The organism is Priestia sp. KCTC 13724, from assembly GCF_056820425.1.
This window is the reverse complement of sequence record NZ_JBXDLD010000018.1, coordinates 57672-115342: the sequence shown is the minus strand read 5'-3', so window position 1 is coordinate 115342 and position 57671 is coordinate 57672. Positions and strand designations below refer to the sequence as shown.

The window sequence follows — 57671 nt, the reverse complement described above, 5'->3', positions numbered from 1 at the left end:
TCATATCGACCATCTCACTTAAGCTCATGGAAGGAGAGAAAGTGTATGTTCCAGCCTGAAATCCTGATACGCTAGACATTTTAATATAGTATCGAAAAGCACTTTCACTTTTAATTAGCTTTTCTTCTTTTAACAACGTTCCAATCGACCGGACTGAAGAACCTTGCGGAATCGTTATATTTACTTTTTTACTACTGTTTTTATCAACGGGTTGTACAAATGATTGCGCATAAAAAACGCCTCCACCAATAAGTACAGCTAAAAGAATTATTGTCACAATGATAATTTTTTTTCGTTTATTTTTTTTAGGTGTAAAAAAAGATTGGTGCGACAAGTTGCATCCTCCTCTCATACGCACGCACTATTATACTACAATTTATCTCATTTTTCGTCATTATCATACAAGACCGCCTATAAAAGCAAGTGAAAAGACATGTCCTCATTAGGATAAACAGTAAAGATGTAAATTATTTGAAAAATAAACCATAAAAAAAGTTGGTAGCTCTCGCCACCAACTTTTTTATTCGCCTTCTTCTTCGTCAAGGAATGTGTTAACCATTTCCTCAACCATATCCCATTCTTCTTCTGTCTCGATTGGTTGAAGTTCACCATCTTCACCATTTTCGCTTGGTGTGAAAGCAGACGCATGAATTTCAATTTCTTCATCGTCATTTTCATCTGCACCAATTGGATAATAAATTACATAAGATTTACCATATTCTTCAGAATCAAATGTGAATAAAATCTCACATAATTGCTCGTTACCACTTTCGTCTACGATTGTAATTTTTCCTTCTTCTGTCATGTTCGACACCTCATTTTCCAGCTATTTACTAGCGATTTTATGGCAAGTTGAAAGCCCTAGCTTCTTATCAAATTAGACTCTTTTTATCGAGGATAACCGTGCAGAAGCTAAGCTACAATCAACCTTATTGTTTGCTGTCTAAGTATCCTTGAAGAATCATAACAGCCGCCATCTTATCAATGACTTTTTTACGCTTTTTACGACTAACATCAGCTGAAAGTAAAACACGCTCTGCAGCCATTGTCGATAAGCGTTCATCCCACATCATCGTTTCGATGTTTAGATCCTTCTTTAGTTCCTCCGCAAATTGAAGACAAGCTTCACCGCGAGGACCAATTGTGCCATTCATATTTTTTGGTAGGCCAACAATGACTTTTTCAACTGAATACTCATCAATTAATTGCTGTAATCGAGGATAAGACTCCTTCATTTGCTCATCGGCAATTTTAATCGTCTCAATCCCTTGGGCTGTCCAGCCCATTTCGTCGCTTACAGCTACGCCAATTGTCTTCGTGCCAACATCTAATCCTAATACGCGCATTTATGAATCCTTTCGATGCTGTTGTAAATAAGATTTCACAAGTTCTTCAATGAGCTCGTCTCTCTCTAATTGGCGAATTGTGTTTCGCGCATCATTATGACGAGGAATGTAAGCAGGATCTCCTGATAGCAAATATCCAACGATTTGGTTAATCGGGTTATATCCTTTTTCTTTCAATGCCTCATAAACCGTAAATAAAACCTCATGGACGCTTGTTTCAGCTGGCTCATCTTGAAAATTGAATTGCATTGTTTTATCAAATGAACTCATTTTCCCACCTCACTCGTTTAATTTGTGAGCACATTATGAATCATGTTAAGTCTTACTTCTATTGTACACCAAGAAAGAGGAGAATTAAACGGATTTAACCCATTCTTCTACAATCTTCAATGCATTTTCAATTTGGTTCGGATCTTTTCCACCTGCTTGAGCCATATCTGGACGACCACCGCCGCCACCGCCACAAATTGTTGCCACTTCTTTTACAATCTTACCTGCATGATGACCGTTTGCAATTAAATCTTTTGTTACTCCTGCAACGATATTTACTTTTTCACCTTGAGGTGCAGCTAGTACAATAACTGCTGAGTCAAGCTTTTGCTTTAAGTCATCTACCATTGAACGAAGGTTGTTCATATCCGTTGCGTTTACTTTTTCTGCTAAGACGCTCACACCGTTTACGTCTTTCACGCGGTCGATTAGATTGCCTGCCTCAATATTCCCTAGCTTCGTTGCTAATGACTCATTTTCACGATGAAGTTGGCGAATTTCTTCTAGTAAGCCTTCCACACGACTAACAAGATCTCGAGGGTTCGCTTTTGCTTTTGCTGCTGCTTCTTTTAACAGTGTTACTTGGTCATTCATCAACTGATAAGCTGCTTTTCCAGTTACGGCTTCAATACGGCGTGTTCCAGCTCCAATTCCTGATTCTGATACAATCTTAAATAAGCCGATTTCAGACGTATTAGCAACGTGGCAACCACCACAAAGCTCTAAGCTATAGCTTCCAACCTGAACAACGCGAACGATATCGCCATACTTCTCACCAAACAGTGCCATTGCCCCCATTGCTTTTGCTTCATCAATTGCTTTATTTTCAATATTTACGGAAATGTTTTCCCAAATTTTTTCGTTTACAATCGTTTCAATCTTTTCAATTTCTTCCGCTGTTATTTGTCCAAAATGAGAGAAATCAAAACGTAAGCGATCTGGAGTTACTAATGAACCAGCTTGGTTAACATGCATTCCTAACGTATCTTTTAATGCTTGGTGAAGCAGGTGAGTTGCCGTATGGTTTTTCACGATTGCATCCCGCTTTTTCCCGTTAATTGTCGCTGTGTAAGTTTCGCCCTTTACAAGCTCTCCGCTTCTTACTTCTACAGTGTGCACGTGCTGGCCATTCGGTGCCTTTTGCACATCTTTAACTGCTGCAACAGATGTGGCATTTGAGATTTCACCTTGGTCAGCAATTTGTCCACCGCTCTCAGCATAGAATGGCGTTTGCTTTAAAATAACCTGTGCTTCTTGACCTTCCGTTACTTTATCAACAAGTTCTCCATGTAAGATAATAGCTTCAATGAACGTTTCCACTTCGTCTTTATCGTAGCCGACAAACTCACTTTCAACTGTTAACTCGCCTAATACCCCACCTTGAACTTGCATAGAGCTAGAATCTTGGCGAGCTGCTCTTGCACGCTCACGTTGACCTTCCATCTCGCTTTCAAATCCGTCATGATCTATTTTCATCTTTTCATCTTCTGCATACTCTTCCGTTAACTCAACTGGGAAGCCATATGTATCATATAATCGGAATACATCTTCACCAGAAATTGTATCACTGCCTTGGTCTTTTGCTTTTTTAATCATTGTTGCTAAAATAGCAAGACCCTCGTTTAACGTTTCGTGAAAACGCTCTTCCTCGTTTTTCACAACGCGCTGAATGAAGTCTGTTTTGTCTTTCACTTCTGGGTAGAAATCAACCATAATCTCACCCACAACAGGTACTAGCTCGTACATAAACGGACGATTGATGCCTAGTTTTTTTGCATAGCGTACAGCACGACGTAATAAACGGCGCAGTACATATCCACGACCTTCATTGGATGGAAGAGCTCCGTCTCCAACAGCAAATGTCACCGTACGAATATGGTCAGCAATTACTTTAAATGCAACGTCTTTTTCATCTTCTGTGCGGTATTTAGCACCTGAGATGTTTTCAGTTGCTTCAATAATTGGCATGAATAAGTCTGTATCAAAGTTTGTCGGTACATCTTGAATAACCGACACCATACGCTCTAGTCCCATTCCTGTATCAATGTTCTTCTTTGGTAGTGGTGTATAGGTATGATCAGGGTTATGGTTAAATTGAGAAAATACTAAATTCCAGATTTCTAAATAGCGCTCGTTTTCTCCACCAGGGTATAGCTCAGGGTCAGTTAAGTCGTTTCCATAAGCTTCACCACGGTCATAAAAAATCTCTGTATTCGGTCCACTTGGCCCTTCACCAATATCCCAGAAGTTACCTTCTAAACGAATAATGCGCTCTTTTGGAACTCCAATTTTTTCGTTCCAAAGCTTGAATGCTTCTTCATCTTCTGGGTGAATAGTGACAGATAATTTTTCAGGATCAAAGCCAATCCATTTATCGCTCGTTAAGAACTCCCAAGCCCAGTCGATTGCTTCTTCTTTAAAATATTCACCGATTGAAAAGTTACCTAACATTTCAAAGAACGTATGGTGACGCGCTGTTTTACCAACGTTTTCAATATCATTTGTACGAATTGATTTTTGAGCATTACAAATACGTGGGTTTTGTGGAATAACGCGTCCGTCAAAGTATTTCTTTAGCGTCGCAACACCACTGTTAATCCATAAAAGAGATGGATCTTCATGAGGTACAAGAGAAGCGCTCGGCTCTACATCATGACCTTTTTCTTTAAAGAAATCTAAGTACATTTGACGCACTTGTGCAGATGTTAACTTTTTCATGATTGGTTCCTCCTTTAGAACTCTTCATTATTTATAGACAAAAACATAATGACCTAAAAGCAGCTTGCTTCATTACGCACAATACAATAGGGAGTTTTAGAAATTTGCACACAAAAAAAACTCTCATCCCAAAAAGCAGGGACGAGAGTTTAGCTCGCGGTACCACCCTGATTATGAACATGTTAGAATGTTCATCACCTTCATCGCATTAACGCTGCTAAAACGGCAGGGTTTTCCTGCACTCAGGACTAGCATTCAGCTATTCTTTGTATCGCACCTCTTTCAGCCTTGGAAGTGCTTCTCTTATATACCAGTGTACAGCTTACTTGGTTCCTTCATTGTATTGTTTACTATGTAACGTTTTCTATGGCGATATTATGACAAATTCGGGTTGCTTTGTCAATGTTTCAAGGTATGCCCTCGCACATGTAAAATCGAAATTTTTACAATAGCTAAAATAGGAACAGCAATAATTAGCCCAAACACCCCTCCAAATTCTCCCCCAAGCAAAAGCGCTAAGATAATAAAAAGAGGGTGGATATGCAAGCTTTTCCCTACGATTAGAGGAGATAGAATATTCCCTTCTAGAAATTGAAGTACAAAGATAATGACGACAACAATTAATACGAGCTTCACAGAAACTGTCATGGAGAGAATTGCCGCTGGTACTGCTCCAATAATGGGACCGAAATACGGAATAATATTCGTAATGCCTATGATTATCCCAAGCAAAAGCGCATACGGTACGTTAAAAAACCAAAATGCAGTCGTAGCAATAGCGCCTATGATGAGACAAACAAAAAACTGTCCTCTAAGGTAGCTTCCCAATGACAAGTTTACATCATGTAAAAAATGCTTCCCTTCTTCATGCCATTTCTTTGGCACAATATATGCGACAGCTTTTCGAACAAGGCCGAAGTCTTTTAGCAAGTAAAACACAATAAACGGAATAATAATGAGAATTAAAAATGAATTGACAATGGACTTAACCCCCTCCATCACTCGCAATAACCATGTGTTAACAGTTTGCTCTAAATCAACGATACTCTGCTCAATTTTTTCATGAACTCCGTTTGGTAGCGTTGAGGTACGATCATGAATTTCATGCACCCATCCCTTATACATCTCCGTAAGCTCAGGCAGCTGTTCATTTAATTCTTTTAGCTGAATAACGAAAAGAGGAAACCCTTTATAAATACCATAACCTATTCCACCAAAGAAAATGAGATAAATTAGTAAAATGGCAAGAGGTCGTGGAACACCTTTTTCATGCGTTTTCTCTACAATTGGATGAAGTAAATATGTAATAAAGGCAGCAATAAAAAAAGGCAGCATTGCTTTAAAAAACATCTCAAGAAATGGTAGCCAAACAAACTTTATTTTAAATAAAAGTAAAATACAAAGCAGTGCTAGCAAAAAAATCCCCAAACGATAAAACCATTTAATCGGTACCTCTTTCACAATAAACTCCTCCTCATCTTTATTTTTCAACAAAGAAAAGAGTTTATTCATGATGTTTTTTTAGATAACTTCCCATGAGAAAAAGCCCTTGCTAAGCAAGAGCTTTTTTGTAAAGAGACCAACAATGATTTTAGTGCATTGCTTTCATAACACGCTTGCGCATTTTTTTCATATTGCGCTTTGTGAACATCTCTCGGTCACCTGCCATTTTGAACGCATATGCCCCTAGACCAAAAGCAACTACTGACGGAATAATTCGATTCATCGCAAAGCCCCCCTAAATGAGTTAAAAATTCATTGTACGCTCATCCTCTGAAAACAAATCATCCAATGAGCTTAACGTGCCATCCTCTTCTACTTGGTGGGTATTAATTTGTCCTTTTGAAATCGTCATCTCAATAAAACAATTCCAGCAATAATATTGATTAACCCCAATTTTACCAACATCAATACTTTTACAGTTTGGACACTTTAACAAAGTGAACACCTCTTTTATACGTTCGTTTATAAAACGTATTATGTCCACTTTTTACCATGTCCATACCTAAACACCAGGCTAGGAGGAGGGAATTAAGCAATGCTTAATTCTTTTGTAGGTTGCGATATCTTACATAAAATCATACGGTGTAAGGTTTTCCATGCCAATATTTGCATCTTTCATAAATGGCACCTCAGGATCTTCTAACTCATCAACTAATTGCTCTTTGAGAAGGGCTTGTAGATTGGTCTGTCGAATGCTGTCTTCGTTACGATTTACGCCAATTTGAAACGCTTCTTCTTCACCACATAAGATCAAGAACTGCTTGCTCCGCGTAACGGCAGTATAAAGCAGGTTCCGTCGGAGCATGCGATAATAACTTTTCACAATAGGCAACACCACAATCGGAAACTCGCTTCCTTGTGATTTATGAATAGAGCAGCAGTACGCATGTGTAATCTGATTAAAGTCTTGTTTCGTATAGGTTACTTCATTTCCTTCGAATGAAATAACAAGCATATCCTGCTTTTCCGTGTTTTCCTTTGCGAAAAAAACAGACACAATCTCACCCATATCTCCATTAAAAACATTACTATCAGGTTGATTTACAAGCTGAAGTACCTTATCGCCTACACGATATGTTACATCTCCGTGCTTTAACTCTCTCCGCTGTTGAGAGGCTGGATTAAATAATTCTTGCAGTACTTCATTCATTTTATCAATCCCCGCTGGACCTTTATACATTGGAGCCAGCACTTGAATATCTTTAGCCGTATAGCCTTTTTTTACAGCATTGCCGCACACTTGTTTGACAACATCTGTAATTTGCGCTCCGTAACAACGAATAAAGGAACGATCGCCTTGCTGATTAGTCAAATCGGATGGAAGACGTCCTTTTTTAATTTCATGAGCCAAATCAATGATAGATGAGCCTTCTTCTTGGCGATATACATCTGTTAATCGTACGGTAGGAACAGCTTCAGAATGTAATAAATCTTTCAACACCTGACCAGGACCAACTGAAGGTAATTGATCTTCATCACCTACAAGCACTACTTGGATGCTAGCTGGAAGTGATTTAAAGAGCTGGTGAGCAAGCCATAAATCTACCATAGAGACCTCGTCCACAATCAGTAACTTACCATTGATTGGATTTTCTTCATTGTGGTCAAACCCTTCTTGTCCATTCCACTTTAAAAGTCTGTGGATTGTCACCGCTGGCAGTCCAGTAGCCTCGCTCATCCGTTTAGCAGCTCGACCTGTAGGAGCGACAAGCAGCACTGGAAATCCTTCGTCTTTTTTATAATCCCCTGGATTTAACGAACAGCCATGAAGCTCTGCATAAAGTTCAACAATTCCCTTTATAACTGTTGTTTTACCGGTACCTGGTCCTCCTGTAAGCAAAAGCATTGGGGATAAAAGCGCTTTTTGAATTCCTTCTCTTTGCGAAGGTGCATACTGCACGCCTAGACGCTCTTCTAACTCCCCTAGAGCTAGAAGAAATTCTGATTCAGGAAATTGCTCTTCATACTCTGTTTGAGCCATTAGCTTACCAATCGCTTTAACGACTCCTTTTTCAGCATAAAAAAGCGGTGGGAAGTACATTTTATCGTCATCAATAATAATTTTTTTCTCTTCTTTTAGTGCATCAATCTCTCGTATAATATTCATTTCTGATAACGGTTCTTGACGACTTTTTTGTAACAGCTCTCCCGTTTTCTGATACAATTGCTCTGCTTTCACGTAGACGTGTCCCATTTGATTGCATTCATGCTCGATAACGTATAAAATTCCAGCTCGAAGCCGGTTAGGATGGTTGGTTGCTAACCCTAGCTTCCTTCCTAATTCATCCGCTCGGTTAAAGCCGATTCCTTGAACATCTTCAACAAGCTGATAGGGGTTTGTTTGAATCACTTCTAGCGCCTCTTGTTTATAAGCTTGGAAAATTTTCATGGAAAGCTGCGGACCAAATCCCAAATCTGTCAGCTTAACCATTACTTCTTCTAACCCCTGGTGCTCTCGCAGCTGAACGATTAGCTTTTCTGCTTTATCAGCAGATAGCCTAGACACCTTTTTCAATACCGCAGGGTCTTGTAGCATTCGATAAATTGCACGTTCACCAAGTGCTTCTACAATATTTTCTGCGGTTTTTTTACCAATACCGTTAAAGAGATTACTTGATAAGTACTGAATGACCCCTTGTTTTGACTGGGGAAGCTCTTTTTTAAATTGCTCTACTTGAAACTGAAGGCCAAATTTCGGATGCTCTTTAAAGTTTCCAATAAAAGTGTAAAGTTCATCTTCGTTCAAACGGGGGAAATATCCCGTAACAATCGCTTCTTTATCGTCCATGGATACATTTGTTTCTTTTATTCTAATTCTTGTTACGTTATACAAATTTTCTTCATTATGAAAGACCGTGACAATTGCCGTGCCTTTTATGTACGTTTTTTCTTCATCGGGTTGTAAAGGGTTTAGAACTTCCTCACTCATACTATTCCCCCATTTTTACATTCACTTCTTAGTGTTCCATCATTGAAAGAACGTTTTTACCATTTGCTGCCATATGATGATCTGGCTGGATTTGTAGCGCTTGATCAAACATTGAGATAGCCTTATCCTTATCATCTTTCATCGCATAAGCTACTCCTAAATTGTAGTAAGCATCAGCATGCTCCTCGTCTTCTTGGACAACGCGCAGTAACTCCTCTACCGCTTCATCTACCATTTCCAGCTGAGCTAAACAAAGTCCAAGCTGAAATCTTGCTTCTGTATCGTGTTCATTAAGCTCTACTGCTCGTTTTAAATATGGTAGAGCATACGTTATTTGTTCTAAATGAAATAGTGTTAAACCGAGCATAAAATGCACATCTGACGAATTTAAGCCCTTTTTAATAGCTAGATCAAAATAATGCTTCGCTTGTTCTAACTGTTCAAGGTTAAAATATACGTTGCCAGCACCGTAGTAAGCCGTTGCTGTTTCCTCATCAATTTCAATGGCACGTTCATAAAATTTTAGCGCACGATCTGTTTCGCTAACCGCGGCTAAAAGGTTACCAAAGTTCACGTATACAACCGGGTCTTTGGGATTTTCTCCGATTGCTTCTGAAAATGTTTTTGCTGCTTCTTCAAATTTTCCATCTTGCATATATTGAATACCTAATTGATTTTTATCTGTCATTTTTCACTCCACCGTTGTTTTTTATTAGTTTATCCGATTACTAGTAGTATATCATAACAAAACCCCCGCTCTACAGAGCCGAGGTTTTGTTAAAAAGCCCTTGGATTCGTATTATACGTACCAAAGCTGCTCTTCATCTTTATATACATTATCAATTGTAGCTCCACCTAGACACTCTTCACCGTTATAGAATACGACAGCTTGTCCTGGCGTTACGGCACGAACTGGGTTCTTAAAAAGAACTTTAACCGTATTTTCATCTAGCTTCTCAACTGTTACTTCATTATCTTCTTGGCGGTAACGGAATTTAGCTGTGCAAGAAAGCGGTTCGTTCCATTCACGATCGCTTACCCAGCTAACGTTAGTTGCCGTAATAGAAGTTGAGTATAACAGCTCATTATGAAATCCTTGGTCGACATAAAGAACGTTTTTCTCTAGATCTTTACCAACAGCAAACCAAGGTTCTCCGCTTCCACCAATTCCAAGTCCGTGACGTTGGCCGATTGTATAATACATCAGGCCGTCATGGTTTCCTTTTACTTCACCATCTAACGTTTGCATAAGACCAGGCTGAGCTGGAAGGTACTGACTTAAAAACTGTTTAAAATTACGTTCTCCAATAAAACAAATGCCTGTGCTATCTTTCTTAATAGCTGTCGCAAGTCCCGCTTCTTTCGCAATCTCACGCACTTTGGATTTTTCAATTCCTCCAAGTGGGAACATAACTTTTGATAGCTGTTCTTGACCAAGCTGGTTTAAGAAATACGTTTGGTCTTTATTATTGTCTACTCCTCGAAGCATTTTGTACTCGCCATCACGATACGCCACTTGCGCGTAGTGCCCTGTTGCTAAATAGTCTGCACCAAGCGTCATCGCATGTTCTAAAAATGCTTTAAATTTAATTTCTTTATTACACATAACATCAGGATTTGGCGTACGCCCTGCTTTGTACTCATCAAGGAAATACGTAAATACTTTATCCCAATATTGTTTTTCAAAGTTGACTGCATAGTAAGGTATACCGATTTGATTACATACGCGAATGACGTCATTGTAATCTTCTGTTGCTGTACATACGCCATTTTCATCCGTATCATCCCAGTTTTTCATGAAGATTCCAACTACATCATAACCTTGTTGTTTTAATAACAGAGCAGCGACTGAAGAGTCTACTCCTCCACTCATTCCAACAACAACACGCGTATCTTTTGGTGCTTTCGTCAACTTAGTCACCTCCAATAAACGTGTTCTTTTATCTTGCCAATCGCTTTACGATTGTTGCTGTTTTACGAGCTAATTCTTCTATTTGCTCCATTGTATTACCCAACCCAAAACTGAAGCGAATTGATGAAGTAATACGGTTAGAGTCCTTGCCAAACATGGCAACAAGTACGTGAGACGGATCTACAGCTCCTGCTGTACAAGCTGATCCGCTTGATGCAGCAATACCTGCTAAATCCAAATTCACAAGCATAGATTCAACGTTTACACCTTTGAAAGAAAGATTTAGTATATGTGGTAAAGAATACTCGACATTTCCGTTTATATCAAACGATACTTGCTCTTCTTCCAATACCTGTATCATTCGTTCTTTAAACTGCTTATATTGAGCTGCACGTTCTTTTAATGATTCTTGCGCAATGCGAACAGCTTGTTCAAATCCGACAATGCTTGCCATGTTCTCTGTACCTGCTCTGCGCTTTCTCTCTTGCTCTCCTCCAAATAAAAGTGGCGAAAGCGTAACGTGTGGAGCAGCATATAAAAAGCCAATCCCTTTTGGTCCGTTAACTTTATGAGAAGAAACGGAGAGAAGATCGACACCTAATTGTTGCACATTTAATGAAATTAATCCATAAACTTGCACTGCATCCGTATGGAAATAAGCACCATATTCTTTTAACAAGGCACCAATTTCTGAAATTGGCTGGATTGTGCCAACCTCATTGTTGCCGTACATAACTGAAACTAAAATCGTTCTATCCGTTAAGGACCTCTTAATATCTTCAACCGACACACGTCCAGTTTCATCAACCGGTAGATACGTCACTTCAAAACCTTGTTCTTCTAGAAACTGACAAGTATGCAACACAGCATGATGCTCAATAGATGTCGTAATAATATGATTGCCACGATGTTTATTCGCAAGCGCAACACCAATCAGCGCCATGTTGTCTGCTTCCGTTCCACCGCTCGTGAAGATAATGTCATTTTCACGTGCTCCAATACTGCTGGCAATTGTTTGACGCGCTTCATCCAAATATCTGCGACTTTCTCGTCCGTAGTGATGAATGCTTGACGGATTCCCAAAATGCTCATGCATAAACGTCGTCATTTTTTCAACAACTGCTGGGTGTACAGGAGACGTTGCTGCATGGTCTACATAAATACGCTCCAACTAAAAACTCCTCCTAACTCAACCAATTAAATATAAAACATATATGATTCTTCTTCATCACCTGAATGATTCGCTAAATCTTCAAGCGTTGTGCTATCTAACACTTCTTTAACTGCATCACGAATGCGAATCCACAGCTCTCTTTTAGCTGGCTCTTCGTCTTCCAATCCTTCTACTGGACTAATTGGTCCTTCCAGTACCGAAATAATGTCTCCTGCTGTAATATTGGTAGGTTCATGTGCTAAAATATAGCCACCGTACGCACCTCTGACGCTTTTTACAAGACCTGCATTACGAAGAGGCGAAATTAATTGCTCAAGATAATGTTCCGATAAGTCATGGTTTTGAGCGATTGTTTTTAATGAAATGGGACCTTCACCAAAGCGTTTTGCCAGTGCAATCATAATTGTTAAACCGTAGCGTCCTTTTGTCGAGATTTTCATTTTCTCCACTCCTTCTCATATCCATAAGGTGTTTATAATAGGTCGTTCATTATTCATTATTTCAAATTTAAATAGTCTATTTAAAAACGTTATACTGTTGACATTATATCATACTATCCCTATGAGAGAAATTTCAACACTTTTTTAGATATGATACAGTAAAATCAAACTATATATTTAATTCTAAAAGGAGGTCACTGCATGAATAATAACCCGCTTGCATTTCGCATGCGTCCTAAAGATATCAATGAAATTATTGGACAGCAGCATCTTGTTGGAAAAGACAAAATGATTTATCGAATGGTCAAAGCCAACCACCTAAGCTCAATGATTCTATACGGTCCGCCCGGTGTAGGGAAAACATCTATTGCTACAGCTATTGCTAAAACAACCAAAACAGCTTTTCGACAGCTAAATGCGGTTGTGAATAATAAAAAAGATATGGAAATTGTCGCCGAGGAAGCAAAAATGTCCGGGAAAGTAATTTTATTACTAGACGAAGTACATCGACTAGATAAAGGAAAACAAGACTTTTTACTTCCTTATCTAGAAAACGGACTCATTACGTTAATTGGTGCTACAACAAGCAACCCTTATCACGCTATTAACCCCGCAATTCGAAGCCGGTGTCAAATCTTTGAACTAAAATCGTTAGAGCCAGATGATATTGAACAAGCGTTGAACCGAGCACTGCATGATAAAGAACGCGGATATGGAAATCAAAATGTTCAGGTTGATCGTGATGCAATGCTTCATTTTACAACAAGCTGTAACGGTGATGTTCGTTCCGCGCTAAATGCCCTTGAGCTTGCTATTTTATCTACGGACGAAAATGAGGAAGGCGTCATCCATATCACGCTTGACATTGCCGAGCAGTGCTTGCAACAAAAATATTTTTCACACGATAAAGATGGAGATGCTCATTACGACGTACTTTCAGCATTTCAAAAATCCATTCGTGGAAGCGACGTAAACGCTGCGCTTCATTATTTAGGGAGACTGATTGAAGCTGGTGATTTAGTGAGTATTAACAGACGACTTTTAGTCATTGCGTACGAAGATGTTGGACTAGCAAGCCCTCAAGCCGGTGCAAGAACACTGTCTGCCATTGAATCAGCTGAGAGGCTAGGCTTTCCAGAAGCTCGTATACCATTAGCCAACGCTGTTATTGAACTTTGTTTATCTCCAAAGTCCAACTCAGCTTACAAAGCGCTTGACGCTGCTATTGCTGATATTAAAAAAGGCTTATCCGGGGACGTCCCAAACCATTTAAAAGACGGTCATTATAAAGGAGCAGCTAAGCTAGGGAGAGCACAGAATTATCAATACCCTCACGACTTTGAAAACGGCTGGGTTAAACAGCAATACCTTCCTGATAAAATAAAGAATAAACGCTATTATGAGCCAAAGAGAACAGGAAAATTCGAACAAGCATTGGCACAGGTTTATAAAAATTTATCTCCATGAAAAAAGCCCCAAAGAGGCAGTTCCTTAAAAAAGATAAAGGTAAACTTTATTTTTTAAGGCAGAGCCTACTGGGGCTTTTTATTACTTATCGTCGCCAACACGCTTAATTGTTACGTCTGCTAGCAGTTCATTAATGACGTGTCCAGCCATGATTAAACCTGCAACAGAGGGAACAAATGCATTTGATGATGGTGGCATTTTGGCTTTGCGAATTTCCGCTGCATCGTTTCCTACTTCTTTACGGATTTCTTCACGAATGACGATTGGTCTTTCATCAGAAAAGACAACGTTAATTCCTTTGCGAACTCCTTCTTTACGAAGTCGCGTACGCACGACTTTCGCAATTGGGTCCGTATGAGTTTTTGAAATATCAGCAATTTTAAAGCGCGTTGGATCCATTTTATTAGCAGCGCCCATGCTTGAGATTATCGGGATATTTCGCTTTAAACACTCTTTCATTAAATGAATTTTATACGAAATAGTATCAGAAGCATCAACCACAAAATCAGGTTCATAGCTAAAAAACTGCTCATATGTTTCTTCTGTATAAAACATTTTTAACGAGATGACTTCACACTCAGGATTAATATCAAGAATTCGATCGCGCATTAAATCTGCCTTAGGTTTACCTACTGTTGATAATAAAGCATGAATTTGACGATTTACGTTTGTGATATCCACATCGTCTTTATCAACCAAAATTAATCGTCCAACACCTGAACGAGCAAGCGCCTCTGCCGAAAACGAACCAACGCCTCCAATTCCTAAAATAGCTACTGTACTCCCTTTTAAAGTTGCTAAGCCATCTTTCCCAATCGCTAGTTCATTACGTGAAAATTGATGCAACATTGTTTCAACACTCCGCCTTTCTATTTCAACACTTTTTAGTAGTGTATACTTTTCAAGTTTTTCTATCATCGCAAATGCTTGCATAATGATTTTATACGAATTAGACTATAACACACTTTTCTTCAAAAGCAAGCATGTCTATCGGTTTACGTATTAAAACTCATAAAAAAACCTTCTCTATACGACAGAGAAGGTTTTTATGTAGGCTAGTCCCAATAATGCCGTCTTAATGCTTTCGTTTTGAACCCGCTCTCGGCAGGTGGGTACTCTGTTTTACACACTGTAAGTCCTTAGAAAAGGCATGTACGCTGTATAAAAACTCCGAGTTCCCAAGCAACAAATTGTTCGGTCAAAACTGTTGTAAAGACGAACATATCAGGACTCTATTGTTCTTGAAAGTATCTTATCACAGAAGATTTTGTTTTGCAATATTATGCTTCTGTTTTTGCTTTTCGAATATCTAGATTTAGTTCCTCAAGCTGAGCTTCGCTTACTTCACCCGGTGCGTTTGTTAGTAGACAGCTTGCACTTGCTGTTTTCGGGAATGCAATCGTATCACGAAGGTTCGTACGTCCAGCAAGCAGCATAACAAGACGATCAAGTCCTAATGCAATTCCACCGTGAGGAGGTGTACCGTATTCAAATGCTTCAAGTAAGAAACCAAATTGTTCATGCGCTTCTTCAAGCGTAAAGCCAAGCGTTTTAAACATTTGTTCTTGAATGTCACGCTCATAAATACGCAGTGATCCACCACCAAGCTCATAGCCGTTTAGAACAAGATCATACGCTTGAGCGCGAACGGCACCTGGATTCGTTTCTAACTGCGGTAAGTCTTCACGAACCGGCATTGTAAACGGATGGTGAGCTGCATAGTAACGACCTTCTTCTTCATCATGCTCAAGAAGTGGCCAATCTGTTACCCACAGGAAGTTAAATAGTGACTCATCAATTAGGCCAAGCTCTTTAGCCAGCTTTAATCGGAGCGCACCTAATGCATCTGCCACTACTGATTTTTTATCTGCAACAAATAATAATAAATCGCCTTCTTCAACCTGTAGCGTGCTCATAAACTGCGCTTGTTCTTCTTCGTTAAAGAATTTACTAATTGGTCCTTTCAGTCCTTCAGCTTCAACTTTTAGCCATGCAAGACCTTTCGCACCGTAAATCTTCACAAAATCTGTTAACGCATCGATATCTTTACGAGAATAATTCCCCGCAGCTCCTTTAACGTTAATTGCTTTAACTTGCCCACCGCTTTCTACCGCGGCACTGAACACTTTAAACCCGCAATCTTTTACAAGCTCAGATAAATCGACAAGCTCCATAGCAAAGCGCGTATCTGGCTTATCAGAACCAAAGCGACTCATTGCTTCATCATAAGAAATGCGTGGAAAAGGTGTTTGAATATCTAATCCTTTTACATTTTTCATCACTTTTGACATCATTTCTTCTGTCAATGTCATGATTTCTTCTTGCGTTAAGAAAGAAGTTTCAATATCGACTTGCGTAAATTCAGGTTGACGATCAGCACGTAAATCTTCATCACGGAAGCATCGCGCAATCTGATAGTAGCGCTCTACGCCGCTTACCATTAACAGCTGTTTAAAGATTTGTGGCGACTGCGGAAGCGCGTAAAATTCACCTGGGTGCACGCGGCTTGGTACAAGATAATCACGAGCACCTTCTGGCGTACTTTTTGTTAGAATTGGTGTTTCTACATCTAAGAAGTCGTTATCATCTAAGAAATTACGAATTGTTTTTGTAACGTCACTTCTCATCTTTAACGTTGAAAACATTTCTGGACGACGAAGATCTAAATAACGATATTTTAAACGAACATCTTCTGATACATCCGTTTGATCATTAAGAGCAAACGGAGGCGTCTTTGCTTCATTTAATACCGTCATACGCTCAGCGTGAATTTCGATTTTACCTGTTTTTAAGTTCGGGTTAATCGTTCCTTCTTGTCTGCCGACTACTTTCCCCTCAACTTGTAATACATACTCGTTACGAACGTTTTCTGCAATTTCAAGCGCTTCTTGTGATACCTCAGGGTTAAATACGACTTGTACTAAGCCTCCTCGATCACGTAAATCTATAAAGATTAACCCTCCTAAATCACGGCGTTTTTGCACCCAACCTTTTAACAATACTTTTTCACCAATGGCCGTTTCCGTTACGTCACCACAGTAATATGAACGTTTTGTCATGACTGTTCCTCCTTAAGCTTTGTTCTCTAAGTAAGCTACTAGCTCTTCTAACTTCACTTCTTCTTGCTCGCCTAGTGCCATATCTTTGACGTTGGCTACGCCTTTAGCTAATTCATCATCACCAAGGACCACTACGTATTTTGCTTCCAAACGATCTGCTGATTTGAATTGACCTTTTACTTTTTTATCTTGATAATCTTTTTCTGCTACAAATCCTGCTTTTCGTAGTTTATTAACAAGCGCGACTGATTTTGCTTTTGCTGCATCACCAAGTGTTACAACATAGCAATCAATGCCTTTTTCAACTGGAAGCTCAATGTTTTCAGCTTCTAATGCTGACAATAAGCGCTCAATACTTAAAGCAAACCCAATTCCTGGCGTTTCAGGTCCACCAATTTCTTGAATAAGTCCGTTATAACGTCCTCCGCCACATAGCGTAGTGATAGCACCAAATCCATCTGCTTCACTCATTAACTCAAACGCTGTGTGATTGTAATAATCTAATCCGCGAACTAACGTTGGGTCAACGACATACTCAATATCTAAATCTGTTAAGTATTGCTGTACGCTTTCGAAGTACTCTTTTGAATAGTCATTTAAATACTCTAAGATAGACGGCGCTGTGTTCATAAGCTCATGATCACGATCTTTCTTACAATCTAAAATGCGAAGTGGGTTTTTGTGCAAACGATTTTGACAATCGCTACAAAACTCACCGATACGCGGAGAGAAATGATCAATTAGCGCTTGGCGATGCGCTTGACGACTTTCCGTATCTCCCAGGCTGTTTACAACTAGCTTTAGCTTTTTTAAACCTAGCGATTGGTAAAAATTCATTAATAACGCTAACACTTCTGCATCAATAGCTGGATTGTTTACTCCAAGAGCTTCAACACCAAACTGAACGAATTGGCGGAAGCGCCCTGCTTGCGGTCTTTCATATCGGAACATGGGACCAATATAGAAAAGCTTCGTTGGTTGATTTGGATTTCCAAACATTTTATGCGTTACGTAAGAACGTCCAACAGCAGCAGTTCCTTCCGGACGAAGCGTTAAGCTTCTATCCCCTCGGTCTTTGAAGGTATACATTTCTTTTTGAACAATATCAGTTGTTTCTCCCACACCACGCTGAAATAACTCCGTATGCTCAAACATTGGTGTACGAATTTCTTTGTAGTTAAATGCACGACAGATTTCACGAGCTTTTTGCTCCACAAACTGCCAGTATTCTACTTTTCCTGGTAAGATATCTTGAGTTCCTCTTGGTATTTGAACTGACATAAAGCGTCATATGCCTCCTATAACTTCATTTTCTATAACAAAAAAACTCTCATCTCTACTAGCAACTAGTAGGGACGAGAGTTTAAATCACGTGGTACCACCCTAATTGAAGCATACATGCTGTACACTTCCACTCATTCGTTAACGTACGAAACCGTTCAGCTCCTACTAACCGTGCTTTCAGAGCGAAACCTCCGAAGTGTTCATTCATTGAGTCATCATGTAAAATGCTTTCAGCCCAAGGCATTTTTTCTCTCTCCATGTGTCATCTCAATTACTTTTCTTCATCATAGGTTCTATTCATATAAAATTAAGCTATGTAATAGCCGTTCTTTAAAATATAGCAATTGTTTACTATATTACGAATGAAATGAACAGTTGTCAAGAACTTCACGGCCATAAATTATTGGTAAGTTGGAAACGAAATGAATTATGAGCGGTTTAGCTGTTTCCTAAGCTTTTGCACATCTCGAAGCGACAAACCAAATTCAGACGCTAATTCAATTGACGAAGCATCCTTTTCTTTATCTACGAAGTCGTGGAACTGCATGCCGAAAAGCGACTGATTTTGTTGAAAGGAATGCTCTCCTTTATCACTAAATTTCATGTACGTATCCCTTCTTTCTAAGTGCTTTCACACTAAATATGCTCTTTATAGCATTGCCAAAAAAGTCGACATCTTTCATAAATGAAAGGATTTTCTTTCACAACCTCGAATTACTTAGTCTGTGATAAAGGAGGGATACGTATCGCTTTTTTTCGTTCATCTAAACTTTATTTCTTGTTGTCTGTTATCATACTCGTTTGTCTCTCTTCCTTCGATGAGCCAGAATCTCCGAGTTTTTCACCTAGAATCGTTACAGCCGATACCTTACATGTTCGAACAGGACCAGGTTTAGCTTTTTCCATTTCAGCAACACTTAAGCAAAATGATCGGGTTAGCGTTATAGATCAGCAGGGAAATTGGCTTTTTGTACAATTTCAAGACCTTGAAGGCTGGATTTCTAAACCACATACAGCGTTATTAGACTTTAACAACCTCTCTCCACAGCAGCAAATTGAGCTAAAATCTACACCTGTTATCCAAAACGCACCTACAGATTATTTAAAAGGGAAAACCATCATTTTAGATCCCGGACACGGTGGGAAAGATAAAGGGGCCATAGGTACACAAGGTACGTATGAAAAGGACTTAACGCTCCGAACTGCTCGTTTCGTACAAGAAGAGCTTCAAAACGATGGTGCCACCGTAAAATTAACAAGAACAGACGATTCATATGTAGAGCTGTCCAATCGTATTCTAGCTTCAAACAGCGCTGATTTATATATTAGCATTCATTATAACAGCGTTGCTAACCCTGACTTAACAGGACTCATCACGTACTTTTACCATGATAACCAAGACTCTATTCTAGCTGGCTCTATCCACGCTTCACTTGTCCATCACAGTGACTTAAAGGACAAAGGAGTGCGTTTTGGAGACTACTACGTGCTGCGTGAAAATAAGCGCCCAAGCATTTTATTAGAGCTAGGTTTTTTAAGTAATAAGCGTGAGGAAACCTACATTAATTCCGTTGGGTATCAGCGAAGAGTCGCTCACCAAGTAGCCTTAGGAATTCAGCAATATTTCAAGCAACAATAGAAAAAGCGCCTGTTTGCACATGATGCAACAGACGCTTTTTTAATCATTTATTTATCTTTGCTTTCAATAATTAACGTAACAGGCCCATCATTGGTGAAGCTAACGTCCATCATTGCTCCAAACGAGCCGGTTTGAACACGAACTCCCTTTTTTTCTAGCTGCTCGTTAAAATAATTATACAGCGTAAGCGCTTTGTCTGGCTTTGCCGCTCCCATAAAATTTGGGCGTCTTCCTTTTCGACAATCACCATATAACGTAAACTGCGAAACAGATAGAATTTCACCTTCAATATCGAGCAATGAGTGATTCATTTTTCCTGTTTCGTCTTCAAACACTCGTAGGTTGACTATTTTATCTGCAAGGTAATCCGCATCTTTCATTTCATCTTCATGCGTAACTCCTACTAAGAGCATAAAGCCTTTGCTAATTTCACCAACGACTTCACCTTCAACGGTAACATTTGCTTCTTTTGCACGCTGCACTACAACTTTCATTCTTCACGTACCTTTCTTAATGCATAATACGACGAACCGAATAGATATCACGAATTTGCTTAATTCGTTCAACAACTTTATGAAGATGACTAATGTTATGAATAGAGATTGACATATTAATGGTTGCCATTTTATTTCGATCCGATCGACCAGAGACGGCTGAAATATTGGTTTTTGTTTCATTGACAGCTTGAAGCACTTCGTTTAACAAGCCGCGACGATCATAACCAGATATCTCAATCTCGACGTTAAATTCTTTACCTTCTTTAATATGCGTTTCCCACTCAACTGGAATTAAGCGATTTTCCGAATCCTCCGTATGGACATTTAAACAGTCTGCGCGGTGAACAGATACTCCCCGACCCTTTGTAATGAATCCTACAATCTCATCACCAGGAACTGGATTACAGCATTTCGATAAACGAATAAGCATATTTTCAACACCTGGTACAATAACACCAGAGTCTTTGCGCTTATGCTGACGTACACGCTTCGCTGCCGTATCTCGAGCCAGATCATCTACCTGCACTTCCTGCTCTTGATCACGCTGCTTTCGCCATTTCTCTGTCAAACGATTCGCAACCTGAGCAGCAGTTAAACCGTTATATCCAATTGCTGCATACATATCATCTTCATTTGAGAAGTTAAACTTTTCGGCTACTCGTTTAATATTATCGGTTGTTAATACTTCTTTTACGTCAAATTCCATTTGACGAATTTCTTTTTCAACAAGCTCTTTGCCTTTTTCAATATTTTCATCTCGGCTTTGCTTCTTAAAGAACTGACGTATCTTGTTTTTTGCCTGAGATGTTTGAGCAAGCTTCAGCCAATCTTTACTTGGTCCATAGGAATGCTTAGATGTTAAAATTTCAATGATATCTCCCGTTTTTAGACGATAATCCAGCGTGACCATCTTTCCATTGACTTTCGCACCGATTGTTTTATTCCCAATTTCTGAGTGAATGCGATATGCAAAGTCAATCGGAACTGAACCAGACGGTAATTCAATCACATCGCCTTTTGGCGTAAAAATATAGACCATGTCCGAAAATAAGTCAATTTTCAATGATTCCATGAACTCTTCTGCATCATTAGCGTCATTTTGGAACTCTAAAATTTCGCGGAACCAAGTCAACTTCTCTTCGAAAGATGCATGTTCCGTTGACTTGCCTTCTTTATAAGCCCAATGTGCAGCAATTCCATACTCTGCAATTTGATGCATATCAAAAGTACGAATCTGAACTTCCAAGGGATCGCCTTTTGGCCCAATAACAGTTGTATGAAGAGACTGATACATATTTTGCTTTGGCATTGCAATATAATCTTTAAAGCGGCCAGGCATTGGTTTCCAACAGGTGTGGATAATACCAAGTACCGCATAGCAATCTTTAATGCTGTCTACAATAATACGCACTGCAAGCAAATCATAGATTTCATTAAACTGCTTATTTTGAAGGGCCATTTTGCGATAGATTGAATAGATATGCTTTGGTCTACCTGAAATCTCAACTTTAATCGACACATCATCAACGTTCTCGCGTACTTCATCAATAACTTCTTCTAAGTACTGTTCGCGCTCTGCTCGCTTTTTCTTCATCAAGTTTACAATTCGATAATACTGCTGCGGATTTAAATAGCGCAGAGCTGTGTCTTCAAGCTCCCACTTAATCTTTGAAATCCCCAAGCGATGAGCAAGCGGTGCAAAAATCTCCAGCGTTTCGTTTGAAATGCGGCGCTGTTTCTCTTGTGGTAAGTGCTTTAATGTACGCATATTATGCAAACGGTCGGCTAACTTAATTAAAATAACGCGAATATCTTGTGCCATTGCAACAAACATTTTGCGATGGTTTTCTGCCTGCTGCTCTTCTTTTGATTTATATTTAATTTTCCCAAGTTTTGTAACACCGTCTACTAACATTGAAACTTCTGAGTTGAAAGCTTTCTCTAAATCTTTTAGCGATATCTCTGTATCTTCAACGACATCGTGTAAGAATCCAGCTGCAATTGTGGCTGGATCCATGTCAAGATCAACTAAAATCCCTGCAACCTGTATAGGATGAATGATATACGGTTCTCCTGATTTACGATATTGCTCTTTATGTGCTTCTTTTGCAAAATCATATGCTGCTTGAACAAACGCAACATCCTCTTCATCCAAATACCGTCTCGAATTATCAATGACCTGTTCTGCTGTTAGGACTTGCTCATTTGCCATGAAATCACCTTTATCAACTAGCATTTTTATTAATTCATATTGTAACTATTATCATGAAAATTAATAGAGATGTAAAGCCTTTGGTAATAATTTATCAAATAAAGTCACATTTCAATCTTTTGCTTTCTTCGTATTAAACAAAAAAGAGTTTGGGACATAACAAAATGATTGCTTCTAAGAGACGAACACTAGCTGTTCCCATCTCTTTGGTTTGTCTGAACACGTTCGTTCCATTGCGCTACGGCCACTCGCTTTCCGCGGGGAGGAACCTGAGCTTCCTCGCTGCGCTGCGGGATCTCAGGTTTCCCTCTCTTTCCCGCAGGAGTCGAGTGTCCTACGCTCCATTCCACCCTGTTTCCAACATTGTTTTCACAATCAACAAAAAACCTGAACGATTAAAAGTAAGAAACTCTCAATCGTTCAGGTACAGTAGAGGCAGAACTACTTATGTCTCAGTCTCTTCTCTGTTTGATTATAAATCCGTTCATTAGTACGTCATTAATGTAAATACGTCGTATCCTTCTAGCTTTTCGCGTCCATCTAAGTATGATAACTCAATAAGGAACGCAATGCCAGCAACTACTCCGCCTAGTTCTTCAACTAGTTTAATTGTTGCTTCAATTGTTCCACCTGTTGCTAATAAGTCGTCTGTAATTAATACGCGTTGCCCTGGCTTAATTGCATCTTTATGGATTGTTAATACGTCTTTTCCATATTCTAAGCCATAATCAACTTTAATTACCTCACGAGGTAATTTACCTTCTTTACGAACTGGTGCAAAGCCCACACCTAGCGCATACGCAACTGGACAACCAACGATAAACCCACGTGCTTCAGGCCCAACGATGATATCAATTTCTTTATCTTTTGCATACTTCATGATTTCATCTGTCGCTGCACGATACGCTTCACCATTATCCATTAATGTTGAGATATCTTTAAACTTAATACCTGGTTTTGGCCAGTCAGGTACAATTGTAATATAATCTTTAAAATTCATTCTAATGTTGCCTCCTCATTCATCCGCACTTGCAAGAAGCTTCTCAAACTCACTTTTTAACTGTGCATATGAACTATAAATAAAGTTTTTTTCCATTTCAATTTGTTGCTGTTTCTTGCGATAAGTCACAGACTCTATTAAATCACGTTTAGGACTATTTTTCACTAGCGAAATTAGACCATTGTTTATTGTAACAAATTCTAGTTCGAAAAACACCTGGCAGATAAAATCAATTGTATCTTTTGTCCAGCCTTTATGAATGGCAATCTCTTCTTTATAGTGTTTTAAATCAAACGGGCTTCTTTTAGCCAGCAGTCCATAAAACCACTTAAAATGTTCACGAGTCGGAATCGTATCAAAATAACTATCATTTTCCGTTACGAACATCGCATAAATTCGAGCCGGCTTTCCTTCAGCAAATAAGAGATTTAACCTCTCTTTTGAATCTGGTAAATCTAAAAGAATCATTTGTTTATCAGCTGAATTATATAGACTAGCTTGTTCATCTGTCGAAATCTCAACGACTTGATCCATCGGCAAAATCGCTGCATGCTTTTGAACGGTTTGTTGATTAAACGTCACGATATCCATTTCTTTCGTGAAAATTTCTTGAAAGAATCTCTTCATATCAAATGAATTACGATAATCAAAAAGCTGCCATTCACTCACTGCTACATCTTCAATCATGAGCTGTGGCTTGCGTATATTATTCCATTCGTTAATTGAAAGCTCACCGACTAACGATACTTTGGCTAACGGAGAGACTTCATCTAATACATGTCCTAAACCAAACCCTACGACGTCAATTGATAGCCCGTTATCTTCTACAACAAGCTTTAAATGGTTTTTATCACTGCCGATTTTACGCATTGATGTTGGCGTAACACGCTCAACAAGCACCTTCGGCTTGGGGTTATGCATGCCAAAAGGAGCGAGTGTTTGGAGCTCTTCAATACCAGCGATTGTAATATCCTCAACTTTGCATATCGTATCAATCGAGGTAATCGGAATGAAGTCTTGTTCAGTTAGCACTTCTCGCGCTTGTTCATTTAAACGCTGGCGCAGTAGCTCAACATTCTTCGCTTCAAGCGTCATCCCTGCAGCCATCGGGTGGCCCCCGAAATGCGGTAAAATATCACGACTCTTTGATAAGTTTGCAAATAAATCAAATCCAGCAATGCTTCTTGCCGATCCTTTTGCTAAGCCGGTTTCGTGATCCAGACTTAACACAATAGTTGGACGATAGAACTTTTCAACCAACCGAGAAGCTACGATTCCAACAACTCCTGCGTTCCACCCTTCACCTTCAATAATTAAGACTGCATTTTCACTAGGCGGATATAGGCTTTCTACAGTATCGATTGCTTCTTGCGTAATTTCATTTACAATCTGTTGGCGCTCTTTATTTAAAGCATCAATTTCTTTTGCTAACTCGATTGCTTCTTCATAATGAGCAGACATAAGTAAATCGACTGCCGGGTTCGCATCTTGAAGACGACCTACAGCATTAATTCTTGGAGCAAGGGCAAAACCAATTGTGTCTTCCGTAATGTCTTCTTTCTTCACACTGCACACTTTTAATAGCGCTTCAACTCCAGGTCGAGTTGAACTTTTTAAATAGCGTAAGCCCTTTTTCGCTATTAGTCGATTTTCTCCTACTAGCGGCACCAAATCAGCAATTGTACCAATGACAGCTAGCTCCAATAAATGTTCAGGAGCTTCACCGAGCAAAGCGTGAGCTAATTTAAACGCTACTCCAACTCCAGCTAGCTCTTTGAATGGATAGCCTCCACCTGGAAGTTTAGGATGGATAATCGCATAGGCTTCCGGAATTTCTGGACCTGGTTCATGGTGGTCTGTAATGATTAAATCAAACCCTATCTCAGCTGCTAGCTTTGCCTCTTTAACAGCGGAAATTCCAGTATCTACTGTAATAACTAATCCATATCCTTCATCACCAATCTGTCTAAATGCCTGTTCGTTTGGGCCGTAGCCTTCTGTAAAACGATTGGGTATATAAAAATCAACTTGCGCTCCGAGTTGACCTAAAACAGAAAGCATAACGGACGTACTGCTTACACCGTCAGCATCATAATCCCCATATATCATAATACGTTCATTGTTTTCAATCGCTTGACGAATGCGCGCAACCGTTTCTTCCATACCTTCTAAAAGAAATGGGTCATGAAAAGATTCATCCTCAATATGTAAAAACTGTGAGGCTTCTTCTACTGTTTGAATTCCTCGATTAATAAGCAGTGAAGCAACAAGAGGTGTAATATTGAGTTTCTTTGCAAATTCATCAACAAGTGGATCATCTATATGTTTTACATTCCAACGCTTCTTTGACTGTAGCATATCTCATCTCACCCCTTAACCCACATAATTATACTAAAGGCAACCCAAACGGGCAATGAGTGAGCTTAATCTTAACTTTCTGAATATGGGTTAATATGAACAAATACACCTTGAATATTCGGTTCTTCCAGTAACTTCTCTTTTACTACTTTTCCAATTTGATGGCCCTTTTTCACCGTGATAAACGGATCGACTGAAATACGCAAATCAACAATAACATAGTAACCATGCTCTCTTGCATGAAGCGTGTCAATTCGTTCAACACCTTCAACGCCTAACACGATCTCTTTTAAATGTGCGATATCTTCCTCATGAAGAACATGATCCAACGTACTGTGAAAAGCCTCTGCTCCTAGTGTCCAAGCTATTTTTAACACAAGTACAGAAACAATTAATCCTGCGAGAGGATCCGCATACACTAACCACTCTATCCCAATTTCATCGCCAATAAGAGAAGCTCCAATACCTACAAGCGCTGCAAAAGAAGAGAACACGTCCACTCGATGATCATGAGCATTAATCATAACAGCGTCACTTTTTATTTTCTTTCCAATACGGTATGTGTAGCGGTACAATCCTTCTTTAATAATGATAGCCGCAACTAGAGCATAGACAGCAAAAATTTTAGGAGGCTCTATCCGATTAAAAAATGCTTGGAAAGAAGAAGTTAAAATTTCAATTCCTACAATGGCTAAAAGAACGGCTACGATAATAGCAGCGATTGATTCAGCTTTTCCATGTCCATAAGGATGATCTTCATCAGGTGGCTGCTTTGCAATTTTCACACCAATAAAAACCACAAGTGAGCCTGCAACATCTGAAACAGAATTGGCGGCGTCCGCTATGAGTGCTCGACTGTTTGCCATGACGCCTACAATCGATTTCATGATAGCCAAGACAATATTACCAACCATCCCTACCATCGCAGCAGTTTGTGCTTCTTTAAACCGCTGTTCATTGTCCATTTTTTCACACCCTTTCTAGAAAGGCATTATTCATTAGCGTACCCAAAATTCTCTTGTACTACTAAGCTTATGATGTGAATTGAAAGGGCAGACACAGAAAAAGTGCACGGAATAATCCGTGCACTTTTTCATTCATTTATTCTGTTTCGTTTTCAACGACTCTCTTACGTTCTAGCTGCTTGCCTTTCCATACAAGCCACAGCTGAGAGGCAATGAAAATCGATGAGTACGTACCTGCAATTAATCCTACTAGTAGAGCGATAGAGAAGTTTAGAATTGAGTCACTTCCAAAAATCAACAGTGCTGCTACAGCAATAATTACCGTAATAATCGTATTCAACGATCGAGTTAGGGTCTCACGCAAACTTAAGTTCACGATAAACTTTAAGTCCTCAAACGTTTTTGATTTGAACTTCTTCATATTCTCTCGAATACGGTCAAACGTTACAATCGTATCGTTGATTGAATAACCAACGATTGTTAAGATTGCCGCAATGAATGTCAAATCAACCTCAAGACGAGTTAAACTGAAGAAAGCAATGATGAAAAAGGCATCATGTAGTAAGGCTACAATGGCAGCTAATCCCATATACAGCTCAAATCGGAACCCTACATAAATAATAATTCCAATAGAAGCAATTAATACCGCAATCATTGCATTGCGTGCTAGCTCTTTTCCGACAGTCGGAGACACTGTACTTACGTTAGGTTCTGAGCCATACTTTCCACTGAAGTAATCCTTTAAATCAGCAATTTCCTTTTGTGAAAGTACACCTACAAAGCTGGCAACTCCCGTCTTTTTATCATCACCCGTGATAATCACATTGTCTGACTCTAATCCAATTGAAGACATGTCCTTTTCTACCTGTTCTTGAGTTAAAGCTTTATCACTTGCTACTTCAACTCGCGTTCCGCTTGCAAAATCAATTCCTAGGTTAAGCTTGAAGATAAGCAAGGCAATAACTCCAGCTACAACAAGGATGCTTGATAAAGCAAAGAAGCGTTTTCTGTATTTAACAAAATCAAATCTGTCCCAAGCTGTTGGTAAAACTGTTTGACCATCGTCTTTGCTTAAATCATGAATTTCAGATTTTTTCACACCGAATAAGTGAGGTTTTTTATTTAACCAACGGCTGTTAACTAGCAGAGCTAGCAACAATCTCGTTCCATATACAGCTGTCACAAAGCTCAGTACAATCCCAATCATTAACGTTGTCGCAAATCCTTGAACAGAACTTGTTCCATAGATAAACAGCACAACAGCTGCTAACATTGTTGTTAAGTTTGCATCGAAAATCGTTGCAATGGAACGGCGATTTCCTGCTTTAAAAGCAGACATTACAGATCGGCCTGTCCTTAATTCATCTTTAATTCGCTCGTATGTAATGATATTAGCATCCACTGCCATCCCGACTCCAAGAATTAAAGCTGCTATCCCTGGAAGAGTAAGAACAACATGCATAAGATCGAATACTAAAAGGTTTAAATATACGTAAAAGCTTAGCGTAATTACCGCGATAAGCCCTGGTAGACGGTAGAATGCAATCATGAAAAGGAAGATGATAGCAATTCCAATTGCTCCGGCAAACACGGTCATATCGAGAGCTTTCTCACCAAATTGAGCCCCGACAGATGTTGAATAAATTTCATCCAATTTAACAGGCAAAGAGCCTGCATTTAATAGATCTGATAATTCTGTAGCACTTTTAACTGTAAAGTTACCACCCGTAATCGATACTTCTTTTTGAGAGAAAACTTGATTTACAGTTGCTGCAGATAAAAACTTAGGATTTTGCTTAGCTGCTTCTGCCTTATAGGAATCTTTTCCTTCCTCAAAATCTAACCAGATGACCAATAAATTATTGGGTGCCATATCTAGCACTTTCTTTGTTACTTCTTTAAACTTATCCGCATCTTTTAGCTTTAACGAAACGCTCGGCTGATTGTTTTCATCAAACGATTGTTTTGCACCATTTTGAGCAAGGTCAGAACCATCCATTAAGATATTGTCATTTACATCACGGAAGGTTAAATTTGCTTCAGTTGATAATAGCTCACGCGCTTGTGACTGATCCGTAACACCAGCCAACTGTACGCGAATGCGATCATCTCCTTCAATTTGAATACTAGGCTCGCTTACACCGAGCACATTCACACGCTGATTTAGCGCTTCAACGGTGCTTTTAAGTGCACTGTTATCGATGACATCACCTTTCTTAGCAGGTTTTACATCATATAAAATTTCAAACCCACCTTGAAGATCAAGGCCAAGCTTAATATCTTTTGCAATACCTGTAACCGTTGTTCCGATTGTACCAAATATTAAAAGTACTAAGAGGAAAAAGGTAACGATACGTCCTCTTTTAACCATGAATAAGAAATCCTCCTTCTTATGTAAAACACATGAGCTGATCGCTGTAAAATACCAACTTAATTATCTTCGATAACTAGGGGTCTGTCAAATGACGAACCATAAAATTTGCATTACTTTAATAATTCTTTCCAATCTTCATTGTCACTAACAGTTTCGAACATATTTGATTTATAAGATTCAATTGTTACATAGCTCATTACATCAGTAATCTTAACAGTCAACACGTCACTAACAACCTGATGCAACGAAAATTCTTGACGCTTTTTCCACTTCTTTTGGTTCAAATACCCCCACAATTCTGCTTCCGTTACGTCTTCGTAACCAATTAAATGAAATTCTTCTAGCTTACTCTCAATTACTGGTTGAATGATTGTCTTTTGCTCATCTGATATTATCGAATTCATGTTCACGACTCCTTTTCTCACACGCATGCAAAATATATAAGCCAGCAAGCTCTCTGTTATTTCTTTGATTCCTTGTCATGCTTGGACACATTCCCTGCATATATTGGATTACATCAATTATAATTTGTCCAAGAAAGCAGTGAGGATCTATGTCTAAATTTTTGCAAGGTACTATTATTTTAATTATAGCTGGATTGATTACAAGAGTTCTCGGATTCATTAACCGCGTTGTTATTGCAAGAATGATTGGGAACGAAGGTGTTGGCCTATACATGATGGCTGTTCCTACTCTTGTACTCGTTATTACGTTAACGCAGTTAGGATTGCCTGTAGCCATTTCAAAGCTAGTTGCAGAAGCACAGGCACTCGGTGACAAACGAAAAATTAAAAAGATTCTGGTTGTTTCTTTAAGCATCACGTGTACATTGAGTTTTATATTTACGCTCAGTTTAATAGTATTCGCTCCTATTATCGCAAAAACCTTTTTTACAGATGAGCGTACCTTATATCCACTATTAGCGGTTATTCCTGTTATTCCAATTATCGCTATTTCATCGGTTATTCGCGGCTATTTCCAAGGTCTTCAGCAAATGAAACCCGCTGCTTATTCGCAGGTCATTGAACAAGTCGTTCGTATCACTTTAATCGCTGTATGTACAAAGGCATTCTTACCTTATGGAATTGAATATGCCGCTGCTGGCGCTATGCTCTCTTCTGTATTTGGAGAATTGGCATCTCTATTTTATATGTTCTATATGTTTAAACGAAAAAAGAAGTTAACCGTTCGTCGTAACTTTTTTCAATCACTTCGTGCTGGCAAAGATACCTTTTATGACTTGATGAGAATCGCTGTTCCCACTACAGGGAGTCGTATGATTGGTTCAGTTTCTTGGTTTTTAGAACCAATTGTTGTAGCCAAGAGCTTAGCGATTGCTGGAGTAGCAACCACCATCGCTACTCAGCAGTACGGAGAATTAACGGGCTTTGCACTTCCATTATTAATGCTACCGTCCTTTATTACCGTTTCTCTTTCAACTGCACTAGTACCTGCTATCAGTGAATCCTATGCAAAGAACCATATGAAACAAATTCAGTATAGACTTCACCAAGCGCTGCGCTTATCGTTTATAACAGGGGGACTTGCCGTTGTCGTATTATACGTATTCGCTAACCCCATAATGGAATTGATGTACGGATCAGATAAAGCAGCTATCTTTGTTAAAGTCATGGCACCCTTTTTTATCTTCTCTTACTTTCAAGGACCCCTTCAGGCCGTCCTTCAAGCTTTAGATCTAGCTAAAGCCGCCATGATTAACAGTTTCATTGGCGCAGCTGTGAAAACCGCATTGATTTTTTTATTAGCTTCTCAGCCTACTCTCGGCATTATGGGCGCCGGACTTTCTATTGTAGTTGGCACTATGCTCGTCACTCTTCTTCATTTATCAACCGTTACGAAACAAATTATGTATAAGCTACAAATCATGGATTATGTAAAAAGCTGTATCGTCATGTTAGCTGCTGGATGGGTGGGACAGTATGCGTTTACACATTTTTTTGCCAACCTTCCACTTGTACTACAAACATTAGTCTCTATAATGCTAACAAGCCTGTTATACGTTATTCTTTTATTACTATTCAAGCTTATTACGAAAGAAGAGCTCAACCGCTTTTCAATTCTACGACTGTTTAAAAAGAAATAAAGAAGATGAGCAACCATACTCATCTTCTTTATTTTAGTTCGTCCACTTTATCTACAAAAAAGGTGCCATTATTGTAGGTACAATATGAAATATTCTTTATTTCTTGATAACCTAGCTTTTTTAATTCTTGGCGAAGCCATAGCGTTGTACGGTGATCGAGTGCTAAATGTTCTTCTTGGACTACGCCATCAATAATGTAAGGCAGATTTAAGCTTTCTTTTCCAAAAGGAGCGGTATTATTCTTTTTTTCAAAAACAGAAAGCTTGCCAGAAGGTTCTAAAATAGCAAATTCAACGTCAGCAATATCCTTCACATTTTTATCACGAAGCTGTATGAGTAAATCGTTAAAGTTATAGTGCTGCTTTTTCATTTCCTTTTCACGAATTTCGCCATTTTGAATAATAACCGTCGGCTGACCGTCTAAGAAGTTGCGCATGCGATTACTTTTGAGTGACCAAAGAGCCAACCCAATTTGAATCACAAGTAAGGTGATCATCGGAACTAAGCTATGATGCAATGGATCATTTGTATTTTCAATTGCCACTACCGCTAGCTCTGCTAGCATAATAAACACGACAAGGTCTAAAATACTGAGCTCGCCAATTTCACGCTTACCCATTAGTCTAAAGATGACTAATACGATAAAATATAACAAAATAGTACGAAAAACCATTGTTACGATCCCCATATAAAAACCTCCGCACTTTGACATTCCTGACTAGTTTTCGTTTAAACACAAAAAATAGACGGATTTTTTTGCGTCTATTTCTTCCATTTTGTGAATATGCTCGTACTAAGATTGCAGTTTGACATATAAGGGGGTTTTTAGTAATGGAAGCAAAAAGAATGAGCAGTGCTATCTTTTTTGGAGTAATGATCATCTTTATCATCGGTTTTGTCATCAGCCTTTTGTTAGCACTTTTGTTAAAGTTTTCGTCTGTTACTGAACAAGCTTTGCAACTATGGATTGCTATTTTATCCTTTTTGGCAGTCTTTATTGGTGGATTTATGTCAGGTGGAAAAAGTGGCTCAAAGGGTTGGATGATTGGTGGAGCAACTGGTCTTATCTACTCTGTTCTTATGCTTATGCTACAATTTCTTGGATACAACGAGCTCTTTTCAGCTCAGCAGCTTTTATTTCACGGTGGGTTTTTACTGGTAGCCATGCTCGGCGGTGTGATTGGGGTCAATTTATCAGGCTCTAGAACAGCATAAAAAGAGTTTGGGACATAACAAAATGATTGCTTCTAAAAGACGAACACTAGCTGTTCCCATCTCTTTGGTTTGTCTCAACCCGTTCGTTCCATTGCGCTACGGCCACTCGCTTTCCGTGGGGAGGAACCTGAGCTTCCTCGCTGCGCTGCGGGATCTCATGTTTCCCTCTCTTTCCCGCAGGAGTCGAGTGTCCTACGCTCCATTCCACCCTGTTTCCAACATTGTTTTCACAATCAACAAAAAACCTGAACGATTAAAAGTGAGAAACTCTCAATCGTTCAGGTATAGTAAGGACTGAACTACTTATGTCTCAGTCTCTTTCTATAATTACGCTTCGCTACGGATTTCACGAATTGCAGCGCGGTCAAATACCATTTTAGAACCGTCTGTTGTTTTCACAATAACTGTTCCTTCATCAATTGCTTCAACTAAAGCGTGCATTCCACCGATTGTGATGACTTTGTCACCTTTCTTCAGTTCAGACTGCATTTGCTGTACAGCTTTTTGACGCTTTTGCTGTGGACGAATTAATAAGAAATAAAAGATGGCGAACATTAAAAGTAATGGCCATATTGCTTGGAAAATTTCCACAAGATCTCCTCCTTTAATCAATTTATCAACAGGTACTTATTCATATGTTGATGAAAAACCCCTGTAATGACCTAGAAATTTTTTGCATTTGGTCCGTTAAATCCATATTTATCAAAGAATTCATCACGGAAGTCACCTAATCGATCTTCGCGAATAGCTTCACGGACTTGCTCCATTAAGTTTAGCAGAAAATATAAGTTATGGTAAGATGTTAATCGAATTCCAAACGTTTCATTAGAACGAATTAAGTGGCGAATATACGCTCTTGAATAATTTTTACACGTATAGCAATCACAGTTTGGATCGATTGGCCCAAAGTCTTCTGCATATTTTGCATTTTTAACAACTAAGCGCCCTTCGCTTGTCATTAATGTACCGTTACGTGCAATACGCGTTGGTAGCACGCAGTCAAACATATCAATTCCACGGATTGCTCCATCAATCAATGAATCTGGTGAACCTACGCCCATTAAGTAACGAGGTTTATCCGCAGGCAGATAAGGTGTTGTAAACTCAAGCACGCGATTCATAACGTCTTTTGGTTCTCCAACAGATAGTCCTCCTACAGCATAACCCGGGAAGTCCATAGAAACCAAGTCAGAAGCACTCTGACGACGTAAATCTTCAAATTCTCCTCCTTGTACAATCCCAAATAATCCTTGGTCTTGCGGACGACTGTGAGCTTCTAAACAGCGCTCAGCCCAACGGCTTGTACGCTCTACTGAACGCTTTAAATAATCATATTCAGCTGGATATGGTGGACACTCATCAAATGCCATCATGATATCCGAACCAAGTGCGTTTTGAATCTCCATTGCTCCTTCAGGTGATAGGAATAACTTGTCACCATTTAAGTGATTGCGGAAATGCACGCCTTCTTCTTCAATACGTCGAAGATCGCTTAGACTAAACACTTGGAAACCACCTGAATCCGTTAAAATTGGACGGTCCCAGTTCATGAATTTATGAAGTCCGCCAGCTTTTTTTACAATTTCGTGACCTGGACGTAGCCATAGATGATACGTGTTGCTTAAAATAATTCCTGCTCCCATTGCTTTTAAGTCTTCAGGAGACATTGTTTTTACTGTAGCAAGCGTACCAACTGGCATAAAGATCGGCGTTTCAAAAGATCCGTGTGGAGTATGCACAATGCCAAGGCGTGCTCCGGTTTGCTTACATGTTTTAATATGTTCATAACGAATAGCTGTCATTAGTGTATTCCTTTCATGTTAAATTACAAGATTAGCATGGCATCGCCAAAGCTAAAGAATCGATACTTTTCTTTTACCGCTGTTTCATATGCGCCGATGATATGCTCACGTCCAGCTAACGCGCTAACAAGCATAATAAGCGTTGACTTCGGCAAATGGAAGTTTGTAATCATACCATCAATTGCTTTAAATTCATATCCAGGGAAAATAAAGATGCTCGTCCAGCCCGATGAAGCTTTAAACACACCGTCGTGTTCAGTTGCGATTGTTTCAAGCGTTCGCGTAGACGTGGTACCAACAGAGATAATTCGTCCACCTTGTTCACGCACTGAATTCAACAACGAAGCTGTCTCTTCGCTCACTTGATAGTATTCAGCGTGCATATCATGCTCTTCCAGATCATCTACGCTTACGGGTCTGAAGGTTCCTAGGCCAACGTGCAGTGTTAAGAAAGCAATATGCACACCTTTCGCTTTAATTTCTTCCAACATCTCTTCCGTGAAGTGAAGTCCTGCCGTTGGTGCTGCAGCTGAACCTTGTTCACGTGCAAACACAGTTTGATAGCGTTCGCGGTCATCAAGGCGTTCTTTGATATAAGGTGGCAGCGGCATTTCACCAAGCTGTTCTAATACTTCATAAAAGATTCCGTCATACTTAAATTCCAGCAGCCTTCCCCCCTGATCACTCACACCTTTACAAACAGCCGTTAAGCGACCATCTCCAAATGAAATAACCGTTCCTTCTTTAACTCGCTTAGCGGGCTTCACAAGCGTTTCCCACATGTCACCTTCCGTTTGTTTTAAAAGAAGGACTTCAATATTAGCGCCCGTATCTTCTTTTGTTCCAAATAAACGAGCTGGTAAAACACGCGTATCGTTTAATACAAGACAATCACCTTCTTGTAAATAGTCAAGAAGGTCTTGAAACATATGATGACGTACCTCACCTGTTTCTTTGTTTACTACCATGAGTCTTGATGCATCACGCTTTTCAAGCGGCGTTTGCGCAATCAATTCCTCCGGTAAATGGAAATCAAATAAATCTACTTTCATTTCATTCACCTGTTCCTACTAAAATAATTATTTAAATCGACCAATAAAAAAGAAAATAAGCGATAATAAAATGCTAATAACAATCGACGTAACGATTGGAAAATAAAAGGTTGTATTTCCTTTTTTAATTAAAATATCACCAGGAAGTTTGCCGATAAATTGTAGCAAAAAACCGACCAATAGTAAAATACCACCCACAATCATTACGAATTTAGGGAGTTCGTTCACTTCTCTGGCACCTCCATTTGAAAATGATCATACACAAGCCGCGTCACAATCCGCCCTCTAGGCGTTCTTTGCAGAAAGCCAATCTGAAGTAAGTACGGCTCATATACATCTTCAATTGTATGTGATTCTTCACCAATGGTAGCCGAAATTGTATCTAAGCCAACTGGACCTCCACGGAATTTTTCAATAATCCCTCTTAATAATTTATGGTCAATATGATCCAAACCTAAACGGTCGACTTGCAGCATCTCTAAAGCTTCTGTAGCAAGCTGAACAGTAATCTCACCATCACCTTTTACCTGCGCAAAATCGCGAACGCGTCTTAAAAGCCGGTTGGCAATCCTCGGGGTCCCACGAGCTCGCCTGGCAATTTCATGCGTAGCTTGCGTATCGATGCCTACATTTAAAATAGAAGCAGTACGCTCTACAATAGACGCTAAGTCTTCTTCTTGGTAATATTCCAAGCGGCTTAAAACCCCGAAACGATCTCGCAGTGGTGATGAGAGCAAACCAGCTCTTGTTGTCGCCCCCACAAGCGTAAAGGGTGGTAAATCTAAACGCACGGAGCGAGCGCTTGGGCCTTTTCCAATCACAATATCTAGACAGAAATCCTCCATTGCAGGGTAAAGGACCTCTTCAACCGATCGATTAAGACGATGAATTTCATCAATAAACAACACATCGCCCGGTTCTAAGCTTGTTAGTACAGCCGCTAAATCTCCAGGACGCTCAATGGCAGGTCCGGAAGTAGTGCGAATTTGCACGCCCATCTCATTTGCAATAATGGTCGCCAACGTTGTTTTCCCTAAGCCAGGAGGTCCATATAGTAAAACATGATCCAACGTTTCGCTTCGCATTTTAGCAGCTTTAATAAAGATATCTAAGTGGCTTTTTACTTTATGCTGACCAATATACTGTTGTAGAAATTGAGGTCTAAGACTTTGCTCTAGCACTTCTTCTTCGCTAAGTGCATCGCCTGTCACAATACGATCGTCCATCATATTCCTCCTTCATTCGTTACTTAAGCAAACGCTTCAACGCTTCCTTAATATATTGATCTGTCGTCATCGACTGTTGCATTAAGGCTGGAACTACCTTATTAATCTCTCGCTCTGCATATCCAAGTACTTTTAATGCCTCGATAGCCTCATCTAAAGCTTCTGAGCTTTGTGATTTAACTTCTTGTTCGTCCATATCAGCAAATAGTGATGGCACTGCATCCGGTACGATATCATGAAGCTTGCCTTTCAAGTCCAAAATCATTTGACGAGCTGTTTTTTTTCCTACTCCTGGAAACTTCACCAAAAACTTTTCATTTTCTTCTTCAATGGCCTGCACCACCTGAGAAGGGTTACCTGATGCTAGAATCGCCAGCGCACCTTTTGGACCAATGCCTGAGACGCTAATTAATTTCATGAATAGTTCTTTTTGTTCGCGAGAATTAAAGCCGTACAGTGCTAAGATATCTTCACGGACATACTGATACGTATAAATAACTCTCTCTTCATTATCAACTGAAAACACATAAGGGTTTGGTGTAAATACCTGATAGCCCATTCCTTGGTTTTCAATGACAACGTATTCTGGATTAATATATGTAATCACACCTCTGATATAATCAATCAACTAACTCTCTCCCTCTCACATGAACGAAGGCAGTCTACCCTCCTTGTTATCATCAAGTAGAGAACACTGCCCAGTTCATTCATCTATCTTCCAACTAAGAAGCCGTAATAATTTTAATTTCACAATTGCTTTTGCATACTCTGTCGAACATTTAGCGCTGACTATTATTTTAACACAACCCTAAAAGTGAATAGAAGGAATTTGACATAGAAATAAAAAGAAATCTGCTTTCGAGTCCTTACTGTGGATTAGAACGCGACAAAAAGCGGCTACTTACTAGAAGTAGGCCGCGAATTAAGCTCGTACATTTTATAAAAATCCATCAAGGATACGTAATCATCTTTCGTTTGAACACGAATCCCATCTTTCAGCAGCTCTTCTTGATAGCTCTCTAATTTTTCTACATCAATCTGAAAGAAAGATTGAATAATATTTGTGGAATTTACCGGCTTCCCTTCAAACGTAGATAATACTCCGTTAACTGATAAGCCAACGTAGCCGTTTTCTTTAAGCATTGGCGAAATGTCGTCAACCGCCTTTCTAAGTACAACCTCTTCGTCTGATGCTTTAATCACTCTCCACATAGGATACGCGCTTAGTACTTCTTCTTTTGTCATGTACGGGGAATTCAAGACCTCTTGACTAATAACTCCATCTACATACGTACGCTCTAAAAAAATAGTCATTGGGCGTTCAGCTTCTACTACTCCAGCTAAGCTTACTAAAAAGCTGCTGATAGTACATACAATGATTATTTGATGAATGGTTCGTTTCATCCATCATCACCTCACACATGTAATTTGTCACTTCATAAAGATGACTGAAAGAAGAATTGCTATTTATATCTTTTCCTTTCTTTCTTTTTTTATCCATTTTCTTAAATATACAAAAAGAAGCTGGGACAAAGCTAAATGAGTCCTTCTCAAAAACGAATCATGACTCTTCTACAATAGTTAGGTTTTCAAAACAAAAAACATCCGAATGATTGCAAGTTAGCTCGCAATCATTCGGATATCTCGTTGACTGGAATACTGATGTCCTAGCTCTTTTTTACTTAGCGGTCTTTACGATTAACATTTTCATCAATGGATTCATACAAGCTGTTGATATTTGTACGAATAATTCCGTTATCTACACCGTTACGAATGTCATTATCAATATTACGAACGCTATTGAACATTCCGTTATCTACCTCAACTTGAAGATTATATTTTTTCGCTAAAGGCTTTACTTCTTTTTGCACAGCTTTTTTAAGCTCTTCTTCGTTCACGTTGCTGTTAGCTGGATCAACAACTACCAACATGCGGTTATCATCAACTACTACTCTACAGCCTTTCACACCGTTTACACCAGCTGCTTTGTCTGCTACTTTCTCAGTCAAGTCTGCTGGGTAAGCATTTGTATTCGTTTGCGTAAGATTGTTTCTACCATTGAGATGACCGTGATAATTCCTATCACTACCACCGATGTTAGCATTGCTATAAAAACCATTTTTATTTGTAGATGGGTTTTGATAAGAATTAGTTGGGCTATCATAACGCCCATCCGTTACGTTTAACGGAGCAGTTCGTCTATTGTTGTTATTTTCGTCGTCGCCGTCTAACATATCCGTTACAGGGCCTTTTACTTGGTCAAGACGATGCTCATTTTCGTTTTCACTTGTATAGTAACCAACAGGCTCAGTGTTATCGTTATAACGCTGTTCCATTCCTTGGTCACTTGTACAAGCCGTTAAGCCAAACATACAGCCAGCTGCTAATGATGAAATGATATACTTGTTCAATCGAACCCCCCCCTTTAAATGAGCCACCTTATAGCGGACTCACCATTAGGGTCTTAAAGTTGAGCAAAATTTATGCTGTCAGTTAGCGGTAAACTCTTTAGATATTGGGGAATATACGCAATATCTCCCTATTTGTTAATTCTGCTTTTATAGCTTGCTTTTCAGTCCATTGTTTTAGCTGAATAAGCTCTTTATATGAAGGTGATATGCTGGTTAAACGAATGTACCAAGGCAGCAAAAGCATAGCTGGAAAGCGCAGAGCCGCAGCAAAATACGGTAAATGAAAAAGATTGCTCATCCCCTCTTCCTTTAGCAGCTTTTCAATAGAAAAGTCTTCCTGTAATAAAAAGCGTTGAGCTAGTTGAATATAATCCGTAAAAAATGTGGATTGAGCTGCACAATCAAAATCAATTAAATAATAATCGTTATTAACTCCCCTTAAAAAATTATGAGAAGCCGTGTCACCATGGATTATTGTGTGTTGATGCTTCTGCCCTTCATGTTCGTATTTATGCATGGTTACTAAACTGTTTTGACATAACTCTTCAATAACTTTATACGTTCTTTTTCCAATGATGGACTCAATAAGCTTGTTATGATGAATAAAACTAGCAAGTCGCTTTTGCCACACGTGAGTAAGTTCATACATTGGAAATATGTCTTTCACATCATACCAAGCAAATGCCGCGGTTTCATGATAAGAATGTAGTAGCTCAATGACTCGCTTTCGGTGATGGGATTGTTCATATGAAACCGGTGACTTTGTTTGGAGATAAGGCATAATTCCCCAAACTTCTCCTCTGGTTTTGATCACAACCTCTCCATCTGAAAAAGGTTCAAAATTAATGGTAGCGTTAAACCCGTGCTGTTTGAGTGCTTGAATGAACTGAAAATTACGATTAATCGTGTTTTCATACCGATACTTCTTTATTATTTTCATCCCTTGATTCGTGTTTACATAAAGTACGTGTGGCTTTTTTATATAGTATTGCTTCACAAGAATTCCTTTTTCTACCAAACAAAAAAAGAGGCGATGTATAGAGTCATCGCCTCTGCCGTTATTAATCTTCATCTTCTTCATAATCGGGTATATTAAATAAATCCGGATCAACCGCTGGATATGGCGGTGCCCCTATCATACCAAATGGGGGTCCATACGGGGCTGGGTACGGTGCCAAGCGCTGATCTTGGTACCCATATGGCATCTGTTGGTATCCATACGGCATCTGCTGGTGTCCATATGGCATGGGCTGAGGAGATCCACATCCGCAGTCTTCTTGCGGTTGCTGGTATGGCATCTGCATACCCATTACGCTATTGTTTTCCATCTCTGGAGATTCCATCATTTCACCTTGTACCTGTGGCATCGACGGATACATTGGATACGCAGGTTGCTGGTATCCCCAAGGTGGTGGACAAGGCGAGCATTGAACCGGACCACATGGCATATACGGATTCATCATTGGGTAAAATGGTGCATTCGCAGCATGCATTGGCGCATTTGGATGTTGCATTTGACCAGCTACCATTTGGTTATTTTCCATGGACTCCATTTCTTCCATTGCTCCTTGTACCTGTGGCATCTGCCATTGATGTGGATACACAGGATATGCTGGTGGCATTGGCGGTGGATAACACGGCATATAATGAAATCCACATCCAGGCATTACTGGAGAGATTGGTACAATTGGATAGCATGGCTGTTGCACCGGTGCTTCTACACTCTCCATCTCTGGACTTTCAGGTGACTCTACAACAGCTTCTACTTTTGGCTCTTCTTTTTTCGGCTGTTGCATCGCCATGTTTAACGTATAGTAATTGTTAATGTCAATTTCAGGAGCGATTGGCTGAATCTTTGGAAGCTTTGGCATCTTAGGCATCTTAGGCATTTCCGTTTTAGGCGCTTCTTTCTTTGGTGCCTCTTTTTTTGGCATTTCCTTCTTTGGTGCTTCTTTCTTCGGCGCTACTGGCGCTACTGGTGCTACTGGTGCTTCTTTCTTCGGCGGTTGAGCAATTGGCATCTCTTTTTTCACTGGCTGCATGCTCGGAATTGGTGATTGTTCACTATCTATTTCTGTTACCGGATAAGCTTTCGTTGATTGGTCGCTATATGGATGCTGGACTTTAGGCATTTCTTTAATCCCTAATGAGTTCCCTTCATTTGCAACAGGTACTCCGCCAGTTGGCACTTTAATTTTCATTCCAGGCATAATCATGTCTGGATTGCTTAATTGTGAGTTCATTTTTTTAAGCTCTTCAAAGTTTGCGCCATATTTTTGGGCAATTTTCCAAAGGGTATCCCCTTTTTGGACAATATGGATTTTCAACGTCATTCCCCTCCCGAGTCGAGTATATTTCATCTATATGTGCGGAATCAAAGCAAGTTCTAGTTCTGTTTGTTCATCACAACATATGCCTTGAACAAGTATTTTATTCTTGATGCTTAAAAGTTTGGATTTTTTTATAAAAAAAAGATCCATCACCACAAATGTATGTGAGAGGATCTCTTTTATGCTTGTTTTTCACTTTTCATTTAGTCCGACATCTTTAAACCATTGCAAGCATATTGTTGAGTGCTTTTTGAGCCAGTTCTGCTACTTCAGACTCCACTTTAATTTCATTGATGGGCGTGCCCTTATCAATCATTTCTAAAGACCAAAGCAAATGAGGAAGATTAATACGATTCATTGTTAAACAAGGACACATATACGGATTAAGTGAAATAACCTTCTTATCATCATGAGCATGAATCAAGCGGTTAACCAAGTTCATTTCTGTTCCAATTGCCCACTCTGAACCTGATGGAGCTTGTTCAATCGTCTCCATGATGTACTTTGTTGAGCCAGCGTAATCAGAGTGCTGCACTACGTCATGCGTACACTCTGGATGCACAATGATGTTCATGTTCGGGTGTGCTTTACGTACATGCTCAATGTTTTTCAACGTGAAATTTTCATGAACGGAGCAGTGTCCCTTCCACAGGATAATCTTCACATCTTCTATATCACCATCAAAAACGAGCTCATTTTCAATGGGATCCCAAATAGCCATTTCAGAAAGAGGCACTCCTAATTCATAAGCTGTATTTCTTCCTAAATGCTGATCTGGTAAAAATAAAATACGCTGTTTTTTAGAAAACGCCCACTGAACCACTTCTTTTGCGTTTGATGACGTCACGGTTGCTCCATGATGTTTGCCGACAAACGCCTTGATTTCCGCGGTGGAATTAACATACGTAAGCGGTATAATTGTGTCTCCAAACAAAGATTGCAAAATCGGCCATGCTTTTTCTGTTTGTTCAATGTTAGCCATATCGGCCATAGAACACCCTGCTCGCATATCAGGTAACACAACTCGTTGACTACTCGTTGTTAAAATATCCGCCGTTTCTGCCATAAAATGAACACCACAAAATACGATATAAGCAGCTTTTTTATTTGCTGCCGCCATTTGAGATAGCTGCAAGGAATCTCCTACCGCATCCGCGAACTTGTAAACTTCATCCTTTTGATAATGATGTCCTAATATGTAAAGCTGAGCGCCAAGCTTTTGCTTAATGATTCTAATTCTTCTCTTCATCTCTTCATCCGACATCATTGAATACTCAAAGGGTAATGTCTTAGTCTTTAACGTTTCAAACAAGTTCATGGTTCATTTCCTCCACGTTTAAGCTAATATCAAGTGACTGCACAGAGTGTGTTAATGCTCCTAAGGAGATGTAGTCAACACCCGTGTCTTTATATAAAGCTATATTATTCAAATTCATTCCACCAGAAGCTTCTGTCGTAATGTGGTTTGGTACCTGAGAAATCCATTTCTTAATCGTTTGTGGGTCGCAGTTATCAAACATAATAATATCTACGTCTGCTTCAACCGCTTCTTTTAGCTGTTCCAGGGTCTCTATCTCCACTTCTACCTTTACCATGGGTCCAATATATTCTTTCACTTTTAAAACAGCGTTTTTAATAGAACCTGCATACGCAATATGATTATCTTTTAACATGACTCCGTCGTACAACCCAAACCGATGATTAACTCCTCCACCCATTCGAACAGCATACTTTTCTAACCCTCGAAGCCCAGGCGTTGTTTTACGCGTATCACAAATTTGTGTATGCGTCCCTTCCATTATTTTTCTCGCTTGAAAAGTCATCGTTGCGATTCCGCTCATGCGCTGGATAAGGTTTAATATAACGCGCTCTCCCGTTAAAATTGCTTGTATTGGTCCGTGAACCTTTGCAATGATATCTCCAGCTTCAACGTACTGTCCATCTTTTATATAAAGCTGAACTTTCGCTTGTTGATTTAGTAATTGAAAGCCTTCTGTAATAATACTATCACCCACAAAAACTCCACTTTGCTTAGTGACAATTTCAGCGCTTCCCGTTTCGTGACGTGAAAAAATGGCTTCACTCGTCAAATCCTGATCTCCAACGTCTTCAATAAAAAATTGATGAAGAAGTGCTTTAACCTTCAATGCGTTCATACAATTCCCCTCGTTTTCTTTGTATCATTCATTACCAATTACGCTAATACGCCTCGTAAAACACGAGTAACTTTTTGTTTCTCCCACTGATGACTAGTTTGAGGAAAGTCAGACCTGTAATGTGCGCCTCTGCTTTCACATCGATGTATCGCTGCAGAAGCTATGAGTTTTCCAAGTCTGAGCATCAAAATTCGCCGCCTTTGTTGTTCGGGATATGACCTTGTAAAGCTAAAATCCAACGAGTCTAGCTCCTCATCAAACCAGCTGATTGCTTGGCGGAGACCAGCTCCGTTTCGAATGATTCCTACGTGCTGCATCATAACGGCTTGAATATCCGCTTGATGCATAATTAAAGACTCCTCAACTCTTGAAATCTGATAGTTTGTTTTATAATCTACGACTCGCCGACTTTCTTTTGATAGGATATGGCACCCTACTCGTCTACCGAATACGATACACTCTAACAACGAGTTACTAGCTAGACGGTTTGCACCATGTACGCCTGTACAGGCTGCTTCTCCTACAGCATAAAGAGATGGAATGGTCGTTTCTCCGTGTTCGTTAACTTTGATTCCACCCATTAAAAAATGTGCACCTGGTATGACAGGTATTCGATTTTTGGAAAGGTGAATATTTGCTTTTTGACAAAGAGCTTTTATTGTCGGAAAGCGTTTGTTAAACTTTTCTACTTCGCTAATATCTAAAAAGACATCTTTTCCTTTTTGTATTTGCCCAAAAACTGCTCTTGCTACAATATCTCGCGACGATAGGTCTTCAAACGGCTGAATTCCTTTCATGAAGCGCTCTCCATCTTCAGTTACGAGCACGCCTCCTTCACCGCGTACCGCTTCTGATACCAGTCCAGCAGCATGATTCCCCTCTCGCAAGAGCGTAGGGTGAAACTGAATAAATTCTAAATCTTCAAGTTCTGCTCCCACATCATAAGCAAGCATCAAGCCGTCTCCAGTGGCGTAAGCATGATTGGACGTATACTGATACAAACCGCCGATTCCACCAGTAGCCACTACAACATGCTCTGCTAAATACGCTTGTATCTTCCCTTTTCGTCCTTCTCCAATCGCTCCAATACATCCTTGTTCATCACAAATTAGCTTATGAACAATTTGATGCTCTATAATTTCAACATGAGGTAATACGCGCTTCTTTAAAAAGGCAAATAATAAAGCACCCGTTTGGTCTCCTCCTGCATGCAAAATTCGATTTAATCGATGAGCTCCTTCTCTACCAAAATGCAGGCTGCCATTTTGGAATTGATCAAACTCCATGCCGTTAGCAATGAAGTCGAATACGCAGCTGATTCCTTCTTTAGTTAATATATGTACGGCCTCTTCGCTGCAGTGACTGCTACCAGCTGCTAACGTATCATAAGCATGTTCTTGCCAACTATCATGGTTTCCCACCGCTGCTGCAATTCCACCTTGCGCTAATACAGAATTGTTTTGTTCTATGCTTCCTTTTGTTACAATCGTAACTTTCTTATATGGATACAAAGCAGAAGCCGTAGCTAAAGCTGCCAATCCACTTCCAATAATCAACACGTCCGTCTTATGCATGCTTCACCTCTTACACTTCTGTTAATTTATAAAAACAAAAAACAAGACAATTAACTTTACATGTGTCTTGACACTTATATTTACATATTATTAAATAAAAGACAAGATATTTTTTATTTTGAACGAAAGAGGGAAAGCTATGATTTACCTTGACTATGCTTCAACCACGCCCATGAGTAAGGAATCAATCCAAGCATATCACACAGCGGCCACATCGTATTACGGAAATACAAACAGCTTACATACGGTTGGTACGCAAGCAGATGATTTGCTTTCTTTATGTCGACATCAGCTCGCTTCTCTTATTAATGGAGAGCAACAAGCCATCTACTTTACAAGCGGAGGCACGGAATCAAACGTACTTGCTATCCGCTCGCTTCTCCATTACACAGAGCATAGAGGAAAACACATTATAACGACTTCGTTAGAGCATTCCTCCGTCTTACAGGCTCTCTCTTCGTTCCAAGAAGTAGAGTATACTATTACTTATCTACCAGTCACAAAAGATGGCGTTGTGTCGATAGAAGCTTTGCAAGACGCCATTCAAGACGACACAGTTCTTGTAGCCATTCAGCATGTCAATCACGAGCTAGGATCAATTCAGCCCGTTTATGATATTGGACAACTGTTAAAAAAACGAGACATTTGGTTCCACTGCGACTGTGTGCAGTCATTTGGAAAATTACCGATTAACGTGAAAGAAGCAAACATTGATAGCTTATCAGTATCAAGCCATAAACTATATGGTCCAAAAGGCGTCGGATTCGTTTACATTCAACCAAGTTCTTCTAAAGCTTCTGCTTCCCTAACTCATTTCCTTACAGAAACCCATAGAGGAACTGTGAACGTCCCTGGAATTGCAGCGTTTACGACGGCTGCTGAACATGCTTATACTCAGTTAAAACAAGCTTACAATCACTTCGAACACTTAAAGTCATACTTGCTTATACGCATCAAGGAGTTACAGGGATTCGTTGAGATGGAAGCAGCTAGCTCAGCTCACTTTCCTGGTATAATCGGACTAACGTTCCGCAACGTACAAGGTCAGTATGTTATGTTACAATGTAATCGTCACAATATCGCAGTAGCAACGGGCAGCGCTTGTACAGTTCATAAACAAGCCCCTCTTCGTTCGCTACTAGCTATTGGAAAAAGTCCAGAGCAAGCCAAAAATTTCATTCGCATTTCCTTTAGTTTGCATACGACTACGAAAGATTTAGATGAACTAATGAATGTGCTTCATTTATTACATAAAGAGATTATGAAGGAGCGGTAAGACCATGTCAGAAAATCAACGCAAAGTTTTAGGTGAAGAGCGACGAGAACTCATTTTACAATGGTTAAAAGATGAACAGAAGCCGATGACGGGCAGTGAACTATCAAAAAGAACAAAGGTAAGCAGACAGGTGATTGTGCAGGATATCTCGCTCTTAAAAGCCCGTAATGAACCTATTTTAGCCACAAGCCAAGGCTATATTTATATGCAGTCTCCTGGCCAAGCATCCTCTCAGCAGCGAATTATTGCTTGTCATCACGCACCTGAAGATACAGAGAAAGAGCTTTTTCTCATCGTAGACCACGGAGTGTGTGTAAAAGACGTAATCATTGAACACCCCGTATACGGAGAGCTTACGGCTTCAATGATGGTTCAAACTCGTAAAGATGTAGAAGCTTTTTTACACAAGATTAATCAAACCAACGCAACCTATCTTTCACAATTAACAGAAGGCACCCACCTTCACACGCTTGAAGCAGACTCCGTTCAGAAGCTTGATGCAGCCTGTCATGCACTTGAGCAAGCTGGCTACCTATTAAAGAGTGAATAAAAAAATCCCGCTATGTTTTATAGCGGGATTTTTTGGTCGAGTAGCGTATGTGGATAGCTTCCTAAAACAGCTACCTTACATCCAAGTGCTTCAAGTTCAGCAATCGCGCTTGGGATGAGCACCTCGTCCATTTTCTGTTCAATATCGACAATAAAGAAGTAGTTTCCTAATCCTGTCTTCATTGGCCTTGATTCAATTTTAGATAGGTTTAGCTTACGCCATGCAAACGCAGACAGTACTTGATGTAGTGCTCCTGCTTGATCCGATGGTAATGTAATCATTAACGTCGTCTTGTAACCATTCTCTTGCTCAAATGGCACTGCGCGAGTTCTATCCTTATGAAGTACAACGAATCGAGTCGTGTTGTGATTATAATCATGAATATTTGGGCGTGCGATATGAAGCCCATACTCCTTAGCAGCTAGCCCGTTGGCAATCGCACCAACAACTTCTCCAGGGTTCTCGCTAACATATTTTGCAGCAAATGCTGTTGATGTCATTTCTTCTACAGGAACATGAGCTAAGCTGCCGTATAAAAACTTATGGCACTGCGCAATGGCATGAGGATGTGAATAAACAGCCTGGACCTCTTCCCATTTGTCTGCATGATCAGGATGAACCATCAAATGCTGACGAATCGGTAAAATGATCTCGCCTACTACTGGAAGACGATGCTCATGAATTAAATAATCAAGTGTTAAATTAACGGAACCTTCTAGTGCATTTTCAAGCGGAACGATTCCATACTCTACTTCTTCGTTATACACCGCATCAATACAAGATGGAATAGTCTTAAAGGGAATCTGCTCATATTCTGAAAATACTTCTTGAACTGCTACATGTGTAAATGTTGCTTTTGGTCCTAAATATCCTACTTTCCCCACGATTCTTCTCTCTCCTGTCTATGTCTGCTTTCTAGTTAAGCACCTGAACCAAGGACTTCAACCTTGTCCACAAATGCAAGTCTTTTTAACTCTCGTAACAAATCGTTCAACTCAACCTTCATACTTGCAATATCTAGTGAGAGCGTAACGTTTGCTCTACCTTGCAGCGGAATGGTTTGGTGAATCGTTAACACGTTACAACCCGAAGAGGCTACGACACTTAGTAAATGAGATAGCGTACCTGAGCGATCTTCCAGGTGAAAAAAGAGCGAAATAATTCGCTGTGTAACAACCGTTTGAAATGGAAACACAGTATCTCTATATTTATAAAAAGCACTGCGGCTTAAGTCAACCTCTTGAACTGCATCGGCTATGGAAGCTGATTTTCCACGTTCAATTAGCAGCTTTGCATCCAGCGTTTTCTTCATTGCTTCTGGCAATACATCTTCTCGTACTAAATAAAACTGCTTATCCGCCTTATCCAAGTCAAGCCCCTCCCCCGTGACATGAATGATTAGTCGATAAATTCGAACTCATATTCAAATAGCTTTACAATATCTCCATCTTTTGCGCCTCTTTCACGAAGCGCTTCGTCTATGCCCATACCACGAAGCTGACGAGCAAAGCGACGAACAGATTCGTCTCTTGAGAAATCTGTCATCTTGAACAGCTTTTCGACTTTTTCGCCATCTAATACAAATGAACCGTCGCTATCGCGTGTAATTTGGAATTCAACTTCCTTCTTCTCATGCTTGTAAAGTACGCGGTGAGTCGATAAATCTTCCTCTTCATGCATTGGGAATTCAGGCGTTGTGTCTACAAGATCAGCTACCGTAAACAACAATTCGCGTATTCCGTCACGCGTTGCAGCAGAGATAGGGAATACTTTTACTTCATCTCCAATTTTTTCTTTAAAACGAGCTAAGTTTTCTGCCGCTTCTGGAATATCCATTTTATTTGCTACTACCACTTGTGGACGCTCTGTTAAGCGTAAATTATATTGGCGTAGCTCTTCATTGATTGTTAGATAGTCTTCGTAAGGATCGCGACCTTCTAATCCAGACATGTCTACTACATGAACAATAACTCGCGTACGTTCAATGTGGCGTAAAAACTGATGTCCTAAACCAACGCCTTCGTGTGCACCTTCAATTAAACCTGGTAAATCCGCCATAACAAAACTACGGTTGTCTCCCGTTTCAACGACTCCTAGATTTGGTGCAAGCGTTGTAAAATGATACTCGGCAATCTTTGGCTTCGCAGCAGACGTAACCGATAGTAAAGTTGATTTTCCTACGCTTGGGAATCCAACTAATCCAACATCCGCCAGTACTTTTAGCTCAAGGATAACATCGCGCTCTTGTCCTGGCTCTCCGTTTTCAGAAAGCTCTGGAGCCGGGTTAGCTGGCGTTGCAAAACGCGTATTTCCTCGACCTCCGCGTCCACCTTTTGCAATAACCGCACGCTGACCGTGTTCTACTAAATCTGCAATTGTTTCTTTTGTCTCTGCATCAACCACAACTGTTCCTGGTGGAACTTTAACAACCATTGCTTCTGCATTGCGCCCGTGCTGGCCTTTTGACATGCCGTGCTCACCACGATCTGCTTTAAAGTGTCGCTTATAGCGAAAATCCATCAGCGTACGTAACCCTTCTTCTACTTCAAAGATAACGTCTGCTCCGTGACCACCGTCACCACCAGCTGGACCTCCTTTTGGCACATACTTTTCACGACGGAAGGCAACCATACCATTTCCTCCGTCGCCACCTTTCACATATACCTTGACCTGATCTACAAACATGTACTTTCACTCCGTTCTAGTTCATTCTTCTGTACGCTTGTACAAAAGAGATCTACTCATGTATTTAACTTAATTTGAATATTAAACTCAGTTGGAAGAATTTCTTGTTCAACGCATGTAAGCATTTGACCATATTCATAACTACCGAGCTGTTCTTGTAAATTTTGCATATCCGTTAGTATTCCACTAAAATCAAAAAAGAAACGAGGTTCCTGCTCTTCGGTGCATAATGAAATACTCAAATAATTATCAGCATGATAATCAATATGAGATTCTAGCAAACCCGTTAAATAACGGCACCATTTGTATACTTCATTATCATACTTTGATAAATCCTGAGCGTTTCCGAGCACTTCAAGTTCTAACCGAACCGCGTGGTTATACCAGTGGTAAGTCATAACAAAACCTGTGAACAAATGCATATTCATGCTTGTTAATTTTGATTCGTGCTGTGACTCGTTCACGATTGTATTGATGATGTCGTTTGCTCGCTCTACCCGATTCAGTGCTAAATTGCCTTTGATTAGCTGTATCTTATTTAGCCAATCATGCCTAGCATATTTTAATACTTCGACAACATCCCACTCTTTTTTCATTTTCGCACTCCTAACTAACTTTTGACTCGAGCATAAGTAACTTCTAGGCGATAAAAAACATCTCGCATCATTGTTATTTAATATGTTCGATTATAACAAATTCCAGTGGAGAATAGGTGAATTATTCTACAAAAAGAAAACTCTAACCTCCATTGAGGTTAGAGTTTTCTTTTCACAGCTTATGCTTCTTGAGCTACTGGATATACAGATACTTTTTTACGGTCACGACCGAAACGTTCGAATTTAACGATACCGTCGATTTGAGCGTATAGAGTATCATCTCCACCACGACCTACGTTTGCACCTGGGTAAATTTTAGTACCGCGTTGACGGTATAAAATTGAACCACCAGTTACGAATTGGCCATCAGCACGTTTAGCACCAAGACGTTTCGAGATTGAATCACGACCGTTTTTAGTACTACCTACTCCTTTTTTAGAAGCGAAGAATTGAAGGTCTAATCTTACTAACATGACATCCACCTCCTGTTTAATTGTCGTTAATTTTTATATATTTACTGTAGTCTAATTCGATTGTTTTCAAAGACACGACCATTCCTTCTAGCAAAAGATGAATTTGCTCCAATGCTGATAAATCAACATTTCCTGGAATCTCACAGCGAAGATATCCACCATCTCCACCCTGCTTGATAACTGGCGTTACGCCGGTTATTGAATGAATAGCGTTTAAAGTGCCAAATGAAACTGCCGATGCTCCCGCACAAACAAGATCTTTTCCATGCTCGGAAAATTCAGCATGTCCACTCATCGTGAACCCGTCGATTTGCTTGTTTGCGTTACGAGAAATTGTCACCTTAATCATCAGATGCTAATCTTACGCGTTGATAGCGTCGATAACAACTTTTGTGTAAGGTTGACGGTGACCTTGCTTACGACGATAGTTTTTCTTTGCTTTGTATTTGAATACAGTGATTTTCTTAGCACGACCTTGTTTTTCAACTTTAGCCGTAACTGTTGCACCTTCAACAAATGGAGCACCAACTTTAACGTTGTCGCCACCTACAAATAATACTTTATCAAAAGTAACTGTTTCGCCTTGTTCACCAGCAAGTTTTTCGATGTAGATTGCTTGACCAGCTTCTACTTTAATTTGTTTACCACCAGTTTCGATAATTGCGTACATTCTCTGCACCTCCTCTAAAAACTAAGACTCGCCATCACAGGTGCCTATACTAGACTTAAAACCTGTTCTGAGCGGTTGTAGCACGGGTGCTACAAACCAACATATTAAATCTTACTACAGTATGAAGGTAAGTGTCAATTACATTTGCAACTTTATTCATAAAAAGATTACTTTCTTAATCTGTCCCGAATGACAGATTCTTTCCCAACGTATTTAACATGGTACATATGAGAAGCTGAAAGCGTTGGCGTACAGTAAAGCTTCAGTCCAATCATTTCTTCTATCGCATGAAAGAAACCATCGTTCTTTAAGTATTTTTCTACATCTTCGCGCGTTTCAACCCAAATGGCTTCTTCTGTTGAAAATCGATATTCCCATAGCTTACGCTCAATTTGAAACGCAATGGCTTCTGCATCCATTACTCGTCCTGTTCCATTGCAAACCTGACAAGCCGTCGTTAAGGTAGAACCGATGCTATCACGTACCTTTTTGCGCGTTAGCTGCAAAATACCGAGTTCAGTAAACCCAACTACGGTAGTACGAACTTCATCCTCTTTTACAATGTCTTGAACATACTTTAGCACTTCATCACGATCTTGTCGGCTGCTCATGTTAATGAAATCAATCAATACCATCCCGCCAATGTGGCGAAGCTTTAGCTGCTTAGCCATCTCAAAAGCAGCTTCTTTATTAACGCGTAAAATGTTTTCTCTCAATGAGCTTTTCCCGCTAAACTTTCCTGTATTTACGTCCACTACCGTCATTGCTTCTGTTTCATCAATGACAATATAGCCACCGCTCTTCAGCCAAACAATGCGTTTCAAAAGTTTTTCCAATTGGCTTTCAATCTCATAGTGCTCAAATACGCTTTCAGTGCCTTTATAATAGTAAAAAGGTAATGTTGGATACGCCTTAAGAAGCTGTTGGTATTCAGTAAAATCATCCACTACGAATTCTTGTATTAATTTTTTACTCGCATTTTGTACAAATGCATTCAAAAACTCTTGGCCTTTTTTTAAGAGCTTCGGTGCCTTTTGATTCTTGTTCGCTACGATTTCATGTTGATACTGAACTCGCAGCTCTTTGACTCTCTTTATTACCTGTTCCTCTGTCAGCGATTGAACAGCTGTCCGAAAGACAAGGCCTTCTTTCTCTTCAACCAGCTGTTGACCAAGCTGCTTCCACTTAACTCGCTCTTTCTCCTCCATCTTTTTCGAAGTTGCCACATAGTTTCCGTCTGGTAAATAAACAAGTTCTTCCGTTGCAAATTCAATCACACCGGTTAAGCGCGGTCCCTTTGTTCCAATTCCTTCTTTAATCACCTGAACAACAATGGCTTCTCCTTCTCTAATAAAAGCTGACATTGGCTTACTGTCTCTTTGAGTGTCCGAATCATTTCGATATGAAACGAGCTCTTGCTGATGAATAAATCCATTTTGTGATAGACCAATATCAACAAAAGCGGCCTGCATACCTGGTACAACCCTCACAACTCGACCTATATAAATATCACCAACAATTTGGTGCTTATTCTGCTCTTCTAAATAAATCTCTTCTAGCTCTCCATCATTTATAACGGCAATGCGCTTCGATTTTGTTGCAGCATTAATAATACATTTTCTCACGTTTAAATCTCCACTTCTTTAATGTTCAATAAAAAAAGTCCGGCTACGCGTTCAGCCGAACCTTACCTTCTTTATATGTTACTTGATTTTAATAGATAGATACAAGTTCATCAAGCGAGCTGTCCACTCTTTTCTCCACAAAATAAGCATGAAGCAGCTCGTTTTCATCAATTCTCAACGCTTCACCGTTTGCTTGAAACACAACCATATGCTTACAGCCTCTTTTAAACTTTTTTAATACATCATAAATCTGCTCATTTGCAGAAGCAGTTACTGGCTGTAAAGTAGAAATTGCATTTTCTTTCCCATGATATCGTTCTAGTAAAAAGCGCATGTAGACAAAATGACGGTTTCGCCATTCTTGATAATGACAAAGAATCAAAAAGGCTAGCACCATCCATAAATGAAGGTGCATTGCATAAAAAATGGCCGTATAGAGGCATAACGCTATTAAAAATCCACTTGATAGTTTTAGCATTCGTTCATGTGCTGTTAAAAACGGCGCATATCTACTGCACCATAAAAACAAAATCTTTCCTCCATCTAGAGGCCAAATAGGTAACAAATTAAAAAAGAAGATAAGCGCATTTTGATAGAGAAATTGTTCATACGTTTCCGCTTGAATCCAACCAAGCTCAGCAAATAAATAAGCACCGCCAACGAGCCAAATATGCTGAATAGGTCCGCTAATCGTAACGATTAGCTCTTCACGAAATGGACGGTTTCCATGTTCATCCACTTCCGCTACTCCACCAAACGGCAGCAGCATAATTCGCTTGATTCGCCATGAAAAATGGTGAGCAGCAAGCGCGTGACCCAACTCATGAATAAGGATAATCACAAACAAAATCATCAGCGGCTTAATCGCCGCTGTAAAAATCCCAATAATAAAAACCCCCCACAACAGAGGGTGAATATGAATTTTCATCAGCAGTGATAAGTAGCTATTCAAATTGAATCACCTGACTAGGGTCCACAAACTTTTCACCTTTTTTAATTGCAAAATAAAAGAGGCCTGTTTCTCCGTCATCTGAACTCGCTACTACGCCAAGTTGTTTTCCTTTATTAACAAAGTCATAAACGTTTACATCAACCGTCTTTAGTTGCCCATACCATGTTTCAGAGCCATCAGCATGTTGGATAATTACTGTGTTTCCAATTCCATCTCGTTTTCCAACATAGCGAACAATTCCTTCGCTCATCGCTTCGACAACAGAATCTGCTCCCGTTTGAATTGTTACACCCTGCTTATCTTCTTCAAAGGTCTCCATTACTTTTCCAGATGCAGACATAACATAATCTCCGCTGACGCTTTGTTCATCGCTTTTAGGTTCAGCCTTTTGTGGTAAAAGCGTGAGCGGTTTGCCAAATTGATCTTCGTACCAAGATGAAACAGCCGCAAACTGAAATTCTTGATCCATCGTTGTAGAGATGTACACCCTTGCTTTTTCAAACGTTGGGGAAGGACTTTTAAATAAAATAGCGACGATAAGTACTAAGCAAGCTGACGCTAAGACTTTAAAAAAGAAGCGCTCTTTTCGAAAAAAGGGATAGCGCTCACCGCTACTTTTAGTAGGTGTATATTCAATAGGTGAATAATCAGGAAGTCCATACTTTTCTTCTTCACTCATCAATGACGTATGAAGCGGTTCATGCGGGATTTTCTTAGCAGTAGAAAGCTGCCTTTTTTTACGCTCAGCAATTCGCTTTCGAATTTCATCAGCACGTCGATTCATGATTCATCATTCTCCTTGTCCTTAAACTTATATAATTTAATGTATGACTTGTCCGGCATCGTTATGACAGGATAAAAATGATGAATAGTGAAACAAAAAAAGCTTCCATTGTGGAAGCTTTTCAAACAAACGCTTTGTTTTTATGCACGTACACCAAAGAATCGTTTGATGCGTGCGAACATCCCTTTATTTTCATCATCAAGCGATTGTAAAGGAACGGTTTCACCAAGAATTCGTCGCGCAATATTACGATAAGCAATGGAAGCCTTACTAGATGGGTCCATAACGATGGGCTCACCGCTATTAGATGCTTTAATGACATTTTCATCATCGGCTACAATTCCGATGAGGTCAACTGCAAGCAGCTGAGCAATTTCATCCACATCAAGCATATCTCCGTTTTTCATCATATGGCTTCGAATTCGGTTAATGACAAGCTTTGGCGATTCAATATCTTCTTGCTCGAGCAACCCAATAATGCGATCAGCATCACGAACAGCTGACACTTCCGGAGTTGTCACAACAAGCGCTTTATCTGCGCCAGCTACTGCATTTTTATATCCCTGCTCAATACCAGCTGGGCAATCAATAATGACATAGTCATACTCTTGCTTTAATTCAAGAATCAGCTCGCGCATTTGCTCTGGCTGAACAGCTGTCTTATCGCTCGTTTGAGCAGCAGGAAGCAGATACAAACATTCAAATCGTTTGTCTTTAATTAAGGCTTTTTGAGGTTGGCAGCGCCCTTCTACCACGTCTACAAGATCATATATAATTCGATTTTCCAGTCCCATCACAACATCTAAGTTGCGCAGACCGATATCAGTGTCTACTAAACAAACGCGCTTTCCAGCTAACGCTAGCGCAGTACCTAAGTTGGCAGATGTCGTTGTTTTTCCAACTCCACCTTTACCAGACGTAACAACAATAGCCTCTCCCACTGTCAAATTCTCCTTTCTAACCTTGTCAAGTTAGGTCGTAGACTCGCTAAACCTTGAACGCGGTCTATAACTATTTGATTCGCGTCATCTAAATACGCACACTCCATGACACTTTGCTCTTTTTCACTATCCTCTTCTTCAGGTCGTGTGATAACATCAGCAATTCGAAGCTGAGACGGTTGCATAATTGAAGCTGCAATAACCGCTGTTTTATTACCACGATACCCTGCATGAGCAATTCCTTTTAAAGCACCTAATATAAAAAGATTTCCCCCTGCTACAATGGTTCCTCCAGGATTGACGTCGCCGATTAACAATAAGTCTCCTTCGACGTGAAGTACTTGTCCTGAGCGAACAACTTTTGCAACAGAAACTAATTCTTCTTCTTCTTTTACCCGTAATGCATCCTGTTTTAAAATGACGTTACTATCGATTTTTTTGACTACTAAGTGTCGATTCTTCTCGATGAGCGCCTTTAACTCGTTTTCCTGGTCTTCAGTCATAAAACGATTTCCAACTTTTACATATACGGTGACATGCTGCTCGTCATCTCCATGTTTATTCGTCAAAAGCTTCGTCTGTAGTTCAGCTAATAGCTCCTCGAACGAACATGCGTCATTGAGATGGAGCGTTAGTCCATCTTTCGTTCCTTTAATAGTTATATTTTGTTGCTTTTGTTTATTCAAGACGCTCACCTCAACGAATATATAATTTCGACAGAGACTTACCAATTCCTTTTTTTCACTCGCAGAATCACAACATTTCTACGAATTTGGAACTAGAAAATTGACTTTTTTTGAAGTATTATCGTTCCTTTGCATAAAACAGTGAAAAATATTGAAAACACTTTTGTAGAGGTAGCGCAAAAATCACCGTAAAAATTGCATTTAAAATCAGAGTTGCATAAAATCGTTCGGCTAAGAAACGCCCCATTAGCATATCCGATACCCCGATAATTGTATTAATGCCATATACATAAAACTCAATAATGGCAACTGCGATCAAACAAATTAAAAGCACCACTAACAAATTGTTTTGCCAAATCTTTATAAGCTGTGACACGATATAGCAAACGGCTGGTAAGCCAAGTGCATAAATACCCAGTACGTCCGTAAAGGCAATATCATATAAAAATCCAAAAACAATCCCAAAAATCATCGCCTGCTTGCGATTAATATAGATGGTCATAAATACGAGCGCAATTAAAACAAAGCGCGGCGATAAAAGCCAGTCTCGAAAAGCTGGCTGCATCGCAACAAAGTTCACAAAAATGCTTTCTAACATAAAAATAACTAGAATTATGAAAGGTAAGAGGAAGCGTTTCATCACTCTTCCTCCTCTGCTTCTAAGCTGTCTTCAGACATCACTGTACTTCTTTTAGCGACCATAACATGATCAAGATCGTATAAGTCCGTTGATGGCTTAATGTATGCTTTTTGTGTTAAACCGTACTCATCAGGCTCAATCTTCGTAATTTCTCCAATAACAAGTCCGCTTGGAAATACACCATCTTCGCCTCCAAGGCCAGAGGTAACAACTTTTTGTTTTTCTTTAATTTCAGCATCAAATGGAATTCGTCTTAATAAAAGAGCTTGTTCTTCTTCGTCGTATCCTTCAATTAAACCGTACACAGGTTTTTCCGCTTGAATCTTAGCCGATACGCGGTTGGTGCGATCGGATGAGCTAATTAATTGAACCGTTGAAGTAAACTGAGAAGCATGTTTCACCTTCCCAATTAGTCCACCTGGCGTAATCACGGCCATGTTTTCTTCAACATTGTGAACTTTTCCTTTATCAATGGCAATAACGTCATGCCAACGGTCTGGGTTTCGAGCGATAACCGTTGCTTCAATTGGATCGTAAGCTTTGAGGTCGCTTTCTTTATCCATTTGTTCACGCAGCTTATCATTTTCTGTTTCTAGCTCACTTACTTTCGCTTCTAATTGCATACGCTCATCAAGACGTGCTTTTAGCACTTCATTTTCTTCATATGTACGCTTTAGGTCACCTACATTTTCAAAGAAACCCGCTACATACTGTGCGGGTTGGTGAAATGTAGCCTGAACAAGACCGACCGTGTCTTTCACAAACTGTTCAGGCCA

60 protein-coding genes, 1 other RNA gene and 3 other annotated features (2 of these 64 cut by a window edge) are annotated in these 57671 nt (G+C 39.7%); of the genes, 6 read left to right on the top strand and 55 right to left on the bottom strand.

Translation table 11 applies throughout. From position 1 onward, the window contains the following. The 13 genes from mltG to cymR form a co-directional block, all read right to left on the bottom strand. Window positions 1-352, bottom strand: the 5' end (the start) of a protein-coding gene (mltG, locus tag AC1UFB_RS02955; RefSeq protein WP_198511864.1) for an endolytic transglycosylase MltG. It extends 767 nt beyond the left edge of the window; the window shows 352 of its 1119 coding nt (coding positions 1-352); its start codon is at window positions 350-352; its stop codon lies beyond the left edge, outside the window. A gap of 168 nt (window positions 353-520) precedes the next feature. Further along, window positions 521-814: a DUF1292 domain-containing protein gene (locus AC1UFB_RS02950; protein ID WP_256993314.1), complete on the bottom strand. Its 294-nt coding sequence runs from the start codon at window positions 812-814 to the stop codon at window positions 521-523. Between the two features lie 115 nt (window positions 815-929). Beyond that, a complete protein-coding gene (ruvX, locus tag AC1UFB_RS02945) occupies window positions 930-1346 on the bottom strand; it encodes a Holliday junction resolvase RuvX (RefSeq protein WP_025911713.1) in 417 nt (138 codons plus the stop codon). Further along, on the bottom strand, window positions 1347-1616 hold the full coding sequence (locus AC1UFB_RS02940; RefSeq protein ID WP_025911714.1) for an IreB family regulatory phosphoprotein: 270 nt from the start codon (window positions 1614-1616) through the stop codon (window positions 1347-1349). 84 nt (window positions 1617-1700) lie between these two features. Next, window positions 1701-4334: an alanine--tRNA ligase gene (gene alaS, locus AC1UFB_RS02935; protein WP_025911715.1), complete on the bottom strand. Its 2634-nt coding sequence runs from the start codon at window positions 4332-4334 to the stop codon at window positions 1701-1703. A 134-nt stretch (window positions 4335-4468) separates the two neighbouring features. Continuing rightward, window positions 4469-4682: a binding site (T-box leader), on the bottom strand. 51 nt (window positions 4683-4733) lie between these two features. Then, entirely contained in the window at window positions 4734-5798 is a 1065-nt protein-coding gene (locus tag AC1UFB_RS02930; protein WP_373688727.1) for an AI-2E family transporter, read from the bottom strand. A 127-nt stretch (window positions 5799-5925) separates the two neighbouring features. After that, the gene (locus AC1UFB_RS02925; protein WP_076512682.1) at window positions 5926-6060 is read right to left on the bottom strand and encodes a YrzQ family protein; all 135 of its coding nucleotides are present in this window, start codon (window positions 6058-6060) and stop codon (window positions 5926-5928) included. A 21-nt stretch (window positions 6061-6081) separates the two neighbouring features. Further along, entirely contained in the window at window positions 6082-6273 is a 192-nt protein-coding gene (locus tag AC1UFB_RS02920) for a hypothetical protein (RefSeq protein ID WP_025911719.1), read from the bottom strand. Between the two features lie 129 nt (window positions 6274-6402). Further along, window positions 6403-8766, bottom strand: a complete 2364-nt coding sequence (gene recD2 / locus AC1UFB_RS02915; RefSeq protein ID WP_100346790.1) for an SF1B family DNA helicase RecD2 — start codon at window positions 8764-8766, stop codon at window positions 6403-6405. A 28-nt stretch (window positions 8767-8794) separates the two neighbouring features. Further along, the gene (locus AC1UFB_RS02910) at window positions 8795-9454 is read right to left on the bottom strand and encodes a tetratricopeptide repeat protein (protein WP_482588477.1); all 660 of its coding nucleotides are present in this window, start codon (window positions 9452-9454) and stop codon (window positions 8795-8797) included. Between the two features lie 111 nt (window positions 9455-9565). Then, window positions 9566-10678 carry a tRNA 2-thiouridine(34) synthase MnmA gene (mnmA, locus tag AC1UFB_RS02905; RefSeq protein WP_482588475.1) on the bottom strand — a complete coding sequence of 371 codons (1113 nt, stop codon included), beginning with the start codon at window positions 10676-10678 and terminating at the stop codon, window positions 9566-9568. Window positions 10679-10706: 28 nt separating this feature from the next. Beyond that, window positions 10707-11849 (bottom strand): cysteine desulfurase family protein, encoded by a 1143-nt coding sequence (locus tag AC1UFB_RS02900; RefSeq protein ID WP_100346789.1) that lies wholly within the window; start codon window positions 11847-11849, stop codon window positions 10707-10709. A gap of 26 nt (window positions 11850-11875) precedes the next feature. Then, window positions 11876-12292: a cysteine metabolism transcriptional regulator CymR gene (cymR, locus tag AC1UFB_RS02895; RefSeq protein WP_025911725.1), complete on the bottom strand. Its 417-nt coding sequence runs from the start codon at window positions 12290-12292 to the stop codon at window positions 11876-11878. 201 nt (window positions 12293-12493) lie between these two features. Here cymR and AC1UFB_RS02890 point away from each other — a divergent pair, with 201 nt between their 5' ends. Next, on the top strand, window positions 12494-13759 hold the full coding sequence (locus AC1UFB_RS02890; protein ID WP_061784991.1) for a replication-associated recombination protein A: 1266 nt from the start codon (window positions 12494-12496) through the stop codon (window positions 13757-13759). 81 nt (window positions 13760-13840) lie between these two features. On the opposite strand, the gene AC1UFB_RS02885 is transcribed toward AC1UFB_RS02890, so the two are convergent. The 5 genes from AC1UFB_RS02885 to AC1UFB_RS02865 form a co-directional block, all read right to left on the bottom strand. Next, window positions 13841-14608 (bottom strand): tRNA threonylcarbamoyladenosine dehydratase, encoded by a 768-nt coding sequence (locus AC1UFB_RS02885; protein ID WP_025911728.1) that lies wholly within the window; start codon window positions 14606-14608, stop codon window positions 13841-13843. A gap of 205 nt (window positions 14609-14813) precedes the next feature. After that, a non-coding RNA gene (gene ssrS, locus AC1UFB_RS02880) (6S RNA) lies at window positions 14814-14993 on the bottom strand. Window positions 14994-15039: 46 nt separating this feature from the next. Continuing rightward, window positions 15040-16818 (bottom strand): aspartate--tRNA ligase, encoded by a 1779-nt coding sequence (gene aspS, locus AC1UFB_RS02875; RefSeq protein WP_482588471.1) that lies wholly within the window; start codon window positions 16816-16818, stop codon window positions 15040-15042. Window positions 16819-16830: 12 nt separating this feature from the next. Further along, window positions 16831-18099, bottom strand: a complete 1269-nt coding sequence (gene hisS, locus AC1UFB_RS02870) for a histidine--tRNA ligase (protein ID WP_100346786.1) — start codon at window positions 18097-18099, stop codon at window positions 16831-16833. A gap of 67 nt (window positions 18100-18166) precedes the next feature. Further along, window positions 18167-18399: a binding site (T-box leader), on the bottom strand. A 130-nt stretch (window positions 18400-18529) separates the two neighbouring features. Continuing rightward, window positions 18530-18706, bottom strand: coding sequence for a hypothetical protein (locus AC1UFB_RS02865; RefSeq protein WP_035321387.1), 177 nt, complete (start codon window positions 18704-18706; stop codon window positions 18530-18532). 177 nt (window positions 18707-18883) lie between these two features. Between AC1UFB_RS02865 and AC1UFB_RS02860 the strand changes: the two genes are divergently transcribed. Further along, window positions 18884-19741 carry an N-acetylmuramoyl-L-alanine amidase family protein gene (locus AC1UFB_RS02860; protein WP_328100956.1) on the top strand — a complete coding sequence of 286 codons (858 nt, stop codon included), beginning with the start codon at window positions 18884-18886 and terminating at the stop codon, window positions 19739-19741. A gap of 47 nt (window positions 19742-19788) precedes the next feature. Here AC1UFB_RS02860 and dtd read toward each other — a convergent pair whose 3' ends face one another. From dtd to AC1UFB_RS02820, 8 genes are all read right to left on the bottom strand, one after another. Next, window positions 19789-20235, bottom strand: a complete 447-nt coding sequence (gene dtd / locus AC1UFB_RS02855; RefSeq protein WP_025911732.1) for a D-aminoacyl-tRNA deacylase — start codon at window positions 20233-20235, stop codon at window positions 19789-19791. Window positions 20236-20251: 16 nt separating this feature from the next. Further along, a complete protein-coding gene (locus AC1UFB_RS02850) occupies window positions 20252-22450 on the bottom strand; it encodes a RelA/SpoT family protein (protein WP_482588468.1) in 2199 nt (732 codons plus the stop codon). Between the two features lie 188 nt (window positions 22451-22638). Beyond that, entirely contained in the window at window positions 22639-22800 is a 162-nt protein-coding gene (locus tag AC1UFB_RS02845) for a hypothetical protein (protein ID WP_482588466.1), read from the bottom strand. A 137-nt stretch (window positions 22801-22937) separates the two neighbouring features. Next, window positions 22938-23450 (bottom strand): adenine phosphoribosyltransferase, encoded by a 513-nt coding sequence (locus tag AC1UFB_RS02840; protein WP_025911735.1) that lies wholly within the window; start codon window positions 23448-23450, stop codon window positions 22938-22940. 15 nt (window positions 23451-23465) lie between these two features. After that, entirely contained in the window at window positions 23466-25808 is a 2343-nt protein-coding gene (recJ, locus tag AC1UFB_RS02835) for a single-stranded-DNA-specific exonuclease RecJ (RefSeq protein ID WP_025911737.1), read from the bottom strand. Window positions 25809-25879: 71 nt separating this feature from the next. Continuing rightward, entirely contained in the window at window positions 25880-26773 is an 894-nt protein-coding gene (locus AC1UFB_RS02830) for a cation diffusion facilitator family transporter (protein WP_100346784.1), read from the bottom strand. Window positions 26774-26909: 136 nt separating this feature from the next. Further along, the gene (secDF, locus tag AC1UFB_RS02825; RefSeq protein WP_100346783.1) at window positions 26910-29144 is read right to left on the bottom strand and encodes a protein translocase subunit SecDF; all 2235 of its coding nucleotides are present in this window, start codon (window positions 29142-29144) and stop codon (window positions 26910-26912) included. Between the two features lie 113 nt (window positions 29145-29257). Further along, entirely contained in the window at window positions 29258-29551 is a 294-nt protein-coding gene (locus AC1UFB_RS02820) for a post-transcriptional regulator (protein ID WP_025911741.1), read from the bottom strand. Between the two features lie 149 nt (window positions 29552-29700). Between AC1UFB_RS02820 and spoVB the strand changes: the two genes are divergently transcribed. Then, a complete protein-coding gene (gene spoVB, locus AC1UFB_RS02815; RefSeq protein ID WP_100346782.1) occupies window positions 29701-31251 on the top strand; it encodes a stage V sporulation protein B in 1551 nt (516 codons plus the stop codon). A 28-nt stretch (window positions 31252-31279) separates the two neighbouring features. Here spoVB and AC1UFB_RS02810 read toward each other — a convergent pair whose 3' ends face one another. Further along, entirely contained in the window at window positions 31280-31939 is a 660-nt protein-coding gene (locus tag AC1UFB_RS02810) for a DUF421 domain-containing protein (RefSeq protein WP_100346781.1), read from the bottom strand. Between the two features lie 143 nt (window positions 31940-32082). Between AC1UFB_RS02810 and AC1UFB_RS02805 the strand changes: the two genes are divergently transcribed. Further along, entirely contained in the window at window positions 32083-32466 is a 384-nt protein-coding gene (locus tag AC1UFB_RS02805) for a TIGR04086 family membrane protein (protein WP_025911747.1), read from the top strand. Window positions 32467-32512: 46 nt separating this feature from the next. On the opposite strand, the gene AC1UFB_RS02800 is transcribed toward AC1UFB_RS02805, so the two are convergent. From AC1UFB_RS02800 to nadB, 14 genes are all read right to left on the bottom strand, one after another. Beyond that, window positions 32513-32674, bottom strand: coding sequence for a hypothetical protein (locus AC1UFB_RS02800; protein ID WP_482588464.1), 162 nt, complete (start codon window positions 32672-32674; stop codon window positions 32513-32515). Window positions 32675-32793: 119 nt separating this feature from the next. Next, window positions 32794-33057 carry a preprotein translocase subunit YajC gene (gene yajC / locus AC1UFB_RS02795; RefSeq protein ID WP_025908505.1) on the bottom strand — a complete coding sequence of 88 codons (264 nt, stop codon included), beginning with the start codon at window positions 33055-33057 and terminating at the stop codon, window positions 32794-32796. Between the two features lie 71 nt (window positions 33058-33128). Continuing rightward, window positions 33129-34268: a tRNA guanosine(34) transglycosylase Tgt gene (gene tgt / locus AC1UFB_RS02790; protein ID WP_025908506.1), complete on the bottom strand. Its 1140-nt coding sequence runs from the start codon at window positions 34266-34268 to the stop codon at window positions 33129-33131. 23 nt (window positions 34269-34291) lie between these two features. Then, window positions 34292-35320, bottom strand: coding sequence for a tRNA preQ1(34) S-adenosylmethionine ribosyltransferase-isomerase QueA (queA, locus tag AC1UFB_RS02785; protein ID WP_025908507.1), 1029 nt, complete (start codon window positions 35318-35320; stop codon window positions 34292-34294). Window positions 35321-35347: 27 nt separating this feature from the next. Continuing rightward, entirely contained in the window at window positions 35348-35548 is a 201-nt protein-coding gene (locus tag AC1UFB_RS02780; RefSeq protein ID WP_025908508.1) for a DUF2905 domain-containing protein, read from the bottom strand. Next, complete coding sequence (gene ruvB, locus AC1UFB_RS02775; RefSeq protein ID WP_025908509.1) at window positions 35545-36546, bottom strand: Holliday junction branch migration DNA helicase RuvB; 1002 nt, start codon at window positions 36544-36546, stop codon at window positions 35545-35547. Before ruvB ends, AC1UFB_RS02780 begins: the two co-directional genes overlap by 4 nt. Window positions 36547-36565: 19 nt before the next feature. Beyond that, window positions 36566-37174 carry a Holliday junction branch migration protein RuvA gene (ruvA, locus tag AC1UFB_RS02770; protein WP_025908510.1) on the bottom strand — a complete coding sequence of 203 codons (609 nt, stop codon included), beginning with the start codon at window positions 37172-37174 and terminating at the stop codon, window positions 36566-36568. 269 nt (window positions 37175-37443) lie between these two features. After that, entirely contained in the window at window positions 37444-37950 is a 507-nt protein-coding gene (locus tag AC1UFB_RS02765; protein WP_025908511.1) for a BofC C-terminal domain-containing protein, read from the bottom strand. 278 nt (window positions 37951-38228) lie between these two features. After that, entirely contained in the window at window positions 38229-38957 is a 729-nt protein-coding gene (locus AC1UFB_RS02760) for a YhcN/YlaJ family sporulation lipoprotein (RefSeq protein ID WP_025908512.1), read from the bottom strand. A 97-nt stretch (window positions 38958-39054) separates the two neighbouring features. After that, a complete protein-coding gene (locus tag AC1UFB_RS02755; protein WP_160169865.1) occupies window positions 39055-39954 on the bottom strand; it encodes a phosphotransferase in 900 nt (299 codons plus the stop codon). A 64-nt stretch (window positions 39955-40018) separates the two neighbouring features. After that, window positions 40019-41290, bottom strand: coding sequence for a SafA/ExsA family spore coat assembly protein (gene safA, locus AC1UFB_RS02750; RefSeq protein ID WP_328100748.1), 1272 nt, complete (start codon window positions 41288-41290; stop codon window positions 40019-40021). Window positions 41291-41504: 214 nt separating this feature from the next. After that, window positions 41505-42605, bottom strand: a complete 1101-nt coding sequence (gene nadA, locus AC1UFB_RS02745; protein WP_482588460.1) for a quinolinate synthase NadA — start codon at window positions 42603-42605, stop codon at window positions 41505-41507. After that, window positions 42592-43443 (bottom strand): carboxylating nicotinate-nucleotide diphosphorylase, encoded by an 852-nt coding sequence (gene nadC, locus AC1UFB_RS02740; RefSeq protein ID WP_025908516.1) that lies wholly within the window; start codon window positions 43441-43443, stop codon window positions 42592-42594. The genes nadA and nadC overlap by 14 nt, the downstream gene beginning before the upstream one ends. 38 nt (window positions 43444-43481) lie before the next feature. Then, window positions 43482-45017: an L-aspartate oxidase gene (nadB, locus tag AC1UFB_RS02735; protein ID WP_328100746.1), complete on the bottom strand. Its 1536-nt coding sequence runs from the start codon at window positions 45015-45017 to the stop codon at window positions 43482-43484. A gap of 139 nt (window positions 45018-45156) precedes the next feature. On the opposite strand from nadB, the gene AC1UFB_RS02730 reads away from it, so the two are divergent. Together AC1UFB_RS02730 and AC1UFB_RS02725 are read left to right on the top strand one after the other, a co-directional pair. Further along, window positions 45157-46293, top strand: coding sequence for an IscS subfamily cysteine desulfurase (locus tag AC1UFB_RS02730; protein WP_328100745.1), 1137 nt, complete (start codon window positions 45157-45159; stop codon window positions 46291-46293). A gap of 4 nt (window positions 46294-46297) precedes the next feature. Further along, window positions 46298-46843 carry a transcription repressor NadR gene (locus AC1UFB_RS02725; protein WP_061785225.1) on the top strand — a complete coding sequence of 182 codons (546 nt, stop codon included), beginning with the start codon at window positions 46298-46300 and terminating at the stop codon, window positions 46841-46843. Window positions 46844-46860: 17 nt separating this feature from the next. Here AC1UFB_RS02725 and pheA read toward each other — a convergent pair whose 3' ends face one another. From pheA to mreC, 14 genes are all read right to left on the bottom strand, one after another. After that, window positions 46861-47730: a prephenate dehydratase gene (gene pheA / locus AC1UFB_RS02720; protein ID WP_328100750.1), complete on the bottom strand. Its 870-nt coding sequence runs from the start codon at window positions 47728-47730 to the stop codon at window positions 46861-46863. Between the two features lie 32 nt (window positions 47731-47762). Further along, window positions 47763-48212, bottom strand: a complete 450-nt coding sequence (locus tag AC1UFB_RS02715) for an ACT domain-containing protein (protein ID WP_328100743.1) — start codon at window positions 48210-48212, stop codon at window positions 47763-47765. Between the two features lie 29 nt (window positions 48213-48241). Beyond that, window positions 48242-49528 carry a GTPase ObgE gene (obgE, locus tag AC1UFB_RS02710; protein WP_025908522.1) on the bottom strand — a complete coding sequence of 429 codons (1287 nt, stop codon included), beginning with the start codon at window positions 49526-49528 and terminating at the stop codon, window positions 48242-48244. 56 nt (window positions 49529-49584) lie between these two features. Then, a complete protein-coding gene (locus AC1UFB_RS02705; protein WP_100346773.1) occupies window positions 49585-50124 on the bottom strand; it encodes a Spo0B C-terminal domain-containing protein in 540 nt (179 codons plus the stop codon). A 179-nt stretch (window positions 50125-50303) separates the two neighbouring features. Continuing rightward, the gene (gene rpmA / locus AC1UFB_RS02700; protein WP_025908524.1) at window positions 50304-50597 is read right to left on the bottom strand and encodes a 50S ribosomal protein L27; all 294 of its coding nucleotides are present in this window, start codon (window positions 50595-50597) and stop codon (window positions 50304-50306) included. A 16-nt stretch (window positions 50598-50613) separates the two neighbouring features. Continuing rightward, on the bottom strand, window positions 50614-50946 hold the full coding sequence (locus AC1UFB_RS02695; protein WP_025908525.1) for a ribosomal-processing cysteine protease Prp: 333 nt from the start codon (window positions 50944-50946) through the stop codon (window positions 50614-50616). Window positions 50947-50958: 12 nt separating this feature from the next. Next, window positions 50959-51267, bottom strand: coding sequence for a 50S ribosomal protein L21 (gene rplU, locus AC1UFB_RS02690; RefSeq protein WP_025908526.1), 309 nt, complete (start codon window positions 51265-51267; stop codon window positions 50959-50961). A 14-nt stretch (window positions 51268-51281) separates the two neighbouring features. Beyond that, window positions 51282-51354: a sequence feature (ribosomal protein L21 leader region), on the bottom strand. 80 nt (window positions 51355-51434) lie between these two features. After that, window positions 51435-52892, bottom strand: a complete 1458-nt coding sequence (locus AC1UFB_RS02685) for an Rne/Rng family ribonuclease (protein WP_328100742.1) — start codon at window positions 52890-52892, stop codon at window positions 51435-51437. An 88-nt stretch (window positions 52893-52980) separates the two neighbouring features. Continuing rightward, entirely contained in the window at window positions 52981-53844 is an 864-nt protein-coding gene (locus AC1UFB_RS02680; protein WP_061785222.1) for a M50 family metallopeptidase, read from the bottom strand. Next, a complete protein-coding gene (locus AC1UFB_RS02675) occupies window positions 53837-54628 on the bottom strand; it encodes a M23 family metallopeptidase (protein WP_328100741.1) in 792 nt (263 codons plus the stop codon). The genes AC1UFB_RS02680 and AC1UFB_RS02675 overlap by 8 nt, the downstream gene beginning before the upstream one ends. Window positions 54629-54768: 140 nt before the next feature. Beyond that, window positions 54769-55569: a septum site-determining protein MinD gene (gene minD / locus AC1UFB_RS02670; protein ID WP_025908530.1), complete on the bottom strand. Its 801-nt coding sequence runs from the start codon at window positions 55567-55569 to the stop codon at window positions 54769-54771. Between the two features lie 2 nt (window positions 55570-55571). Beyond that, window positions 55572-56255, bottom strand: coding sequence for a septum site-determining protein MinC (gene minC, locus AC1UFB_RS02665; RefSeq protein ID WP_025908531.1), 684 nt, complete (start codon window positions 56253-56255; stop codon window positions 55572-55574). Window positions 56256-56373: 118 nt separating this feature from the next. Next, window positions 56374-56895: a rod shape-determining protein MreD gene (mreD, locus tag AC1UFB_RS02660; protein ID WP_025908532.1), complete on the bottom strand. Its 522-nt coding sequence runs from the start codon at window positions 56893-56895 to the stop codon at window positions 56374-56376. Further along, window positions 56895-57671, bottom strand: the 3' portion of a protein-coding gene (mreC, locus tag AC1UFB_RS02655; RefSeq protein WP_061785219.1) for a rod shape-determining protein MreC. It continues 105 nt past the right edge of the window; the window shows 777 of its 882 coding nt (coding positions 106-882); its start codon lies off the right edge, out of view; its stop codon occupies window positions 56895-56897. The genes mreD and mreC overlap by 1 nt, the downstream gene beginning before the upstream one ends.

What these genes read in the sequence shown, in the direction of transcription:
- nadA (WP_482588460.1), bottom strand. Translation starts at nt 42,605, where the DNA reads ATGAACTTGTTTGAAACGTTAAAGACTAAGACATTACCCTTTGAGTAT.
- nadB (WP_328100746.1), bottom strand. Translation starts at nt 45,017, where the DNA reads ATGCATAAGACGGACGTGTTGATTATTGGAAGTGGATTGGCAGCTTTA.
- mreD (WP_025908532.1), bottom strand. Translation starts at nt 56,895, where the DNA reads ATGAAACGCTTCCTCTTACCTTTCATAATTCTAGTTATTTTTATGTTA.
- AC1UFB_RS02765 (WP_025908511.1), bottom strand. Translation starts at nt 37,950, where the DNA reads ATGAAACGAACCATTCATCAAATAATCATTGTATGTACTATCAGCAGC.
- queA (WP_025908507.1), bottom strand. Translation starts at nt 35,320, where the DNA reads ATGAAAGTAGATTTATTTGATTTCCATTTACCGGAGGAATTGATTGCG.
- AC1UFB_RS02730 (WP_328100745.1), top strand. Translation starts at nt 45,157, where the DNA reads ATGATTTACCTTGACTATGCTTCAACCACGCCCATGAGTAAGGAATCA.
- AC1UFB_RS02850 (WP_482588468.1), bottom strand. Translation starts at nt 22,450, where the DNA reads ATGGCAAATGAGCAAGTCCTAACAGCAGAACAGGTCATTGATAATTCG.
- AC1UFB_RS02695 (WP_025908525.1), bottom strand. Translation starts at nt 50,946, where the DNA reads ATGATTAAGGTGACAATTTCTCGTAACGCAAACAAGCAAATCGACGGG.
- safA (WP_328100748.1), bottom strand. Translation starts at nt 41,290, where the DNA reads ATGACGTTGAAAATCCATATTGTCCAAAAAGGGGATACCCTTTGGAAA.
- secDF (WP_100346783.1), bottom strand. Translation starts at nt 29,144, where the DNA reads ATGGTTAAAAGAGGACGTATCGTTACCTTTTTCCTCTTAGTACTTTTA.
- AC1UFB_RS02890 (WP_061784991.1), top strand. Translation starts at nt 12,494, where the DNA reads ATGAATAATAACCCGCTTGCATTTCGCATGCGTCCTAAAGATATCAAT.
- AC1UFB_RS02705 (WP_100346773.1), bottom strand. Translation starts at nt 50,124, where the DNA reads ATGAAAAAAGAGTGGGATGTTGTCGAAGTATTAAAATATGCTAGGCAT.
- tgt (WP_025908506.1), bottom strand. Translation starts at nt 34,268, where the DNA reads ATGACAGCTATTCGTTATGAACATATTAAAACATGTAAGCAAACCGGA.
- AC1UFB_RS02820 (WP_025911741.1), bottom strand. Translation starts at nt 29,551, where the DNA reads ATGAATTCGATAATATCAGATGAGCAAAAGACAATCATTCAACCAGTA.
- AC1UFB_RS02885 (WP_025911728.1), bottom strand. Translation starts at nt 14,608, where the DNA reads ATGTTGCATCAATTTTCACGTAATGAACTAGCGATTGGGAAAGATGGC.
- obgE (WP_025908522.1), bottom strand. Translation starts at nt 49,528, where the DNA reads ATGTTTGTAGATCAGGTCAAGGTATATGTGAAAGGTGGCGACGGAGGA.
- alaS (WP_025911715.1), bottom strand. Translation starts at nt 4,334, where the DNA reads ATGAAAAAGTTAACATCTGCACAAGTGCGTCAAATGTACTTAGATTTC.
- AC1UFB_RS02675 (WP_328100741.1), bottom strand. Translation starts at nt 54,628, where the DNA reads ATGAATCGACGTGCTGATGAAATTCGAAAGCGAATTGCTGAGCGTAAA.
- AC1UFB_RS02725 (WP_061785225.1), top strand. Translation starts at nt 46,298, where the DNA reads ATGTCAGAAAATCAACGCAAAGTTTTAGGTGAAGAGCGACGAGAACTC.
- spoVB (WP_100346782.1), top strand. Translation starts at nt 29,701, where the DNA reads ATGTCTAAATTTTTGCAAGGTACTATTATTTTAATTATAGCTGGATTG.
- AC1UFB_RS02925 (WP_076512682.1), bottom strand. Translation starts at nt 6,060, where the DNA reads ATGAATCGAATTATTCCGTCAGTAGTTGCTTTTGGTCTAGGGGCATAT.
- AC1UFB_RS02865 (WP_035321387.1), bottom strand. Translation starts at nt 18,706, where the DNA reads ATGAAATTTAGTGATAAAGGAGAGCATTCCTTTCAACAAAATCAGTCG.
- AC1UFB_RS02810 (WP_100346781.1), bottom strand. Translation starts at nt 31,939, where the DNA reads ATGGGGATCGTAACAATGGTTTTTCGTACTATTTTGTTATATTTTATC.
- ruvX (WP_025911713.1), bottom strand. Translation starts at nt 1,346, where the DNA reads ATGCGCGTATTAGGATTAGATGTTGGCACGAAGACAATTGGCGTAGCT.
- rpmA (WP_025908524.1), bottom strand. Translation starts at nt 50,597, where the DNA reads ATGTTAGTAAGATTAGACCTTCAATTCTTCGCTTCTAAAAAAGGAGTA.
- recJ (WP_025911737.1), bottom strand. Translation starts at nt 25,808, where the DNA reads ATGCTACAGTCAAAGAAGCGTTGGAATGTAAAACATATAGATGATCCA.
- recD2 (WP_100346790.1), bottom strand. Translation starts at nt 8,766, where the DNA reads ATGAGTGAGGAAGTTCTAAACCCTTTACAACCCGATGAAGAAAAAACG.
- rplU (WP_025908526.1), bottom strand. Translation starts at nt 51,267, where the DNA reads ATGTACGCAATTATCGAAACTGGTGGTAAACAAATTAAAGTAGAAGCT.
- aspS (WP_482588471.1), bottom strand. Translation starts at nt 16,818, where the DNA reads ATGACAAAACGTTCATATTACTGTGGTGACGTAACGGAAACGGCCATT.
- AC1UFB_RS02910 (WP_482588477.1), bottom strand. Translation starts at nt 9,454, where the DNA reads ATGACAGATAAAAATCAATTAGGTATTCAATATATGCAAGATGGAAAA.
- dtd (WP_025911732.1), bottom strand. Translation starts at nt 20,235, where the DNA reads ATGAAAGTTGTAGTGCAGCGTGCAAAAGAAGCAAATGTTACCGTTGAA.
- AC1UFB_RS02805 (WP_025911747.1), top strand. Translation starts at nt 32,083, where the DNA reads ATGGAAGCAAAAAGAATGAGCAGTGCTATCTTTTTTGGAGTAATGATC.
- cymR (WP_025911725.1), bottom strand. Translation starts at nt 12,292, where the DNA reads ATGAAAATCTCGACAAAAGGACGCTACGGTTTAACAATTATGATTGCA.
- nadC (WP_025908516.1), bottom strand. Translation starts at nt 43,443, where the DNA reads ATGAACGCATTGAAGGTTAAAGCACTTCTTCATCAATTTTTTATTGAA.
- ruvB (WP_025908509.1), bottom strand. Translation starts at nt 36,546, where the DNA reads ATGGACGATCGTATTGTGACAGGCGATGCACTTAGCGAAGAAGAAGTG.
- AC1UFB_RS02830 (WP_100346784.1), bottom strand. Translation starts at nt 26,773, where the DNA reads ATGGACAATGAACAGCGGTTTAAAGAAGCACAAACTGCTGCGATGGTA.
- AC1UFB_RS02840 (WP_025911735.1), bottom strand. Translation starts at nt 23,450, where the DNA reads ATGAATTTTAAAGATTATATTACAATTGTACCTGACTGGCCAAAACCA.
- AC1UFB_RS02940 (WP_025911714.1), bottom strand. Translation starts at nt 1,616, where the DNA reads ATGAGTTCATTTGATAAAACAATGCAATTCAATTTTCAAGATGAGCCA.
- hisS (WP_100346786.1), bottom strand. Translation starts at nt 18,099, where the DNA reads ATGTCAGTTCAAATACCAAGAGGAACTCAAGATATCTTACCAGGAAAA.